The sequence below is a fragment of the Streptomyces sp. NPDC001231 genome, assembly GCF_042896885.1.
GTDB lineage: Bacteria > Actinomycetota > Actinomycetes > Streptomycetales > Streptomycetaceae > Streptomyces.
This window is the reverse complement of the sequence record NZ_JBIAXS010000006.1, coordinates 56,090-113,760: the sequence shown is the minus strand read 5'-3', so window position 1 is coordinate 113,760 and position 57,671 is coordinate 56,090. Positions and strand designations below refer to the sequence as shown.

The following is a 57,671-nucleotide window of genomic DNA, read 5'->3' as shown; positions in this document are numbered from 1 at the left end:
CCCCCCCCCCCCCCCCCCCCCCCCCCCCCCCCCCCCCCCGCGGGGGGGGGGGGGGGGGGGGGGGGGGGGGGGGGGGGCCCCCCCCCCCCGGGGGGCCCCCCCCCCACCAGCCGGTCACGCGGCCGAGTAGGCCTTCGTGAGCTGTTCCACCGCCGCCCCGTACCGTCCGGTCAGCAGCAGGTGATCCGCGTCGGCGAAGGGTTTCGCCACCGCCGCGCTCATCCGCCCGTCCGCCTTCTGCTGGACGATCAGCCGGGCCTTGGTGACCAGCTCGCGGCCCACGGCGTCGGCGCCCACCCGCTCGGCCGCCCGTGCCGCGAGGCCCAGCGCCTTGAGCGCCACCGTGCCGCCGGCCGGGACGCCGGTGAGCGTGGTCAGGCCCCAGCCGTAGGGGAACTGCGGGTCGTACGCCGTGTCGCCCACGTTGACCGGGAGCTGCTCCTGCGACTTCGGCCAGGTCACCGGGAGCTGCCCGGTGAAGGGCCGGGTGCCGTAGAGCACGTCGGCCACGCCGTCGCCCTCGGTTCCCGGCAGCCAGGAGGCGACGAGGGCATCGATCTTCCCGAGCCGGTCGCCGATGAGCTGCGGGCGCCCGGAGACGACCAGCACCACGCACTTCATGGCGCCGCACACCCTGTCCACGGCGGCCCGGTCGGCGGCCGACAGCTGGAGGTCGTGGCCGTTGCCGACGTCGCCGACGCCCTCGGCGTACGGGGTCTCGCCGACGACGACCACCCCCACGTCGTGACCGGCCGTGGGCGCCGCGGCGTCCTTGGACCAGGTGACGTTCCCGCCCGCCTTGCGCATGGCCTGAAGGATCGTGGTGCCCTGGGTGTGGGTGCCGGAGGCGCCCTGCCAGGTGATGGTCCAGCCGCCGGTCTGGTTGCCGAGGTCGTCGGCGTTGGACCCGGCCACGTAGACCTTCGCCTTCTTCTTCAGCGGCAGCAGGCCGCCCTTGTTCTTCAGCAGCACCTGGGACTCGGCGGCGGCCTGCCGGGCGACGGCGCGGTGCTCGGCGGAGCCGATCCGGGAGGCGCCGGCGGTATCGGCGTAGGGGTGCTCGAAGAGGCCCAGTTCGAACTTCTTGGTGAGGATCCGGGAGACCGCGTCGTCGATCCGCCGGGGGCTGATCCGACCCGCCTTCACCTCGGCGATCAGGGTCGCCCGGAAGTCCTGGTACGCGTACGGCACCATGATCATGTCCACGCCGGCGTTGACCGACGCTCGGACCTGAGCGGCGGCGTCGCCCGGGAGCTGGTCGATGGCGGCCCAGTCGCTGATGACGAAGCCGTCGAAGCCCATGCGGCCCTTGAGCACGCCGTTGATCATGTCGCCGCGGGCGTGCATCTTCACCGGGCCCTGCCCGTCGCCGACGACGTCCAGCGAGGAGTACGACGGCATGGCCGAGCCGATGCCGCGGTCCACGGCCGGCCCGTACGGCGCCAGGTGGATGTCCTCCAACTGCTGCCGGGTGACCCTGGTGACGCCCTGGTCGGTGGTGTAGGTGCCGGTGGTGGAGGAGCCGTACAGGGCGCCGCCGTCGCCGACGAAGTGCTTGGCGGTGGCCAGCACCTTGTCGCCACGGCTCAGGTCGCGCCCGTCCGCGCGCCCCTGGAGGCCCTGGATGACGGTCTCCATGGATTCGACGAGCGCCGGGTCCTCGCCGAAGGACTCGTAGGAGCGGCCCCAGCGTTCGTCGCGGCTGACGCACAGGCAGGGCGCGAAGTCCCAGTGGATCCCGGTGGCGCGGACCTCGCTCGCCGTCACCGCGCCGGTCTTCTCGGCCAGCCGGGGGTCGCGGGTGGCGCCGATGCCGATGTTGTGCGGCATGATCGTGGCGCCGGCCAGGTTGTTGTGCCCGTGCACCGCGTCGACCCCGTAGATCAGCGGGATCTGGAAGCGGGTGGCCCGGGTGCGCAGCTGGAAGTCGTCGATCATCTTCGCCCAGGCCTGGGGGGTGTTGGGCGTGGGGGTCGAACCGCCGCCGGACAGCAGGGAGCCGAGGGCGTAGGCGGCGATGTCGCCCGGCGCGGTCATCGCTTCGCGCTCGGCCTGGGTCATCTGCCCGGCCTTCTCCTCGAGGGACATCCGGGAGAGCAGGTCCGCGACCCGCTTGCGCACCGGCAGCCTACTGTCGAGGTACGGCAGCCCGTACGCGTCGACGACGATCTGCGGGCTCTCGGCGGGGGCCTTGGCGCCGGTGACGGTGAGCTGGAGCGGGATCGTCCCGGCGGGCTTCGCCGCCTTGGGCTTGAGGGTGGTGACCTTGAGGGTGCGGGAGGTGCCGGAGGCGGTGCCCGCGGGGAAGGTGAGGGTGCCGGAGACCGGGGTGTAGTCCTTGCCGGGCTCGGCGGTGCCGCCGGCGGTGCGGTAGGCGACCGTCACCGGCTCGTCGAGCGGAGCGGAGCCGGTCGTGGCGACGGTGACCTTCACCGCCGCCGTGCCGCCCCCGCCGACCGGGTAGACCGCCGCGTCGGTGGTGACGGAGGCGCGCAGCGACTGGTCGGCCCGGCCGTACAACTGCACGTCGTCCATGGCGAACCTGCCCTTGACGCCGGTCGGCAGGGTGACGGCGTAGCCCCACATCCCGGTGAGGCCGAGCACGTGGTCGATGCCGCCGACCGGCTGGTAGTCCGTGCGGTAGGTGAAGTCGGTGAAGGGCAGCTCGATCTGTCTCCAGCCCGTGAAGTCGTCGGTGAAGGAGGTCGTCCACAGCTCGGACGCCTCGCCGTGTGCACCGCCGTCCTTGATCTCGAAGGAGATCTTCCTGCCGCTGTCCTGGCCCTCCCACCAGAACCGGATGCCCTTGTGGGCGGACCAGTCGTGGGCGGGCAGGTCGGCCGCGAAGTCGTGGGTGAAGCCGCCGTAGCCGCTGATGTCGTACGTGCCGGAGAGGACCTTGGCGCCCTCGGGTGCGTCGGAGCGGTCGGCGAGCCGCAGGGTGGGCGGATCGTCGCTGTCGCCGCCCCAGGTGAAGATGCCCTCGGCGGGCTGTCCGGCGAAGGGCACCTCGCCCTCGAAGCGGTCGATGGACACGGGGGCGGGGGCCGGGTCGTCGGCGTGGTCGGCGGCCCGCGCCGGCGCGAACGGGATCAGGGCGGCGAGCAGACCGGCGGAGACGAGCAGGGCGGTTCTTCGCATGGACGGACCTTCCCTCGGCTCTGGGACTTCCCTGGGCTCATGATTCACTCACGACTTAGATCACGCCTTGAGTGAACTAGCGTCAGCCCGCTGCCGTCAAGACTTCACACTGGACTGGGGACGTGCCCAACTCCCGGCTGAATGCGGGCAGTTACCCCTTCGGCACTTGAACGCGCACCCTCTTGACTCGGCCCCGAAGCCGTCATTTACTCACCGCTCGCACGCCCCTGTCCCCCACCTCACGAAGGGCGGCACCCGATGCACCCCTTTCCCGACAGACGCGGTTTTCCCGGCAGACACGGTCGCGCACTGCGGCTGCTGCTCGCCGGACTGCTGTCCACGGCGGGCCTGACGGCCCTGGGCGCCCCGGCCGCGCAGGCGGCGGGCGAGCCCGTCACCGCCTGGCTGACCACGACCGACGACTCCGGCGGGCGCCACGTGGTGCGCGGCCTCGAACAGCAGACGCCGTTCGCCTTCCAGTCCGGCACCGGAGGCGGCGGTGAGAACATCACCGTCGACGAGAACACCCGCTACCAGACCTTCACCGGCGGCGGCGCCTCCTTCACCGACACCGCGGCCTGGCTGATGAACAGCAGCGGCGCGCTGTCGCAGGCGACCCGGGACGCGACCATGCGGAAGCTGTTCTCGCCCACGGACGGGATCGGGCTCTCCTTCCTGCGCAACCCGATGGGCGCCTCCGACCTGGCGCGCAACGGCTACACCTACGACGACGTGCCGGCCGGGCAGAGCGACCCGTCGCTCTCGAAGTTCTCCATCGCGCACGATCTGGCCGACGTGGTGCCGCTGACCCGGCAGGCGCTCCAGCTGAACCCGGCGCTCACGGTGATGGCCTCACCCTGGACCGCGCCCGCCTGGATGAAGGACAGCGGACAGCTCAACGGCGGCTGGCTGAAGGCGGAGGACTACGGGGCGTACGCCACGTACTTCGTGAAGTACCTCCAGGCCTACCGGGACCAAGGCGTCCCGGTCGCCTACGTGACCGCGCAGAACGAGCCCACCTGCTGTTCCGGCTACCCCTCGATGAGCTGGAACGCCGGCGGCCTGGCCTACTTCACCAAGAGCGAGCTGCTGCCCAAGCTCCAGGCCGCGGGCCTGTCCACCAAGGTGCTGGCGCACGACTGGAACTGGGACACCTACGACTCCTACGCCGCCCAGACGGTGGACGACGCGGCCGTCCGCGCGCACCCGAACTTCGGCGGCATCGCCTGGCACGGCTACGGCGGCAACGTCGCCCAGCAGACCACCGTGCACAACCGGTATCCGCAGCTGGACGCCTTCGGCACCGAGCACTCGGGCGGCACCTGGATCGGCCACCAGCAGCGCGAGGACATGCTCAACATCGTCGACTACACCCGGAACTGGGCGAAGTCGGTGACCAAGTGGTCGCTGGCGGTGGACCAGAACATGGGGCCGCACAACGGCGGTTGCGGCACCTGCACCGGGCTGATCACGGTGCACAACGGCGACGGCCGGTCGGGGCAGGTCGACTACACGGTCGAGTACTACGACATGGGCCACCTGACGAAGTTCGTACGGCCGGGCGCACAGCGGATCGCGTCCACCGCCTCCTCGGCGGTGCCCAACGTGGCCTGGCGCAACCCGGACGGCGGCAAGGCCCTGATCGCCTACAACGACGCCACCACCGCGAAGACCGTCACGATCAACTGGGGTTCGCAGCACGCCACCTACTCGCTGCCGGGCCGGACTTCGGCGACCTTCACCTGGTCCGGGACCCAGACGGGCGGCGGCGCCAAGTCGGGCGCGTTCGTCGGGCTCGCGAGCAAGTGCCTGGACGTGGCGGGCGGTTCGTCGGCGAACGGCACGGCGGTGCAGCTCTACGACTGCAACTCCAGCGCGGCCCAGCAGTGGACGGTCCAGCCGGACGGGTCGGTGCGGGCGCTGGGCAAGTGCCTGGACGTGGCGTCGGCGTCGACCGCCAACGGGGCGAAGGTGCAGCTCTACGACTGCAACGGCACCGGGGCCCAGCAGTGGTCGTACAACGCCTCGACCGGTGACGTGGTGAACCTCGCCGCCGACAAGTGCCTGGACGTGACCGACAACTCCTCGGCCAACGGGGCTCGGGCGCAGATCTGGTCGTGCACCGGCGCGGCCAACCAGAAGTGGCGGTTGCAGTAGGACCGCCCGGCCGGCCGGGAGCCCCCGGCCGGCCGGACACCGGTCGCGGCACCGGGCCCGCGGCTCCCCACGGACGTATCGTCGGGGGTGTCCCCGACATGACCACCCCGACCAGGAGCGCCGGCATGACCACACCTCGGGACCTGTTGATCGTCAGCATGGACGTCCCGTCCGAGCGCCCCGTCGAGCAGGGCGATCTGTCTCTCGCGCTGGCGGGCGCCGAACTGGCCGACCTCCTCACCGCCGGGGCCGCCGGCCTGGACGGCGACCGCATCGTGCCGCTCCCCCGGCAGGACACCGGGGACCGCCTCCTGGACCAGGCGGCGGCGTCGCTCGATGAGCGGCCGCCGTACGAGTCCGTCGAGGACTGGCTGTGGCGCCGCGGCGAGGGTCTGGCCGTGACCTACATCGACACCCTGGACGCGGAGGGGCAGCTCACCGGCCGGCGGCACCGCTGGATGCCCGCGCGCGGCGGCCGGAAGGCGCCCGCCGACACACCGGCGCGGCGCCGGGCGGCCGAGCGCTGGTCCTCCCACGACCCCGTCATCGCCGGGCTCGCGGCCGCCGTGGGCATCGAGGCCGAGCCGGGTGCCCCGCTCACCGCGCCGGACGACGACGCCCTGGTCACCGTGCTGGCCACCGTCAACGACGCGGTGACGGAGCTGGAGGCCGTACGGCAGCGGCGGCGCATCGAGAACGCGGCCTTCGACAACATCTGGCGCGCTCCGTGATACCCGGGGCGGGCCGGTCACCGCGACGGCCGGCCGATGCCCAGCAGGTTCGAGGACGACACCGCGCAGCCGCGGCCGCGACACGACCGCGGCCGCCGTCGACCTCCCCCGCCGTCCGGGTGAACGTGCCGGGCGGGGCCCCGGTGGAGAGGAAGGGCACGACGTACGTCTCCCCGCACCGGTAGGGCAGCCCGTCCGGCCGTTCCTCGACGGCCCGCAGCCCCAGCTTGTCGGCGTGGAAGCGCCGGGCCCGGTCGAGGTCCCGGGCCGGCAGCCGGGTCGGTCCGTTCGGCTACTTCGCCGGTTCCACGCCCGCGCGCAGCAGGCCGTAGGTGTACGCGTCCTCCAGGGCCTGCCAGGAGGCCGCGATCACGTTGTCGGCCACGCCCACCGTGGACCACTCGCCCTGGCCGTCCGAGGTGGAGATCAGCACGCGGGTGGTGGAGGAGGTGCCGTGCTTGCCCTCCAGGATGCGGACCTTGTAGTCGACCAGGCCGAGGGAGGCGAGCTCGGGGTAGATCTTCTCCAGGGCCACGCGCAGGGCGCGGTCGAGGGCGTTGACCGGGCCGTTGCCCTCGGCGGTGGCGACGATGCGCTCGCTCTTGGCCCACAGCTTCACCGTGGCCTCGTTGGCGTGGGTGCCGTCGGGGCGGTCCTCGACGATGGCCCGCCAGGACTCGACGTCGAAGTACCTCAGCGGCCTGCCCTCGACCTCGGCGCGCAGCAGCAGTTCGAAGCTCGCGTCGGCCGCCTCGTAGGTGTAGCCCTTGAGCTCGCGCTCCTTGACCCGCTCGACCACGCGGCCGACCAGTTCGCGGTCGTCACCGAGGTCGATGCCGAGTTCCTTGCCCTTGAGCTCGATGGAGGCGCGGCCGGCCATGTCGGAGACCAGCATGCGCATGGTGTTGCCGACCTGCTCGGGGTCGATGTGCTGGTAGAGGTCCGGGTCGACCTTGATGGCGGAGGCGTGCAGGCCGGCCTTGTGCGCGAAGGCGGAAACACCCACATAGGGCTGGTGGGTGGAGGGCGTGAGGTTGACGACCTCGGCGATGGCGTGCGAGATGCGGGTCATCTCGCGCAGCCGGCCTTCGGGCAGCACCCGCTTGCCGTACTTCAACTCCAGGGCCGCGACCACCGGGAAGAGGTTGGCGTTGCCGACCCGCTCGCCGTAGCCGTTGGCCGTGCACTGCACGTGGGTGGCGCCGGCGTCGACGGCCGCGAGGGTGTTGGCGACCGCGCAGCCGGTGTCGTCCTGGGCGTGGATGCCGAGGCGGGCGCCGGTGTCCGCGAGGACGGTGGAGACGACCGCCTGGACCTGGGCGGGCAGCATGCCGCCGTTGGTGTCGCAGAGGATCACCACGTCCGCGCCGGCCTCCGCGGCGGTGCGGACGACGGCCTTGGCGTACTGGGGGTTGGCGCGGTAGCCGTCGAAGAAGTGCTCGCAGTCGACGAAGACCCGGCGGCCCTCGGCGCGCAGGTGGGAGACGGTGTCGCGGACCATCTCCAGGTTCTCCTCCAAGGTGGTGCGCAGCGCCAGCTCCACATGCCGGTCGTGCGACTTGGCGACCAGGGTGATCACCTCGGCGCCGGACTCCAGCAGCGCCCTGACCTGGGGGTCGTCCGCCGCCTTGGCGCCGGCTCGGCGGGTCGCCCCGAAGGCGACGAGCTTGGCGTGCCGGAAGTCGATCTCCTGCTTGGCGCGGGCGAAGAACTCGGTGTCCCGCGGGTTCGCGCCGGGCCAGCCACCCTCGATGAAGCCCACGCCGAAGTCGTCCAGGTGCCGAGCGATGGCCAGCTTGTCGGCGACCGTGAGGTTGATCCCCTCACGCTGGGCGCCGTCGCGCAGGGTGGTGTCGAAGACGTGGAACGAATCGTCGAGCTGGCTGGATGCGGTCATGGTCTCAAGGCTCCTGTTTGCAATCTCGGTCTTGCCGTCAATGACCGGCTCCACCGTCCCCCCAATAGTCCCTCGCGCGGCGGTCCCGGCTGTGGGTGGGCCAGGAAAACGAAAGACCCCTCGCGGGTGCGAGAGGTCTGCGCGCGGGTCGAGGACGACGATGGCCGCCCGTACCTGGTCGTACGTGGCGGTCACTGCGGACCGGCGCGCCTGCTGCCAATAATCATGGCGGACGAGAGCACGGGGGCAGTTTGCCACAGTCCCACTCCCTCCGGACATCGCGTCTCAGGATGCGGGCGTCAGCCTGGACGCCTCCTCGGCCCACCCGCGTCAGATCCAGATCCCTGGTCTCCCGCATGGTGATGTAGACCACGAGCGAGACGGCCGCGCAGGCCGCCACGTACCAGAAGAATCCGGACTCCGCGCCGGCGTTCTTGAACCACAGGGCGACGTATTCGGCGGTGCCGCCGAAGAGGGCGTTGGCGAGGGCGTAGGGCAGGGCCACGCCGAGCGCGCGCACGCCCGTGGGGAACAGCTCCGCCTTCACGCACGCGTTGATCGAGGTGTAGCCGGTGACCACGACCAGGGCGAGCAGGGACAGTCCGAACGCCGGCCAGAAGCCGTCCGCGCGCCGCAGCAAGGTCATGATCGGCACGGTCAGGACCGTCGAGCCGACGGCGAAGGTGATCAGCAGCGGCCGGCGGCCGATCCGGTCGGACAGTCGCCCGGCGAGCGGCTGGAGGCAGGCGAAGACGATCAGCGCGGTGAAGGAGACCAGGGTCGCGGTCTGCTTGGGCAGGCCCGCGGAGTTGGCCAGGTACTTCGTCAGGTACGTGGTGTACGTGTAGTACGCCACGGTGCCGCCCATGGTCAGGGCGATCACCAGGAACGCCTCCCGCCTGTGCCGCCACAGCGCGCGCAGGGTGCCGCGCTCCTCGCCGCCGGTGGCGTCGGCCTCGTACACCTCGGTCTCCAGCATGCTGCGGCGCAGGTAGAAGACCACGGCCGCGCCGAGCGCGCCGACCACGAACGGGATGCGCCAGCCGTAGCTGTGCAGGGCCTCGTCGGACATGGTGCGCTGGAGCAGGATCTGGAGGCCGAGGCCGAGGATCTGGCCGGCGGTCATGGACACGTACTGGAAGCTGGAGGCGAAGCCGCGGTGGCGCGGGGCGGAGGCCTCGGTGAGATAGGTGGCGCTGGCCGCGTACTCGCCGCCCACGGACAGTCCCTGGAGCAGGCGTGCGGCGAGCAGGACCAGGGCGCCGCCGTAGCCGGCGACGGCGTAGGTCGGCGCCACCGCGATGAGGACGGCGGACGCCGACATGAGGGTGACGGTCAAGGTCAGGGCCGCCTTGCGGCCCCTGCGGTCGCCGACCCTGCCGAGCAGCCAGCCGCCGACCGGGCGCATGAAGAAGCCGACGGCGAAGATGCCCGCGGTGTTCATGAGCTGGGCGGTCGGGTTCCCGTCCGGGAAGAAGGCTCCGGCGAAGTAGGTGGCGAAGCTGGCGTAGACGAACCAGTCGTACCACTCCACCATGTTTCCGGCCGAGCCGATCCAGATCTTCTTCCAGTGCTGTCGTCCCATGAGCCGTCACTGCCCCGGCCGGGCGGTGGGAACGCGCCGGAATCGGCCAAACGGAGCGGTCAGTTCAGGCGTCGTACGAAGACGTCCGGGACGCCGTTGGTGTCGTACGGCACCAGGTCGGCGGCCGGGGAGGAGAAGACGACGGCGTGGCCCGCGCGGTCGACCGCGCGAGGGAGGGCGGTGGCGCCCGCCGGGGCGACCGGGTGCCGCCTGCCGGACGGCAGGGCGAGCAGGTCGAGTCCGCCGTCGCCGGACAGCAGCACGTGCCGCAGCGAGCCGTCGGCGGCGACCGCCGCGGTGCCGGCCGCCTGCCGGACGCGTCCGGTGCGCAGGTCCTGGAAGTACGCGGTGGTCGTCAGGTCGGCCGCCATGGCGTTGAACAGGGCGCTTCGGCCGTCGTCGGAGAGCCGGACGAGCGTGGCCGAGAAGCCGCTGCCGATGTCGGACTCGTGTCCGTCGCGGACGACGTGGATCCGCCCCTCGGTGCCCTGGCCCGTCCGGGCCGCCACGCTGTAGGCGACCGTGCGGCCGTCGGCGCTGAGCCAGGCGTTGAGGATCATGCCCTCGGCCGGCAGCGGCGAGATCTGCCGGTCGGTGCCGGTGTCCAGGTCGCGGACGTGGAGCACGCGTGCGTAATCGTCGCCGTGGCGGTTGCCGAGGGTGTACGCCACGTGCCGGCCGTCGGAGCTGATCGCGGCAGCGGTGCCCAGCTCGTAGGAGGTGTCCTCCCGCTTCTCGGGCCACAGCAGCTCCGTGCGTCCCGTGACGCGGTCGTACACGTACGGCTTGGGGTAGCGGTTGCCGTTGGAGTAGGCGACGTAACGGCCGTCGCCGCTGAGCATCGGTCCCGTGGTGTAGACCAGGTCCTCCGGGACCTGGGTGAGCCTGCCGGTGCGCAGGTCCTTGAGGTACAGGCGGGTGTCGATGCCGCCCTCGGGGTCCGCCGAGGAGAAGACGGCGTAGCGGCCGTCGCCGCTGATGACGCCGCCGCCCGACGCCGCGGTCAGCTCGCTCCCGTCGGTGGCGGTGCTGATCCGCTCGACGCGCGGCGGAGGGGTCGCGGCCACGGCGGCCGGGCCGAGCGCGAGCAGCAGTCCGGCCGCCGACGCGGCGCCGAAGACTCTGCGGACATGTGCGGCCATGGCCATGGTTTCCCCCGAACCCGGTCCCCCGGTCCCCGGTCCCGCGCCGAGGACTCCCCGGATTCAAACGCACCGGCCGGTTCGCGGCAATGCGCCGGTTTACGTACAACCCGGACGGCTGATCAGGCGTCCGTGAGCCCCGGCCGGTTCAGTGCGTCATCGAGGAACTCCCGTACGTGGCACATGACTTGGGCCCGGTCGGTGCCGCGCAGCCCGATCGCGACGTGGATGGAGAAGCCGTCGAGGAGGGCGCGCAGCCGGGCCGCGAAGCGGTCCGCGTCGACCGGCTGGAACTCGCCGCGCGAGACGCCCTCGGCGACCAGCGCGGCCAGGTCCCGGTGCCAGGCGCCCTCGATGGCGGCCTGCCGGTCGCGGGCGTCCTCGCCGGCGTTCAGCGAGCGGTTCCAGACCTCCAGCCACAGCGTCCAGTGCGGGTCGCGGTGACCGTCCGGCACGTACAGGTCGACGTAGGCGTCGAGGCGTTCGCGGACCGGGGCGGCACGGGTGAGCAGCCGGCCGCGCTCGGCGCCGAGCCGGCTCTCGCTCCACTCCAGCGTCTGCAGCAGCAGTTCGTCCTTGGAGCGGAAGTAGTACAGCAGATGGCCGCTGCTCATCCCGACCTCGCGGCCGAGCGCCGCCATGGTGAGCTGCTCCAGACCGCGCTCGGCGATCATCTCCATGGCGGCGGCGAGCACCTCCTCACGCGGCGGCGCGGGGGTACGTCTGCGGGGCGCCGGGGCGGTGCTCATGCGGGGACCGTCCGTACGGCGTCGGGCAGGACGTGGGTCTCGTAGGGGCCGTAGCACTCGCCGAACAGCGTCGCCACCACCGCTCCGCCCCCGCCGCACACCTGGTTCGGGCCCTCCTGGCCGGTGGCCCCGCGGCACCCGTGGTCCTGGCAGGCGGGTTTGTACGACAGGAAACCGGCCGTGTCCTCGGGGCCGACCACCAGGGTGTCGCGCGGCCCGGCCGGCATCAGGAATCCCGGGCCGTCGGGGTCCGCCACGCACACGCCGGGGACGGCGGCCCCCGCCCACTCCGGGTCCGGGTGCGGCACGAACGGCGCCCCGCACTGCTCGGGGTCCACGGCGTACGTGCCCGGCGGCACGGTCGGCGGGGCGTGCCGCGAGCCGTCCGGGTTCCTCCGGCCGTCGTGCTCCGGGCGGGGCGGCAGTTCGGGCAGCGGACGCAGCGGTTCGGTGCGGTGGCGGGCGCAGGCTGCGCGGACCAGTACGTTCACTCGTACGTTCTACCTGACTGCCCGCTGCCTGACGACCGTCCTGGGCTGCTGCTGGGTGATGCAGTGGATGCCTCCGCCGCCGGCGAAGATGGCGCGGGCGTCGACCGGGGTCACCGTGCGGTCGGGGAAGAGCCGGCGGAAGATGCCGGCCGCCTGCTCGTCGCGCGGGTCGTCGAAGGCGCACAGGACGACGCCGCCGTTGCAGAGGTAGTGGTTGATGTAGGAGTAGTCGGCCCAGTGCCCGTCGGCCTCCAGGACGGTGGGGGCGGGGACTTCGACGACCTCCAGGGGGCGGCCGTCGGCGTCGGTGGCCGACTTCAGGATGCCGATGACCTCCTTGGTGACCTCGTGGTCGGGGTGGGCCGGGTCCGGCTGGTGGTGGGCGACGACGACACCGGGGCGGGCGAAGGCGGCCACGATGTCGACATGGCCGAGGGTGCCGTAGCCGTAGGGAGGGTAGTCGCCGGTCAGGCCGCGCGGCAGCCAGATCGCCTTGCGGGTGCCGAGGTGGGCGTGGATCTCCGCCTCGACCTGCTCCTTCGTCCAGTGCGGGTTGCGCTCGGGGCCGAGCTGCACGGTCTCGGTCAGCAGGACCGTGCCCTCGCCGTCGACGTGGATCCCGCCGCCCTCGTTGACGAGCGGGGAGGCGTACGTCTTCGCGCCCGCGAGGTCCGAGACATACGCGGCGATCTTCGCGTCGTGCTCCCAGCGGGCCCAGTCCTGGGCCCCCCAGCCGTTGAACGTCCAGTCGACGGAGGCGAGTTCACCCGTGTCGTTGGTCAGGAAGGTGGGGCCGATGTCGCGCATCCAGGCGTCGTCCAGATCGCGTTCGACGGTGTCGACGCCGTCGCCCAGGAGGGTGCGGGCCTCGGCCGACTGGCCGGGGCCGCAGACCACCGTCACCGGTTCGAAGCGGCTCACGGCACGGGCCACCGAGGCCCAGGCGGCACGGGAGGCGGCGACGTCGTCGGGGGTGTCGAAGGTCGGGTTGGGACCCGGCCACGCCATCCAGGTGCGCTCGTGCGGCGCCCACTCGGCGGGCATGCGGAAGCCGTCGGCGGCGGGGGTGTTCATGTCGGGGGTCCTCGCAGAGGTCACGGAGGTCACAGGAAGTACAGGCGGTTGAGGGAGACCGAGTCGGCGGGCTCGGAGCGGATCGGGTCGCCGTCCAGGGTGACCAGGCCGGTGCGCTGGTCGACGTCGACGGATCCGGTACGGGAGTTCAGGCGCAGGTCGGCGGGGCCGATACCGCGGGTGCCGCGCACGGCGACCCGGCGCCGCCGGGTGGGCATCGTGTCGTGGCCCTGGTCCACGGCGGCCTGGGAGACGAACGCGACCGAGATCTCGGCCGGGGTGGCGCCGTGCGCGCCGAACTGCGGGCCCAGCACCAAGGGTTCGCAGGTGTCGGTGGCCGCGTTGGGGTCGCCCACCACGCCGTACGCGGGGAAGCCCGACTTGAGGACGAGTTGCGGCTTGGCGCCGAAGAACTCGGGGCGCCACAGCACGATGTCGGCCAGCTTGCCGGTCTCGATCGAGCCGACCTCGTGGGAGAGGCCGTGCGCGATGGCTGGGTTGATCGTCAGCTTGGCGATGTAGCGCAGGACGCGCGCGTTGTCGTCGTCCGGACCGTCCCCGTCGACCGGGCCCAGCTCGGCCTTCATCTTCCCGGCCATGGCGAAGGTGCGGCGCACGGTCTCGCCGGCCCGGCCCATGCCCTGGGCGTCGGAGGAGGTGATGCCGATCGCGCCCAGGTCGTGCAGCACGTCCTCCGCGCCCATGGTCCCGGCGCGGATGCGGTCGCGGGCCATGGCGGCGTCGCCGGGCAGGTCGGTCTTGAGGTCGTGGACGGAGACGATCATGCCGTAGTGCTCGGCGACCGCGTCCCGGCCGAAGGGCAGGGTGGGGTTGGTGGAGGAGCCGATGACGTTCGGGACCCCGGCCATCTTCAGCACGTTGGGGACGTGTCCGCCGCCGCAGCCCTCGATGTGGAAGGCGTGGATCGTGCGGCCCTCCAGGACACGCAGGGTGTCCTCGACCGACAGGCACTCGTTCAGTCCGTCGCTGTGCAGGGCGACTTGCACGTCGTGCTCCTCGGCGACCCGCAGGGCGGTGTCGAGGGCGCGAGTGTGGGCGCCCATGTCCTCGTGCACCTTGAAGCCCAGGGCCCCGCCCTCGGCCAGCGCCTCGACCAGCGGGGCCGGGTGCGAGGACGAACCGCGGCCCAGGAAGCCGATGTTGACCGGCCAGGCGTCGAAGGCGCCGAACGCGTGCCGCAGCGCCCACGGCGAGTTGACGCCCACGCCCCACACCGGCCCGAACTCCTGGCCGATGATGGTGGTCACGCCGGAGGCGAGCGAGGCCTCCATGATGCGCGGCGACAGCAGGTGCACATGGGTGTCGACGGCGCCGGCGGTGGCGATCAGCCCCTCGCCGGACACGATCGTGGTGCCGGTGCCGACGACCACGTCGACGCCGTCGAGGGTGTCGGGGTTCCCGGCCCGCCCGATGGAGTGGATCCGGCCCTCGCGGATTCCTATGGAGACCTTGCGGATGCCCTGCACGGCGTCGATGACGACGACGTTGCTGATCACCACGTCGCAGGTCTCGCGGACCGCCGCCGCCTTGAGGTGCAGTCCGTCCCGGGCCGTCTTGCCGAAGCCGGCGAGGAACTCGTCGCCGTACTCCTGCGCGTCGGACTCGATCCGGACCACCAGCCCGGAGTCGCCGAGGCGGACGCGGTCGCCGGCCCGCGGGCCGTGGGTGGCCGCGTACGCGTACGGGTCGATGCTCATCGGTCGGCTCCCAGGTATCCGCAGGCGGCGGCCCGGCGCAGGGCCTCTTCCTTTGCTCCCGGCGCGTCCAGGGGCCCGTCGACGAGGCCGGCGAAGCCGATCGCGATCCGCTCGCCGCCGATCGGCACGAGGCCGACCTCGACACTCTCCCCCGGCCCGAACCGCACCGACGATCCGGCGGGCACCGCGAGCCGCATGCCGTAGCCCCGCTCGCGCGGGAAGTCGAGACGCGGGTTGGCCTCGAAGAAGTGGAAGTGCGAGGTCACGGAGACCGGCACGGACGCGGTGTTGGTGACCGTGAGCCGTACGGCCGCCTCCGGCTCGGCGTGCTCCGGTCCCGGCAGCAGCGCGCCCGGACCCATCCCCCCCAGCCCGCTCCCCGCGATCGGGTCGGAGACCACCGCGAGCCGTGAGCCGTCGTCGAAGACGGCCTCGACGTGGACCTCGGTGACCACGTCCGCCACTCCGGGCAGGACGTCGTCCGGGCCGAGCACCGTGCGGGCACGCTCGATCGCCTCGGCGAGCCGGGCGCCGTCGCGGGCTGCCTCGCACACCGTGTCGGCGATCAGGGCGGTGGCCTCCGGCACGTTGAGCCTCAGGCCGCGGGCCCTGCGGGCGCGGGCCAGTTCGGCGGCGGTGAACAGCAGCAGCCGGTCGCGCTCGGTGGGTGTCAGTCTCACGCCGTGGCACCTCCTTGATCGCCAAATTAGAACAACACTCTAAACGTGAAATTCGAAGAAAGGAACCGTTGACGTGAGCGATTCGACCGTCACATTGAACATCGCTCTAACTCTCAGGCGGCCGTCGAAGGGGACCTGCCATGCCGATGGAACAGCGCGGAGTCGACACCATCCCCGAGGAGGAACGGACCAGTGGTCCGCGCGATCTGGTGTCGATCCTGCTGGGGTCCAATCTGTGTCTCGGCGTGATCATCTTCGGCTGGCTGCCGCCGTCGTTCGGGCTCGGCTGGTGGGCCTCGGTCAGCTCGATCGTGGTGGGCACGGCTGTCGGCGCGCTGTTCACGGCCCCGCTGGCGCTGGCGCTGGTCTCCCTGCGCACCGGCACCAACCTGTCGACCTCGTCCGGCGCCCAGTTCGGCGTGCGCGGCCGGCTGGTCGGCTCGGTGGTCGGGCTGCTGCTCGCCCTCGGCTACACCGCCCTGACCGTGTGGATCGGCGGCGACGTGATGGTCTCCGTCCTGCACCGGCTGTTCGGTCTGACGCCGAGCGCGGCCTCGTACGGCGTCGTCCACACCCTGCTCGCCGCGGCGACCGTCACGGGCGCGGTGTACGGCTACCGGGTGCTGCACGCCATGTCCCGTGTGCTCGCGATCGGATGACCGCCCTGCTGATCCTCGGCGTGATCGCCTACGCCCCGCACTTCACCACGGCCGCGCTGCCGGAGGCCGGCGGCTGTCTTCTGGGCGGCTTCTGGCCGACGTGGTTCCTCTCGACGGTGGCCGCGGGACTGTCCGGTCCGATCTCCTTCATCACCCTCCTCGGCGACTGCACCCGTTACATCTCCCCCACCCGGTACTCCTCCCGCCGGGTGCTGCACGCCACCTGGCTGGGCCTGATCCTCGGCCTGCTGGTCCCTCAGTTGTTCGGCACCTTCACGGCCTTCGGCGCCCGCGCCGCCCTCGACCACGCCGGGCCGCTGGTGGACGCCTCCCCCACCTGGCACCTGATCCCGCTGCTTTCCGGTCGCAGCACTGGGCCCTGTCGGAAGAGACCGGGAAGCACACCACCAACGGCCGTTCCCCGCCCGCCGGTTCGCGAAGCTAGCGAACGGCGGACGGGGAACGGGAGAAGGGGAGCGGGAGACGGCCGGTGAGGCGAAGGGCCGGGCAGGCGCCTACGCCAGCGCGTGCATCCAGCCGTGCTTGTCCTCGGTGACGCCGCGCTGGACGTCCAGCAGGGCCCGGCGCAGCTTCATCGTGACCTCGCCGGGCTCGCCGCCCGACTGCTTCCACTCGGCGCCCGCGCGCTTGACGGTGCCGACGGGGGTGATGACGGCGGCCGTGCCGCAGGCGAAGACCTCCGTCAGCGTGCCGTTCTCGGAGTCGCGCTGCCACTGGTCGATGGAGACGCGGGCCTCCTCGGACTCGTAGCCGAGGTCGCGGGCGACCTGCAGCAGCGAGTCACGGGTGACGCCCTCCAGGATCGAACCGCTCAAGGACGGGGTGACGATCTTGTCGCCGTACACGAAGTACAGGTTCATGCCGCCGAGTTCCTCGACCCACTTGTGCTCCACGGCGTCGAGGTAGCAGACCTGGTCGCAGCCCTCGGCGGCGGCCTCGGCCTGGGCGAGCAGGGAGGCCGCGTAGTTGCCGCCCGTCTTGGCGTCGCCCATGCCACCGGGGACGGCGCGGACGCGGTCCTCGGAGGCCCAGATGGAGACCGGCTTCACGCCGCCCGGGAAGTACGCGCCGGCCGGGGAGGCGATCACGAGGAACAGGTACTCGTTGGCGGGCTTGACGCCCAGCCCGACCTCGGTGGCGATCATGAACGGGCGCAGGTACAGGGACTCCTCGCCGCCGTGCGCCGGGACCCATGCCTTGTCCTGCCGGACCAGGACGTCGCAGGCTTCGATGAACGTCTCGACGGGCAGCTCGGGCATGGCCAGGCGGCGGGAGGACGCCTGGAAGCGCTTGGCGTTCTTCTCCGGGCGGAACGTGGCGACCGAGCCGTCGGGCTGGCGGTAGGCCTTCAGGCCTTCGAAGATCTCCTGCGCGTAGTGCAGGACGTGCGTGGCGGGGTCGAGGGAGATCGGCGCGTACGGAACGAGCTGGCCGTCGTGCCAGCCCCGGCCCTCCGTCCACCTGATCGTCACCATGTGGTCGGTGAAGTGGCGGCCGAATCCGGGGTTGGTCAGGATCGCCTCCCGCTCCGCGTCGGAGAGCGGGTTGGCCGAAGGCTTGAGCTCGATCGTGGGCGTCGTCATGAGTGAGTGTCCTTCACCGAGTTGTTGTGACAGGCCGCGCTCACGCCCGTACGGCCGGATGGCCTGTGCTGGGACGTCCGAGCATTCCCTCATACCGCGGCTCCGCGTTCGATTATCGCGCGGAGCCGACGGCGGAAGAAAACGGGGTGAATGCGGCCCAGGGACTGATGGTGGCACCCGGCGGCGGACAGGGGGAAGCCGCCGGGCGCGGATGCGACCCGACGGCTTCGAAGTTTTCGAGCGGCGGCCGGGTCAGCCCGCTACTCGTACGCGGAGCGCGTCGCCGATCTCGGCGGTGGAGCGCGCGGGCAGCGCGCCGCGCTCCGCGAGGTCGGCGGAGACGGCGTCCTCGATCCGGGTCGCCTCGGACTCGTAGCCGAGGTGGCGCAGCAGCAGGGCGACGGACAGGACCGTGGCGGTGGGGTCGGCCTTGCCCTGACCTGCGATGTCCGGGGCCGAGCCGTGGACCGGCTCGAACATGGACGGGAACTCGCCGCCCGGGTTGATGTTGCCGGAGGCGGCGACGCCGATGCCGCCGGAGACGGCCGCGGCGAGGTCGGTGATGATGTCGCCGAAGAGGTTGTCGGTGACGATGACGTCGAACCGCTCGGGCTGGGTCACCAGGTAGATGGTGGCCGCGTCGACGTGGATGTACTCCGTGGTGACCTCGGGGTACTCCTCGGCCACCTTGTTGAAGATGTTCGTCCACAGGTGGCCCGCGAAGGTCAGCACGTTGTTCTTGTGGACCAGCGTGAGCTTCTTGCGCGGACGGGCCTGGGCGCGGGCGAAGGCGTCGCGGACCACGCGCTCGACACCGAAGGCCGTGTTGACGGAGACCTCGGTGGCGACCTCGTGCTCGGTGCCCTTGCGGATGGTGCCGCCGTTGCCCGTGTACGGGCCCTCGGTGCCCTCACGGACGACGACGAAGTCGATCTGCGGGTCGCCCGCGAGCGGGGTGGCGACTCCGGGCAGGAGCTTGCTCGGGCGCAGGTTGACATGGTGGTCGAAGGCGAAGCGGAGCTTGAGCAGGAAGCCGCGCTCCAGGACGCCGGAGGGCACCGACGGGTCGCCGATGGCGCCGAGCAGGATGGCGTCGTGCCGCCCCAGCTGCTCCAGGTCGGCGTCGGTGAGGGTCTCCCCGGTGGCGTGGTAGCGCCGGGCGCCGAAGTCGTACTCCTTGGTCTCCAGCTTCACATCCTGCGGTAGGGCGGCGGACAGGACCTTCAGGCCCTCGGCCACGACTTCCTGGCCGATTCCGTCACCGGGGATCACTGCGAGATCGATGCTGCGAGACATGCGGGCACCCTACTCCTCGTCCCATGAGCTGACATGGAGCGTCCGCGATCCGGACACCCCGGGGGGACTCCCGGACCTCAGTGACCCGTCTGGCCGCCGTTGTCGCGGCGGTCGAGGGCGCGCTGGAGGGCGGCGGCGGCGTTCTTGCGGTCGGACTCGCTGGTGCGCGGGATGTGGCGGACGCGGCGGCGGACGGTCGTCTCGGGCATGGGAATCGACTCCTTCGAGCAGCACGGAGTACGGAAAAGAAGACTGACGAGACTCCCCCACTGCCTAATGGGCGTGGGCGGCGCCCCCGGAAGGGGCGGAAAGCCTGCCGCAGGGGGTGACCTGCACGGGCCCGGCTCACGACCGCCATTCGCTGGATCAAGCGAGACGCTCGGCTCCTACCAAGCTAAGTGAGGACCGGGCGTCTGTCTCCACAATTACTCGGACTTCCTACTATCTGAGACGGAGGATTGGGTCACACCCCCCTGACCTGGGTTTTTCCTCTGTCCCAAATGGCTCCGCCCCCGGTCCGGAGGGGTGCTTCCGGAGCGGGGGCGGGGTTCAGGGGGTGCCGCGCGGGCGTCAGCCCATGTGCGGGTAGGTGTAGTCGGTCGGCGCGACCAGGGTCTCCTTGATGGCGCGGGTCAGGGTCCAGCGCATCAGGTTCTGCGGGGCGCCGGCCTTGTCGTTGGTGCCGGAGGCGCGGCCGCCGCCGAAGGGCTGCTGGCCGACCACGGCGCCGGTCGACTTGTCGTTGATGTAGAAGTTGCCGGCCGCGTAGCGCAGCTTCTCCATCGTGTGCGCCGCGGCGGCGCGGTCGCCGGCGATGACCGAGCCGGTCAGGGCGTAGTCCGACACCGACTCCATCTGGGTCAGCATCTCGTCGTAGGCGTCGGCCGAGCTGTCGTCGTACACGTGGACCGCGAGGATCGGGCCGAAGTACTCGGTCGTGAAGACCTCGTTCTCCGGGTCGGTGCACTCGATGACGGTCGGGCGGACGAAGTAGCCGACCGAGTCGTCGTAGGTGCCGCCCGCGACGATCGTGCAGGACGGGTCCTCCTGGGCCCGGTCGATCGCCGCCTTGTTCTTCGCGAAGGAGCGGTCGTCGATGACCGCGCCGATGAAGTGCGACAGGTCGGTGACGTCACCCATGGTCAGGGAGTCGACCTCGGAGGCGAACTCCTCCTTGAAGCCGGAGTTCCAGATCGACGCCGGGATGTAGGCGCGGGAGGTGGCGCTGCACTTCTGGCCCTGGTACTCGAAGGCACCGCGGGTCAGCGCGGTCTTCAGCACCGCGCGGTCGGCCGACGGGTGGGCCACCACGAAGTCCTTGCCGCCGGTCTCGCCGACCAGGCGCGGGTAGGCGCGGTACTTCTCGATGTTGTTGCCGACCGTCTTCCACAGGTACTGGAAGGTCTTGGTCGAACCGGTGAAGTGGATGCCGGCCAGGTCGCGGTGGTTCAGTGCGACCTCGGAGACCTCGATGCCGTCACCGGTGAGGAGGTTGATGACGCCCTTGGGCAGGCCCGCCTCCTCCAGCAGCTTCATGAGCAGCACGGCGGCGTGCGTCTGGGTCGGGGACGGCTTCCAGATCACCACGTTGCCCATGAGGGCCGGCGCGGTGGGCAGGTTGGCCGCGATCGCCGAGAAGTTGAACGGCGTGATCGCGTAGACGAAGCCCTCCAGCGGACGGTGGTCCATGCGGTTCCACACGCCCGGGGAGTTGGCCGGGGGCTGCTCGGCGAGGATCTGGCGGGCGTAGTGGACGTTGAAGCGCCAGAAGTCCACCAGCTCGCAGGGGCTGTCGATCTCGGCCTGCTGCGCGGTCTTGGACTGACCGAGCATCGTGGAGGCGGCGATCGTCTCGCGCCACGGGCCGGACAGCAGCTCGGCGGCGCGCAGGATGATCGCGGCACGGTCGTCGAAGGACATCGCGCGCCAGGCCGGGGCCGCGGCGAGAGCGGCGTCGATGGCGTCCTGCGCGTCGACCTTCGTGGCGTTGCGGTAGGTGCCGATGACGGCCTTGTGGTTGTGCGGCTGGACGACCTCGAAGGACTCGCCCCCGCCCATGCGCTTGGCACCGTCGATGGTGCAGGGCAGGTCGATCGGGTTCTCGGCCAGCTCCTTGAGCTTGGCCTCCAGGCGGGCGCGCTCGGGCGAGCCGGGGGCGTAGCCGTGCACCGGCTCGTTGACGGGCGTGGGGACCTGGGTCACAGCGTCCATGGGATCCGAACTCCTTGACTTGAGCGGTGTTGCGAGCGGGGTGCGGAGGCTCAGCCCTTGCTGACCATCGAGCGGAGGAAGAAGCGCAGGTTGGCCGGCTTCTCCGCGAGGCGGCGCATGAAGTAGCCGTACCAGTCGGTGCCGAAGGCGGTGTAGACGCGCATGCGGTGACCCTCGGCGGCCAGGCGCAGGTGCTCGTCGCCGCGGATGCCGTACAGCATCTGGAACTCGTACTCGCCGAGCTTGCGGCCGGCGGTGCGGGCCAGTTCCTGCCCGATCGAGATCAGGCGCGGGTCGTGGGAGCCGATCATCGGGTATCCGTCGCCCTGCATCAGCACGCGCAGGATGCGGACGTACGCCTTGTCGATCTCGTGCTTGTTCTGGTAGGCGACCTCGGCGGGCTCCTTGTAGGCGCCCTTCACCAGGCGGACCCGGCTGCCGTTCGCGGCGAGGCGGCGGGCGTCGGCCTCGGTGCGGAAGAGGTAGGCCTGGATGACGCAGCCGGTCTGCGGGAAGTCCTTCCGCAGTTCCTCGTGGATGGCGAACATCGAGTCGAGGGTGGTGTGGTCCTCGGCGTCCAGGGTGACCGTCGTGCCGATGGCGGCGGCGGCCTCGACGACCGGGCGGACGTTCTTCAGCGCCAGCTCGTGGCCGTGCTCCAGGGCCTGGCCGAACATGGACAGCTTCACGGACATCTCGACCTTCGGGCCGAGCTCCAGGTCCTTGATCCGGTCGATCAGCCCCAGGTACGCGTCCCGCGCGGCGGCCGCCTGCTCGGGAGTGGTGATGTCCTCACCGACCACGTCCATGGTCAGTTCCAGGCCCCTGCCGGTGAGGTCCTCGATGATCGGGACGATGTCGCCCACGGTCTCGCCCGGGATGAAGCGGTCGACGACCTGCTTCGTCCCCGGGGCCGCCGAGATCAGGCGTCGCATCCGGTCGCTGCGCGACGCGGCGAGAATCACGGGACCCAGCACGGGGCACCTCCACACGAACAAGCAACACAAGGCCGCAGCCCGACGGTTCGGGGGCGGCACGGAGAACCACCGTGAAAGTAAAGGTTTCCTCAGATCGTCGGCCATCGACAGCTGTCACGCATCCGCGCACGTGATCTCAGACAGACGTATGAAGGCCATGCGGAAATGCGGGAGAATGCCCGAGTGACATCCAGTTACAAGGGTGACTACCAGGAGCTGGTCGACGAGATCTCGGAGCTGCTCGGCGCGCCGGCCACCCTGGAGAACCGGAACTTCGAGCTGATCGCCTTCGGCGCCTACGACAGCGAGGGCGACCTGGATCCGTCCGCCCTGGACCCGGTGCGCACCCGCTCGATCCTGACCCGCCGCTCCACGGCGGCCGTCCGCCACTGGTTCGAGGGCTTCGGCATCACCCGGGCGACCGGTCCGGTGCGGATCCCGCGGACCCCGGAGGCGGGCGTGTACCGGGGACGGATCTGCCTTCCGGCCCGCCATCGGGGTGTCGTCCTCGGCTACGTCTGGCTCCTGGACTACGACCCCGGGCCCACCGATCGGCAGCTGGCCGCGGCCATGCTGGTGACCGGGCGGATCGGTGCGCTGCTGGCGGACGAGGCCCAGCACGGCGCGGACCTCACCCGGGAGCTGCGGGCGGTGCTGACCGCCGAGCCGGGCTGGCCGCGGGACATGGCGGTGGCGGAGCTGAGGACGGCCCTCGGGGCCCGCGCGGACGGACCGCACACGGTGGTGTGCGTGGCCCCCTGGCCGTCGGCGGACCCGGACGACGCCCCTTCGGTGCGCACCCTGCCGGGTGCCAGGGCCCTGTGCGTGATCCCCTGGGGTGGGGGTACCTCCCACGCCCTCAAGGCAGTGCGGGAGACCGGTCAGAGCCTGGTACTCCTGGTCGGCCTGCGCTCCACGGACACCCTGACACCGGCGGTGTCGGCGGCTACCCGCCTGCTGGAGCGGGCGGGTGCGTCGGGGGCCGGCGGCTCGGGCCGCACCGCCGCGGGGAGCGCACACGGCGGAGCCGGAGGCGGCGGCGCCGCAACCGGCCGGGCGGCAGGCCCCGAAGGCGGCGTGGGCCGCACCGGAGCCGGGACCGGAGGAGCCTCCGCCCAGGACGGGACGACCGGACGGGACGGCGGCCCGGGCCGGTCCACCGCGGGTGGCGGCGGGGTGGCCGCGGGGATCGCCGCGGCGCGGACGGGGCTCGACGAGCTGGGGACCGCGTGGGCGGAGGCCTCGGCGGCGGCGCGGGCCGCGCTGGCGGAGCCGCGGCTGGGGCCGGTCGCGCGGTGGGCGGCCATCGGACCGTACCGGCTGCTCACCGGGCTGCCGCCGGAGGCCGCGCACGACCCCGCCCTGCACGGACTGCTCTCCCCCGCCCACCGGGAGCTGGCCCGCACCGCCGAGGTCTACCTCGACTGCGCGGGCCAGGCCGGGCGCACCGCCGCCGAGCTGGGCATCCACCGCCAGACCCTGTACTACCGCCTGTCCCGCGTGGAGCAGCTGACGGGCCTCGACCTGGACGACGGCGAGGACCGGCTGCTGCTGCACATGGCGCTGAAGGCGGCGCGGCTCTAGTGCTGTGACCGGAAAGGTTTGCCGGGAAGCTCGCGGCGTCCGGTGCGGTGCATCGCAAGGCGGAGCATGACCCGCGTACTGGATGTACTCGGGTGATGCGACAACGCGGCGAGGTGACGTGCCGGGCGTCGCGAGCCGGTGAACCTTTCCGGTCACAGCACTAGGCGTCCCGCTCGGTCCCCGCGATCACCCGGCGCAGCCCCTCGGTGAGCTGGTCGGCGTCGGTCGCGGAGTCGGGGTCGAAGAGCCACTGGACCATCAGGCCCTGGAGGAGGGTCTGGTAGAGGCGGCCCTCGGTGTCGACGACCTCCTCGCTCTGCTCGGCTTCGGGGAGGCCGTTGAACAGGGGCAGCAGTCCCGAGCGGCCCTGCGACTGCGCCTCCACCAGCATCTTGCGCACCTCGGGAAGCCGGTCGCCCTGGAGGATGAGTTCGAAGCTGATCAGCCAGACCGCCCGCGACTCGGGCATCGACCGGATGATGTTCGCCCACACCTCCCGGAAGCGCTCGAGTGAGCCGGGCGGCGCCTGCGTCGTGCCGCCCGCTCCCCAGCCGGGTTCGAAGCGGTCCCCCATTTCCTCGATGAGGGAGACGTACGCCTGGACCAGCAACGCGTCCTTCGAGCCGTAGTGGTACCCGATCGAGGCGAGGTTGGTCCCCGACTCCTTGACGATGTCGCGCGCGGTCGTGCGCACGAACCCCTTCTGCAGCAGGCAGCGCTTGGCGCCCTCGAGCAGATCCTCACGGTGTCCCATGCCCGCCACCCTACCCGCGATTCATACAACCGTCCTAGACAAGTGACTTATACAAACGTTCTAGACAAGCGTTTAATACGCTCGTACAGTACGGGGCATGACGAACTCGACGAGCACCACCACGAGCCCGCCCGCGAACCCACCGCGTGCCGGGCGGCGCGAATGGACCGCTCTCGGCGTGCTGATGCTGCCGCTGCTGCTGGTCTCGATGGACGTCTCGGTCCTGTACTTCGCGATCCCGGCGATCAGCGCGGACCTGGAGCCGAGCGGCACCCAGCAGCTGTGGGTCTTCGACATCTACGCCTTCGTCCTGGCCGGCCTGCTGATGACGATGGGCTCGCTCGGCGACCGCATCGGCCGCCGCAAGCTGCTGCTGATCGGCGCCGCCGCCTTCGGAGCCGCCTCGCTGGTGGCGGCGTACGCGGACAGCGCCGAGACCCTGATCGCCGCCCGCGCGGTCCTCGGCATCGGCGGGGCGACCCTGATGCCGTCCACGATGGCACTGGTCCGCACGATGTTCACCGACCCCGCCCAGCGCGCAAAGGCCATCGGTGTCTGGTCCGGCGTGATGACCGCCGGGATCGCGCTCGGATCCGTGCTGAGCGGCGTGCTGGTCCAGTTCTTCTGGTGGGGCTCGGTGTTCCTGGTCAACCTGCCCGCGATGGTGCTGCTCCTGGCGCTCGGCCCGTTCATGCTCCCCGAGTCGAAGAGCTCCGAGCCGGGCCGCTTCGACCTGCTGAGCGTGCCGCTGTCCATGGCGGCGGTGCTCCCCGTGATCTACGGCCTGAAGAAGATCCCGTCCGAGGGCGCGCACCCGCTGTACGTCGTCTCCGTCGCCGTCGGCCTGCTCTTCGCCGTGCTCTTCGTCCGCCGCCAGCGCACGGCGGCCTCGCCGATGATCTCGCCGGTCCTGTTCCGCGGCCGGGGCTTCGCACCCGCGGTGGTCCTCAACCTCGTCTCGTCCTTCGCGATGTTGGGCTCGGCGTTCTTCACCACGCAGTACCTCCAGTCGGTGCTCGGCAAGAGCGCGATGGAGGCGGCCCTGTGGGCGCTGCTGCCGTCCGTGCCGATCGGGATGGCCGCTCCGACGGCCGCCGCGCTGGTCCAGAAGGGCGTCAACCGGGCCTACGTCGTGACGGCGGGCTTCGTGATCGCCGCGGCTGGCTACGGCATGCTGGCCCTGGCCGGCACGGACTCGCTCTGGCTGCTGCTGGCCGCGAGCGGCGTCCTCGCCTCCGGCATCGTGACGGTGCTGTCCCAGATGACCGACCTGGCCCTGAGCGCGGCCCCGGTGGAGAAGGCGGGCGCGGCCTCCTCGCTGCTGGAGACCGGCGCGGAGTTCGGCGGCGCCCTGGGCATGGCGGTCCTCGGCTCGATCGGCACGGCGGTCTACCGCCATGGCATCCCGTCCTCCGCCCCGGCAGCGGCGCACGAGACCCTGGGTGGCGCGCTGGCCGTCGCCCGGCAGGTGCCGGGGCGCGCGGGAGACGCCCTGGCCACCGCCGCCCGGGAAGCCTTCACCAGCGGAATGCACGGCGCGGCGCTCACCGCGACGGCGGTCCTGCTCCTCGCGGCGGCCGGTGCGGCGACGACACTGCGCCGGATCGACGTCAGGGAGACAGCAGCGCCGATCACGGAGACGGAGCCGTCGCAGGCCGCGGCCTGAGAACACAGAAAACGCCGGACGGGCTCCAGGAGCGCGTCCGGCGTCTTTGTGGACGAGGCCGTTCAGGCCGAAGCGGCGTCCTGGGGGCGCAGCCCCCAGGACGGTGACCTCAGACCAGGTTCACCGAACGGGCCGACGTAGCCCCGATCTCCTCGGCAACCTCCGCGAGCACCCCGGAGGGCACCGTGTCGTCGACCGTCAGCACCGCCAGCGCCTCGCCGCCCGCGACCGCGCGGGCGACCTGCATACCGGCGATGTTGATGCCGGCCTCGCCGATGACGCGGCCGACGGTGCCGACGACGCCGGGGCGGTCCTCGTAGCGCAGGACGACCATGTGGTCGGCGAGCGCGAGGTCGACGTCGTACTCACCGACCGCGACGATCTTCTGGAGGTGCTTGGGGCCGGCCAGCGTGCCGGAGACGGAGACCTCCTCGCCGTCCGCGAGCGTGCCGCGCACGGTGACGACGTTGCGGTGGTCGGCCGACTCCGAGCTGGTGGTCAGGCGCACCTCGACGCCCCGCTCCTGGGCGAACAGCGGCGCGTTGACGTAGGACACCGTCTCGTCGACGACGTCCTCGAAGACGCCCTTGAGCGCGGAGAGTTCCAGCACCTTCACGTCGTGCTGGGTGATCTCGCCGTACACCTCGACGTCGAGGCGGACCGCGACCTCGCCCGCGAGCGCGGTGAAGATACGGCCGAGGCGCTCGGCGAGCGGCAGGCCCGGCTTGACGTCCTGGGCGATGACGCCGCCCTGGACGTTCACCGCGTCCGGGACGAGCTCACCGGCGAGGGCGAGGCGGACGGACCTGGCGACGGCGATGCCGGCCTTCTCCTGGGCCTCGTCGGTGGAGGCGCCCAGGTGCGGGGTGCACACGACCTGGTCGAACTCGAACAGCGGCGAGTCCGTGCACGGCTCCTTGGCGTACACGTCCAGACCGGCGCCCGCCACGCGGCCTTCCTTGAGGGCCGAGTACAGCGCCTCCTCGTCGACGATCCCGCCGCGCGCGGCGTTGACGATGCGCACGCTCGGCTTGACCTTGTGCAGCGCCTCCTCGCCGATCAGGCCGAGGGTCTCGGGCGTCTTGGGCAGGTGCACGGTGATGAAGTCGGAGACCTCCAGCAGCTCGTCCAGCGTCAGTACCTTGACGCCCATCTGCGCGGCCCGCGCGGGCTGCACGTACGGGTCGTAGGCGACGACCTTCATGCCGAAGGCCGACATGCGCTGGGCGACCAGGGCGCCGATGCGGCCGAGGCCGACGACACCGAGGGTCTTCTCGGCGAGTTCCACGCCGGTGTACTTGCTGCGCTTCCACTCGCTGTTCTTCAACGCGGCGTTGGCCTGCGGGATGTTGCGGGCGGTGGCGAGGAGCAGACCGCAGGCCAGCTCGGCGGCGGTCACGATGTTGGAGGTCGGGGCGTTGACGACCATCACGCCGGCCTTGGTGGCGGCGGAGACGTCGACGTTGTCGAGGCCGACGCCGGCTCGTGCGACGACCTTGAGCTTGTTCGCCGCGGCGACGGCCTCGGCGTCGACCTTGGTCGCCGAGCGGATCAGGATCGCGTCCACGTCGGCGATGGCGGGGAGCAGTTCGGCCCGGTCGGCGCCGTTGCAGTGCCGGATCTCGAAGTCCGGGCCGAGCGCGTCGACGGTCGCGGGCGACAGCTCTTCAGCAATGAGTACGACGGGTTTCGAGCTCACGTGAGTCCTCACAGATCTGGGGGCACCTCCCATGCCTTGAAAAGCTAGGGGGGAGCATGCGGACGGCCGTGTCCCGACGGCCGCAGGCGGAGGAGGGGGCTAGCCGCGTGGAAGACGCACGACGCTGTGGGCCTGACGCGTTGTAGTTCAGAAGTGTAATGGCGCCGCGTGCATCGTATTGCGCCACCGCGGAAGGATCACCCGTCCGTGGCTGGACGGGCAGGACAACACCGGGAACCGGCCGCGGGCCGCGGCGTCGCCGAGGGTGCCGAAGGGGCCGGAGCGGTACCGCTCCGGCCCCTTCGGCACGAGGCTCACGCCTCCTCGTTCACCCAGCTCATCAGCTTGCGCAGCTCCTTGCCGGTGGTCTCCAGCAGGTGCTCGGAGTCCTGCTTCTTGTACTCGTTGTACTTCTTCAGACCGCCGTGGTACTCGTCCATCCAGGTGCGCGCGAAGGAGCCGTCCTGGATCTCGGCGAGGACCTTCTTCATCTCGGCCTTGGTGGCGTCGGTGATGATGCGCGGGCCGGTGACGTAGTCGCCCCACTCGGCGGTCTCGGAGATCGACCAGCGCATCTTCTCCAGGCCGCCCTCGTACATCAGGTCGACGATCAGCTTCAGCTCGTGCAGGCACTCGAAGTAGGCGATCTCCGGCTGGTAGCCCGCCTCGACCAGGGTCTCGAAGCCGGCCTTCACCAGCGCCGCGGTGCCACCGCACAGGACGGCCTGCTCACCGAACAGGTCGGTCTCGGTCTCCTCGGTGAAGGTCGTCTTGATGACGCCGGCGCGGGTGCCGCCGATGCCCTTGGCGTAGGACAGGGCCAGCGCGAAGGCGTTGCCCGAGGCGTCCTGCTCGACGGCGACGATGCAGGGAACGCCGCGGCCCTCCTCGTACTGGCGGCGCACCAGGTGGCCCGGGCCCTTCGGGGCGACCATGCAGACGTCCACACCGGCCGGGGGCTTGATGAAGCCGAAGCGGATGTTGAGGCCGTGGCCGAAGAACAGCGCGTCGCCGTCCTTCAGGTTCGGGGCGATGGACTCCTCGTAGACCTGGGCCTGGATCGGGTCCGGCACCAGGATCATGATGACGTCGGCCTCCGCGGCGGCCTCCGCCGGGGTGACCACGCGCAGGCCCTGCTCCTCGGCCTTGGCCTTGGAGTTGGAGCCCTCGTGCAGACCGACCCGGACGTCGACACCGGAGTCGCGCAGCGACAGGGCGTGGGCGTGGCCCTGGCTGCCGTAGCCGATGACCGCGACCTTGCGGCCCTGGATGATGGACAGGTCGGCGTCAGCGTCGTAGAACAGCTCGGCCACTTTGGGTTCTCTCCTTGGTGTGCAGTTTGTGCTTCCCACCGTATGCCGGTGGGGGGACGGTAGGTCTCGGAGTCTCGGTATCCGGGCGGCCGGTGTCACCCGACCGCCCGGACCCGGATCATGCGGAGCGGTCCAGGGCGCGCAGCGACCGGTCGGTGATCGAGCGGGCGCCGCGCCCGATCGCGATCGTTCCGGACTGGACCAGCTCCTTGATGCCGAACGGCTCCAGCATCCTGAGCATGGCCGAGAGCTTGTCGCTGGAACCGGTGGCCTCGATGGTCACCGCCTCCGGGGAGACGTCGACGGTCTTGGCGCGGAACAGCTGGACGATCTCGACGATCTGGGAGCGCGTCTCGTTGTCGGCGCGCACCTTCACGAGGACGAGTTCGCGCTGCACGGCCTGCGACGGCTCCAGCTCGACGATCTTCAGCACGTTGACCAGCTTGTTGAGCTGCTTGGTCACCTGCTCCAGCGGGAAGTCCTCCACGCTGACCACGATGGTGATGCGGGAGATGTCGGGGTGCTCGGTGACGCCGACCGCGAGGGAGTCGATGTTGAAGCCGCGGCGCGAGAACAGGGCGGCGATCCGGGCGAGGATGCCGGGCGTGTTCTCGACGAGGACCGAGAGGGTGTGCTTGGACATGGTTCTCACTCAGCTCTCTGTCAGTCGTCTTCGCTGTCGCCGAAGTCGGGGCGGACGTCGCGGGCGGCCATGATCTCGTCGTTGGAGGTGCCGGCCGCGACCATGGGCCAGACCATCGCGTCCTCGTGGACGATGAAGTCGACGACGACCGGGCGGTCGTTGATGGAGTTCGCCTCCTCGATGACCTTGTCGAGGTCCTCCGGGGACTCGCAGCGGATGGCGTGGCAGCCCATGGCCTCCGACAGCTTCACGAAGTCGGGGACGCGGGTGCCCCTGGCCTCCGGGTTGACGTCGTCGGGGCCGGAGTGCAGCACCGTGTTGGAGTACCGCTGGTTGTAGAACAGGGTCTGCCACTGGCGGACCATCCCGAGGGCGCCGTTGTTGATGACGGCGACCTTGATCGGGATGTTGTTCAGCGCGCAGGTGGTGAGTTCCTGGTTGGTCATCTGGAAGCAGCCGTCGCCGTCGATCGCCCAGACGGTCTTCTGGGGCTGCCCGGCCTTGGCACCCATCGCGGCCGGGACGGCGTAACCCATGGTTCCGGCGCCGCCGGAGTTCAGCCAGGTGGCGGGCTTCTCGTACTGGACGAAGTGCGCGGCCCACATCTGGTGCTGGCCGACGCCCGCGGCGAAGATCGTGCCCTCGGGGGCGAGCTGCCCGATGCGCTCGATGACCTGCTGCGGGGAGAGCGAGCCGTCCGCGGGCTGCTCGTAGCCCAGCGGGTAGGTCTCGCGCCAGCGGGCGAGGTCGTTCCACCAGGCGGTGTAGTCCCCGCGGTGCCCCTCGCTGTGCTCCTTCTGGACGGCCTGGATCAGGTCGGCCAGGACCTCGCGGGCGTCGCCGACGATGGGCACGTCGGCGGCGCGGTTCTTGCCGATCTCGGCCGGGTCGATGTCGGCGTGGACGATCTTGGCGTACGGGGCGAAGCTGTCCAGCTTGCCGGTGACGCGGTCGTCGAAGCGGGCTCCGAGGGCGACGATCAGGTCGGCCTTCTGCAGCGCGGTGACGGCGGTGACCGCACCGTGCATGCCCGGCATTCCCACGTGCAGCGGGTGGCTGTCGGGGAATGCGCCGAGCGCCATCAGGGTGGTGGTGACGGGCGCTCCGGTGAGTTCCGCGAGGACCTTCAGCTCGGCGGTGGCGCCGGCCTTGATGACGCCGCCGCCGACGTAGAGCACGGGCCGCCGCGCGGAGGTGATGAGCTTGGCCGCCTCGCGGATCTGCTTGGCGTGCGGCTTGGTGACCGGGCGGTAGCCGGGCAGGTCCATGACCGGCGGCCAGGAGAAGGTCGTCTGCGTCTGCAGCACGTCCTTCGGAATGTCGACGAGGACTGGACCGGGGCGACCGGTCGAGGCGATGTGGAACGCCTCTGCGATCGTCTTCGGGATGTCCTCGGCTTTGGTGACCAGGAAGCTGTGCTTGGTGATCGGCATCGTGATGCCGACGATGTCCGCCTCCTGGAAGGCGTCCGTGCCGATCGCCTTGGAGACGACCTGGCCGGTGATCGCGACCAGCGGCACCGAGTCCATGTTCGCGTCGGCGATCGGCGTCACCAGGTTGGTGGCACCGGGGCCCGAAGTGGCCATGCAGACGCCGACCTTGCCGGTCGCCTGCGCGTAACCGGTGGCCGCGTGGCCCGCACCCTGTTCGTGACGGACGAGCACGTGGCGCACCCGGCTGGAGTCCATCATCGGGTCGTACGCGGGAAGGATCGTGCCGCCGGGAATGCCGAATACGGTGTCGACCCCGACCTCCTCAAGCGAGCGAATGAGGGACTTCGCACCCGTGACGTGCTCGGGCGCTGACGGGTGTCCTCCGGATCGGGGCCGCGGCTGCGGATGAGGGGCCCCGGTGGCCTGCTCGGTCATCGGCATTCTCTTCTCGATGCTGAGGGTTTTTGCGAGGTTTGGGCGGAGTTCGGACGCTGCACGCCTGGCACTCGTGCAACAAAAAACCCCTCGTGCCGTAAGGCAAGCGAGGGGAAGCGCGCCGGTGAGGTCGCTGGGTTCCGGATCGTCGTCCGGTGGGTCCCAGCTCAGCCGACGCGCTGTCCAAGTACGAGAATTCGGGTGCGCATGGAAATGACCCTCCCTCCGGCACGCACCCGGTGTCAAGTGGGTGGGACAGGAGTCTCATCATGTGAGCGGAGGGCCGTCCCGCCTCCGAAGACGACGGGCACCCCCGCGGTGTAGGCTCCGGCGCCTCCCCCGGCGAACACCGGTTCGGCCGGACCGTGCGGCACCGGGTAGCGGCCGGAGGTGAGCGCCCGGCGCAGCCGGTACTCGTCCAGCGGGCCGGAGAACGCCATGCCCTGCCCGTGGGTGCAGCCCATCGCGCGCAGGGCCACGACCTGCTCCGGCAGGTCCACGCCGTCGGCCACGGACCGGAGCCCGAGATCGGCGGCGATCCGGAGCAGACCACTGGTGATCTTGTGCAGCCGGGCGGACTCGACGACGCCCTCGACCAGGCTGCGGTCGAGTTTCAGCACGTCGACGGGGAGCCTTCGGAGGGCCGTGACGGCCCCGTGGCCGCCGCCGAAGCCGTCCAGCGCGATGCGCACACCGAGCCGCCGCAGCGCGGCCAGGCGCCGCTCCAGCTCGTCCAGCGGCACCCGCGGGTCGGTGTCGGACAGCTCGATCACCAGGGCGCCGGACGGCAGCCCGTGCCGGGTCAGCAGGGCCTCCACGGAGCCGGGCGGCAGCGAGCGGTCCACCAGACGGCGGGCGCCCATCCGGACCGCCACGGACACGTTCGGGCCGGCCGTGGCGCGCTCGGCGGCCTGCGCGACGGCCTCCTCCAGCAGCCAGCGGCCCAGTTCGGCCATCCTGTCACCGTCCTCGGCCACCCGCAGGAACTCGGCGGGCGTGAAGAGCACGCCCTGCGAGGACCGCCAGCGCGCCTGGGCGGCGACCGAGGTGATCCGGCCGTCGTCCAGGCGGACCACCGGCTGGTGCAGCAGGGTGAACTCGCCCTCGTGCAGGGCGTTTCTGAGCCGGGTGGCCAGTTCCGCCTTGCGGACGACGTCCTGCTGCATCTGCGGCTTGTACAGCTCCACCCGGCCCTTGCCGGCCGCCTTGGCGCGGTACATGGCGAGGTCGGCGTTGCGCAGCAACTCCCCGGCCCCGAGGCCCTGTTCGGCGAAGGCCACACCGATGGAGGCAGCCACGCGCACCTCGTTGCCGTCGATGAGGTACGGCTCGGACAGCGTCACCCTGAGGCGGTCGGCGAGCTCCAGGATGTGCCGTTCACGGGCGGTGCGGTCGCGGGTGCCGTCCCCGACGATCAGGGCCGCGAACTCGTCGCCGCCGAGTCTGGACGCGGTGTCGCCGTGCCGTACCGCCTCCTGGAGTCTGCGGGCGGCCTGGACGAGCAGCTCGTCCCCGGCCTGGTGCCCGATCGTGTCGTTGACGGCCTTGAAGCCGTCGAGGTCGATGAAGAGCACGGCCGTGCCGTGGTCGGTCGAGCGGCGGCCGGACAGGGCCTGCTGGACGCGTTTGGTGAACAGCGCCCGGTTGGGCAGGTCGGTGAGCGGGTCGTGCTCGGCGTTGTGCTGGAGCTGCGCCTGCAGGCGCACTCTCTCGGTCACGTCCCTGCTGTTGAAGATGAGGCCGCCGTGGTGGCGGTTGATGGTCGACTCCACGTTGAGCCAACCGCCGTCGCCGGAGCGGAAGCGGCACTCGATGCGCGTAGTGGGCTCCTGGCGCGGGCTGGCGACCAGGAAGCGGCGCACCTCGTGCACCACGCAGCCCAGGTCCTCCGGGTGGATGAGCCCGGCCAGTTCGGTGCCGACCAGTTCCTCCGCCGGCCGCCCGTACACCCCGGCGGCGGCCGGGGAGACGTACCGCAGGATCCCGTTGGGTGCGGCGATCATGATGACGTCGCTGGATCCCTGCACCAGGGAGCGGAAGTGGTTCTCCTTCTGAACCAGTTCCTGGGTGAGCGCGATGTTGTCGCGCAGCACGATGCCCTGGCGCACGACGAGCACCAGCACGACGGCGCCGGCGGTGATCAGCACCACGCGGTCGACGCTGTGGCCGTTGAGCGCGTTGTACAGGACCCCCAGCGTGCACACGGCGGCGGCGAGGTACGGAGTGAGGGCGGCGAGGGAGCCGGCGAGGGGCCGGCCGGATGGGTACCGGTCGTGGTCCGCTCCCTGCGCGGGTGGCCCGCCGCGCGCGGGGCGCACGGCGGGCTGCCGCCCGGGCACGTGGTCGTCCAGCGCGCGGCCGTGGTCTTCGGGGATGTGCCCGTAGGCGTCGGCCACGCGCGCGTGCCCGTCGGCGGAGCGCGGGTCCGGCTCACGCCCGTCCAACTGGTGTCCCTCCGCCTGATACGGCGCCGCCTGGTACGAGTGCGTGTCGTACTGCTCGGCGGCCGGCTGCCCCGGGCGGGGCGCCGCCCACGGGGCGTACGCCAGGAGCAGGGAGCCGGCGAACCAGCCGGCGTCGAGCAGTTGCCCCGAGCGGTAGTTGTTGTGCAGCAGCGGCGAGGTGAACAGGGCGTCGCACAGCACGGTCAGGGCGAGCGCGCCGATCGCCGTGTTCACCGCGGTGCGGTTGATCGAGGAACACCGGAAGTGCAGCGCGAGCACCATGGAGACCAGGGCGATGTCCAGCAGCGGGTACGCCAGCGAGAGCGCGGTGTGCGCGACGCTCGACCCGTCGAACCTGGCCGCCTGGGCGAGTGCGAGGCTCCAGGACAACGTGAGCAGCGAGCCCCCGATCAGCCACGAGTCCAGTGCCAGGCACACCCACCCGGCCCTGTTCACCGGCCGCTTGGCGAGCACGAGCAGACCGACGATCGCCGGTGGTGCGAAGCACAGGAAGAAAAGGTCGGCGTAGCTGGGACTGGGCACGGACACGCCGAGGACGACTTCGTACCACCCCCAGACCGAGTTGCCCAGGGCCGCCATCGCCGAGGAGAGGGCGAACAGCAGCCAGGCGGTTCGAAAGCGGACGTGGCGGCCGCGGGCGTACAGCGCGCACGAGACGGCGGCGGTGCCGGCCGCGGCGCTCAGCCCGAAGTCGCCCATGAACAACGCGACCTCGCTGGAACCCCAGCCGCACGCGGCACCGATGGCGTACCCCGCGCACAGCAGGGCCAGTAGGAGCTGCGGCGCCAGTCTCGAACGGCCGTCGGCGGCCGGCGGCCGGGGCAGCAGCGCCCCCGGCGCGGACGGCGTCCGCAGGGCGCCGTCGAACGCGGTCATGGCGGGCGGTGGCGGGCTCACCGGGGCCTCCCGGTCCGTGCGACCGGGTCCCCCGGCTTCCGGTGCGCCGGGTGGGCGCGCCTGCGGCGGCCGCCGGGCCTGTGGTGGTGATGGCTGTGATGACTGTGGTGGCCGCGTCTGCGCGCGGCCGTGCGCCAGGGCCGCCGGTGGCGGCCCCGCCGCGTCGGATCGTTCGTCCATAGGCCGTGCATCGCCCGTCGCCCCCCTCGCAGTTCGAAATGTCCATCCCCGGCGCCGAACGGTGCGCGGCGCAGCCCCTGTCGGGACGATACACCAGTCTCGTCACTCAGGGACATAGCTTCTCTACGCTCCGTGACGACCAGCGCGGATACGGGTACGGAACGCGTTCGGAGAGTCGCGGACCGTACCCGAAGCGGACTAGGCGCTTGCCGTTCCTGTCGTGAGGACCACGTTGGCGAGCGGCTCCTGGTTCACGAAACGGCACAACTGCTCCGTCAGAAGCCGTTTGGCGCGCGGCATGAAGGCGGATGTGGGGCCGCCGACATGGGGGCTGATCAGCACGCCCGGAGCGTGCCACAGGGGGTGGCCCGGGGGCAGCGGCTCGGGGTCGGTGACGTCGAGGGCGGCGGTGAGGCGGCCGCTGTCCAGCTCGGCGAGCAGCGCCTTGGTGTCGACCACGCCGCCGCGCGCGACGTTCACCAGCAGCGCGCCGTCCTTCATCCGTGCCAGGAAGTCCGCGTTCACCAGTTCGCGCGTGGCCTCCGTCAAGGGCGTGGACAGGACGACGACATCGGCTGGCGGAAGCAGGGAGTGAAGATCGGTGAGCGGATGCACCGGGCCGCGCTCCGTGGTGCGCGCGGAGCGCGCCACCCGCGCCACCCGCGCGACCTCGAAGGGCACGAGCCGGTCCTCGATGGCGGCCCCGATCGAGCCGTAACCGACGATGAGGACGTTCTTGTCGGCGAGGGCGGGACGGAAGCCTCCGCCCCACTCGCCCCGGTCCTGGGCCCGGACGAAGTCGGGGATGCCGCGCAGCGAGGCCAGGATGAGCGTCAGGGCGAGCTCGCTGGTACTCGCCTCGTGCACCCCGCGCGCGTTGCACAGCCGTACGCCCGGCGGCAGGTCCCGCAGGCCCGGCTCCACGTGGTCGGTGCCGGCGGACAGCGTCTGCACGACCCGTACGGAACTCATCCGGGGCATCGGGCGCAGGCCGACGCCGCCGGGCTTCATGTACGGCACGACGTAGAAGGCGCAGTCGGCGGGGTCCGCGGGGAACTCCTCGGCTCCGTCCCAGAAGCGGTAGGTGGGCCCCTGTGGAAGCCCCGCGATCTCGTCCGGCGGAATGGGCAGCCATACGTCAGCAGTCATGCTCAGGAGGCTATGCCAGGGGCACGGGCGGCCAGAGGTTAGGTTGGTGGGCCCTGAGAGAGGGAGGGTTACGGCCAAGTGGAGCGCAGGACGATCGGCGCGGCGGCACTCGCGGTGGGGGCCGTAGGACTGGGGTGCATGCCGATGAGCTGGGCGTACAGCGCGTCGCGGCAGCGGGGAACGGAGTCGCTCAGGGCCGTGCACCGGGCGCTGGACCTGGGCTCGACGCTTCTGGACACGGCTGACATGTACGGCCCGTTCACCAACGAGCTGCTGCTGGGGCGGGTGCTGAAGGAGCGGCGGTCCGACGCCTTCGTCTCGACGAAGGTCGGTCTGCTGGTGGGCGAGCAGCACATCGTGGCCAACGGGCGTCCCGGCTATGTGCGGCGGGCGTGCGACGCCTCGCTCAGGCGTCTCCAGACGGACGTGATCGACCTCTACCAGCTGCACCGCGCCGATCCGGAGGTCCCGGTCGAGGAGACCTGGGGGGCGATGGCGGAACTCGTGCGGGCCGGGAAGGTGCGGGCGCTCGGCCTGTGCGCGGTGGGCGCGCGCGGCCGGCGCCGGTCCGGTGCGCGGCTGCACGACGGAACGATCCGCCAGCTGGAGCGGGTGCAGCAGGTCTTCCCGGTCAGCGCGGTGCAGGCGGAGCTGTCGGTGTGGTCGCCGGAGGCACTGGAGTCGTTGCTGCCGTGGTGCGCGGAGCGCGGGATCGGATTCCTGGCGGCGATGCCGCTGGGCAACGGGTTCCTGACCGGCACCCTCACCCCCGGCCAGGGGTTCGAGCCGGACGACCTGCGGGCCCGGCACCCCCGTTTCACCGCCGAGATGATGGCCGCGAACCAGCCGATCGTGGCCGGCCTGCGGCGGACGGCCGCCCGGCACGGCGAGAACGTCACACCCGCCCAGGTGGCACTGGCCTGGGTACTGGCCCAGGGCCGCCACGTGATCCCGGTACCCGGCACCAAACAGGAGCACTGGGTGACGGAGAACGCGGGCGCGGCGGAGCTGCGCCTGACGGCCGAGGACCTGACGGAACTGAGCCGCCTGCCCGCGGCCCAGGGCTCCTGGGACTGAGCCAGACCAGGCCTTGAACGCGCCGGGCCTGGGCCGGGGACCTGGGCCGGGGACCTGGGCCGGGGACCTGGGCCGGATGCCCGGCCCAAAGCCCTATCCCGGACGCCCGGCCCGGAAGCTCACCCCGGAGGCCTGACCCGCGCTGGAGCGCCCCCGCGTGCGCGGCACCGCACACCTGCGGCACCGGCCTCCCCAGAGGCCGGAAACCTGTCCCAAGGGCCCGGCCCGGAGACTTGGGCCGGAGACCCGGCTCAGGGACCTGGGCCGGATGCCTGGCCCGGACGCCCGGTCCCGAGGCCTGGCCGACGCTCGCCACCACGCCGGCACCGACGCGCGCGCCTGCCTGTCCGGCACCGCACGCCCGACGGCACCGGCCCCGAAACCCAGGCCCGCACCCACCACCACGCCGAACACCAACACACGCCCACCTGCCTGTGGCAGCACCGCACACCCAGCAGCACCAGCCCCGAAACCCAGGCCCGCACCCACCACCACGCGCACCTACCTCTGCGGCACCGCACACCCAGCGGCGCCGGCCGCGTCCTGGTGCGGGAGTCGCTGTCAGGGCGGGACGCCAGGTGTCCGGGGCCGGTTCTCGCGCGGGGCGTGCGCGGTGGTCAGTGGAGGGACGGCGACCGGTGGGCCCCACCTCGCGGCTGGGCCCGGTGCCGTGGCGTGGTCGGGGGCCCGCGGCCCGCACGTCCCGGTCGCCGGCCGTGGTGAGCCGCTCGGCCCAGGTGAAGGGTGGGAACACCGCGCCCTTCCGCTCGCCGAACAGGGGTGGGGCGGCGGTTTCGCGTCGGCGGCGGATCCGGGGCCCGCGTGGGAATCGGGTGATCGGGAACCTGAGAGGTGCGGACGGTGTAAGACAGGTAGAACCCGCCGCGTCGAAGGGACGAAGATCGTGCAACGTCGAGCTGTGACGGGCCTGCTGGCCGCCGCCCTGCTGCTGACGGCCGGCTGCTCCTCCGGGGGCGCGTCGGCCGGTGGGAACGGCATGGCGCCCAACCGTACGACGGCGGTGGCCTCGCCCTCCGGGCAGGCACCCGCGGAGACCGCGCCGCCGGCCAAGGGTGCGGTGAAGGTGCTGCGCACGGTCGCGGAGGGCCTGAACAGCCCCTGGGGACTGGCCCCGATCCCCGGCGGTGGTCTCCTCGTCTCCTCCCGCGACCAGGCGACGATCACGCGCGTCGACGAGAAGACGGGGCAGAAGACCGAACTGGGCAGGGTGTCGGGGGTCTCCCCGGAGGGCGAGGGCGGCCTGCTGGGCATCGCGCTGTCCCCCGACTACGCCTCCAACCACATGATCTACGCCTACTTCACCTCGGCCTCGGACAACCGCATCGTCCGGATGCTGTACGACGACAAGAAGCCGGCCGGTATGCAACTGGGCGCACCCGACACGATCTTCAAGGGCATCCCCAAGGGGGTCATCCACAACGGCGGCCGGATCGCCTTCGGCCCCGACAGGATGCTGTACGCGGGCACGGGCGAGACCGGTGACCGAGGCCTGGCCCAGGACAGGAAGTCCCTGGCCGGCAAGATCCTGCGGCTGACCCCGGACGGCCTGCCCGCCCCGGGCAACCCGTACCCCGACTCCCCCGTGTACTCGTACGGCCACCGCAATGTGCAGGGCCTGGCCTGGGACGACAAGCAGCGTCTGTTCGCCTCCGAGTTCGGCCAGGACACCTGGGACGAGCTGAACGCGATCAAACCGGGCGACAACTACGGCTGGCCGGACGCGGAGGGCAGGACGAACGACCCGAGGTTCCACAACCCGATAACCCAGTGGCACACGGACGTTGCCTCCCCCAGCGGCATCGCCTACGCCGAGGGCTCCATCTGGATGGCGGGCCTGAGGGGGCAGCGCCTGTGGCGCATCCCCTTGAGCGGCACCAATCTCTCGGCGGCCCCCGAGGCGTTCCTCACCGGCACCTACGGCCGCCTGCGCACGGTGGTCTCGGCGGGCGGCGACAAGCTCTGGCTGGTCACCAGCAACACCGATGGCCGCGGCACTCCGAAGAAGGGCGACGACCGGATCCTGGAACTGGAGGTGAAGTAGCCCCCGGACCTCACTCCCGCCCTGTTCCGGCTTCCTCCGCGGAAGGCTCGGGAGGCCGTACGACGACCTTCCCGGAGGCGAGATCGATCGGCCCGCGCCCGGGATCGTTGTCCCCGACGTCCTCCCGGGTCAGCTCCAGCCGGTTCTGTTCGTCCCGGGTGTGCTTGCGGCCGGGCGCGAACAGTTCCTCGAAAACGTTGAACACGGCTTCCCTCCCGGTCGGCGTCCTCCGGTCATCCCGCGACCAGCCGGTCCTCGGCCTCCGGTGGGAACAGACCCAGCCGGTGGGCCAGAGCCGCCGCCTCTCCGCGACCCGAAACACCCATCTTGGCCAGGATGTTCGAGACATGGACGCTGGCCGTCTTCGGCGAGATGAAGAGTTCCTCGGCTATCTGGCGGTTGGTGCGGCCGGCCGAGACCAGCCGCAGGACATCGCGTTCCCGGCTGGTCAGGCCCAGGGACTCGACGGGGTCGGCGGAAGCGGAGGGCTGCTGCGGGGCGCCGGTCAGGGCGAGGCGGGCCCGGCGGGCCAGCAGGGCGACGGAGTCGGCGAGCGGGCGGGCGCGCAGGTGCTCGGCGACGGCGTGCGCCAGGCGCAGCAGCTCGGTGGCCCGGTCCCGCTGGCCCTCGTCGGTGCCGACCAGGGCCTCGGCGAGGCGGAAGCGGACGCGGGCGAGGTCGTAGGGGCGTTCCAGCGTCTCGAACGCGGCGACGATCTCGGCCCACTCCTCCGGGCAGCCGCGGCCCTCGGCGCGCAGCAGTTCGGCATGCACCCAGCGTTCGTACGCCTGCCAGACGGGCACGTTGGTGGCCAGCGTCTTGGCGGCACCGCGGATGCGTCGCAAGGTCTCGGCGCGTCCGGGGCCGGCGGCGGGCAGCCCTGCCGCGCGGGTCTCCTCCGTGGCGGCGGTGAGCAGCAGCGGCCAGCCGTAGCGCTGGGTGCCTGGTGGGAAGCCGTCGTCCAGGACGCGTTCGAGTTCGGCGCGCGCGTCCAGCAGGCGGCCCTCGCCCGCGGCGACCCCGAGCGCGATGCGGGCGAGCGGCAGCGAGTACTGGGGTGCGTAGTCATGGGGGCCGAAGTGCTCGCGGGCATTGGCCAGTTGCTCGGACGCTTCGGCGAGGTCGCCGCGTTCGAGGGCGAGTTCGGCGCGGATCCGGGCGTGGAAACCGCGCGGCTTGGCGCTCTGCTCGGCGCGCCGGAACTGGGACGCCGCCTCGGCGGCCTCCTCCCAGCGCCCCAGGGTGAACAGCGACTCGGCGAGGTTGCCCCACACCCACGCCTCGCTGTTCAGCAGGCCGAAGCGCCGGGTGAAGGCGATCCCTTCCTCCATGAGCGGCACGGCCTCGCGGGAGCGGCCGACGGACTCCAGTTCGGAGGGCAGGTTGACGTAGGAGCGACCGGCGACGGCGGCGATGCCGTCGTCGACGGTGCGTTTGTTGACCTCGTACATCTCGGCGAGGCCCGCCTCGACGTCGCCGGCCTGGACCATGAGGCTGCCGAGGGTGAGCCGCGCGGTCATCTCGATCTCGCAGGCGCCGACCATGCGCGCGTACTCCACTGCCCGTTCGGCGGCGGAGAAGGCGTCGGGACCCGGCACGTGCACCATGGACCAGTTGGCGACGTTGGCCAGCACCTCGGCGTGCACCTCGGACGGCGGCAGCCCGCGCACCAGCTCCTGCGCGGTGCCCAGTTCCCGCCAGCCGTCGCCGTGGGCCTTCGCCTGGACCAGCCAGGAGCGCTGGACCCAGAACCAGGCGGCCCGCAGAGGGTCGTTCTCGTCCTCCAGGAGACGCAGCGCCCGCTTGATGATTTTCATGGAGCGGTCCCGCTCCCCGCAGAAGCGGCCGGCCACGGCGGCCTCGGCCAGCAGGTCGAGGTAGGTCAGCGGGGTGGTCGCCGGGTCGCAGCCGCACGGGGAGTACGTCTCGGTGTAGTCGACGAGACGCAGCTGGGAGCGTACGTCCTGGGGCGCCGCGTCCCACAGTTCCATCGCCCGTTCCAGCAGCCTCAGTTGCTCGCTGTAGGCGTGCCGGGCGCGGGCCGCGACGGAGCCGTCGAGGACGGCGGGCAGGGCCTTGGCCGGGTCGTGGGCGTGGTACCAGTAGCTGGCCAGCCGCATGACGCGCTGGTCGGCGGGGACAAGGGTCGGGTCGGCCTCCAGAGCCTCGGCGTAGCGGCGGTTGAGGCGGGAGCGCTCGCCGGGCAGCAGGTCGTCGCTGACGGCCTCACGCACCAGGGAGTGCCGGAAGCGGTAGCCGTCGCCGGTGCGGGCGGCGATGAGGATGTTGGCGTTCACGGCACCCCGCAACGCCTCGATGAGGTCGTCCTCGGTGAGCCGGGCCACGGCCGCGAGCAGCCGGTGCTCGACGGTGGACCCGCCCTCGGCGGCGATCCTGGCGATCCGCTGGGCGGGCTCGGGCAACTTCTCGACCCTCACGAGCAGCAGGTCGCGCAGGGAGTCGCTGAGGCTGGTGCGGCAGCCCTCGTGAGCGGCGACGGCGAGTTCCTCGACGAAGAAGGCGTTGCCGTCGGAGCGTTCGAAGATCTCGTCGACCTGGACCGGGTCCGGTTCGGTGGCGAGGATGCCGGCGATCTGCCGGCCCGCCTCCTGCCGGGTGAAGCGGGCGAGTTCGAGGCGGTGGACCGTGCGCAGCCGGTCGAGTTCGGCGAGCAGCGGCCGTAGCGGGTGGCGGCGGTGGATGTCGTCGGACCGGTAGGTGGCCAGAACGACGAGGCGGCCGGTGCGCAGGGTGCGCAGGAGGTAGGCGAGCAGGTGCCGGGTGGAGGCGTCGGCCCAGTGCAGGTCTTCCAGGGCGACGACGACGGTGTGGTCGGCGGCGACGCGCTCCAGCAGGCCGGCGGTGAGTTCGAAGAGGCGGGCCATGCCCTCCTCGTCGTGCCGGCCGGTACCCCGCGAGGGGGCCGGCTCGCCGAGTTCGGGCAGCAGCCGGGCGAGTTCCTCCTCCTGCCCGGCGGCCGCCGCGGCGAGTTCGCCGGGCAGTTCGCGGCGCAGGGCGCGCAGGGCGGCGGAGAAGGGGGCGAACGGCAGTCCGTCGGCGCCGATCTCCACGCAGCCGCCGAGCGCCACGACGGCACCGGCGCGAACCGCGGCGCCGGTGAACTCCTCGATCAGGCGGGTCTTGCCGACGCCCGCCTCACCGCCGAGCAGCAGGGCCTGCGGCTCTCCCCGGGCCGCGCGGGCGAGCGCGTCGTGCAGAGTGCTCAACTCGTCGGCGCGGCCGACGAACACCGGACTGACGGACCTGGTCTCCACATGCCCGAGCATCGCACGAGGGTCCGGCAGGGCGGCACCCGTTTTCCCCACGGCAGACGAACGGAAGTGCGGGAGGCCCCGGCCCACCCCCGTGGGGCCGGGGCCGTCCCGGCCGCCGGGGTCGCGCCGGCCCGTGTTCACGCCGCGCGGGTGAACCGCCACCGGTGGGGGCCATGCGTATGGGGCTCCGCCTCGGCGGTTCGCCTGCCGGCCGAGCGACGGGCGGCACGGCGGGCGCGCAGGACCTCGCGGACCAGGCGGTCCTGCTCGGCGCGGCGGCCGAGTTCGGCGGAGCGCAGCTGGTGCAGTTCGTAGTGGAACATGTTCTCTCCCCGGTGAGCGGTGGTTTCGGCGTCGCTTTCCGCGATGCCTCCACTGTCGTCTCCCAGGGGGTACGGCCACATCGGGAGAGTTCCGCATCTTCCCCGTGCGGGGTGCCTTAGGCGCGTGTGCGGGAGCCGCGGGGCGGCCGTAAGGCACCGGTGGACGCGGGTAAGGCGGGTCCAGGGCCCGCCCGGAACCTCGCCCGACACGGGGACGGTGGCAGGGGGACGGTGGCGAGCCCGCCAGGCCGTCTCAACGACCGTCGCGCGCGCGTGCCTCACGCCACTCGGGGGCGAGCACCGCCCACACCTCCATGTCCTGGCGCACGCCCCGGTAGGGGAAGCTCTCGCGCAGGACGCCCTCGCGGGTCAGTCCCAGCCGTCGCGCCACGTTGATGCTCGCCTCGTTGGCGGAGGAGGCGTGCCACTCCACACGGTGCATGCCCCGCTCGTCGAACGCCCAGTCGATGAGCACCCGCGCCCCGCGTGTGACGAGTCCGCGCCCGGTGCCGGCCGGCTCCAGCCAGCAGCCGATCTCGCAGGTGCCGGTGGCCGTGTCGAAGACGCGGAACAGCAGTCCGCCGACCAGCTTGCCCTCCAGCCACAGCCCGTGCAGGAAGCCGCTGTCGGCGGCGTGCTTGTCGGCGTACGACTGGAGGACGGCTCGCGCGGAGTCCACGTCCGTGGCGTTCGCGCCGAACGGGATGTGCCGCGTGACGAACTCCCGTCCGCGCTCCAGGTGCGCGAGGAACTCCTCGGCGTGCCACGGCTCCAGGGGCCGCAGTTCGGCTCCCTCGTCACCCAGAGGTATCGCGTACATCCCGCTGCGTCTCCTTCGTCAGAGCGTCCACGACATCCGTGAGCCTCTCATGCGCCGCGCGGCACTCGGGCGGCTCGATGCTGATCCGGGGCAGCACGCGGTCGAGCCGGCGCGGCAGCCACCAGTTGGCGCGGCCGAGCATGTGCATCAGGGCGGGCACGAGCAGCGTGCGCAGCACGAAGGCGTCGAGGGCGACGGCGGCGGCGAGCGCGATGCCGAACATGGCGATCACGCGGTCGCCGCTGAGGACGAAGGCGAGGAAGACCGAGATCATGATCACCGCGGCGGAGTTGATCACCCGGCTGGTCTCGGCGAGCCCGACGCGGACCGCCCGCCGGTTGTCACCGGTCTCCAGCCATTCCTCGTACATCCGGCTGACCAGGAAGACCTGGTAGTCCATGGAGAGCCCGAAGAGCACCGAGACCATGATCACGGGCAGGAAGGGCTCGATCGGACCCTCCCGGCCGAGGCCGAGGAACTCGCTGCCCCAGCCCCACTGGAAGATCGTGACGACGACACCGAACGCGGCGGCGACGGCGGCGATGTTCATCGCGGCGGCCTTCAGCGGTATGCCGATGGACCGGAAGGCGAGCAGCAGCAGTACGCAGCCGAGGCCGACCACCACGCCGACGAACAGCGGCAGTCTGCCGATGATCACGCCGGCGAAGTCGTCGTATCCGGCCGTGACCCCGCCGACGTGCAGGTCGAGCGTGGTGCCGGTCTGGGCGCGCGGCAGCACGTCGGTGCGCAGCCGGTGGACGAGGTCGCTGGTGCGCTGGGACTGCGGCGCGGAGTCGGGGACCACGTTGAGGTAGGCCATGGTGCCGCCGGAGTTGTAGGTCACCGGGGTCACCGCGACGACGCCCTCGGTGGCGCGCAGGGTGGTGTCGAGGTTGTCCAGGGCGAGCCTGCCCTCGGCCCCGTCCACCCGGGTCACCAGGGTGAGCGGCCCGTTGACGCCCGGCCCGAAGCCCTCGGCGACGAGGTCGTACGCCTTCCGGGTGGTCGCCGTCCTGGGGTCGTTGCCCTGGTCGGAGGTGCCGAGGTGGAGGGAGAGCGTGGGCAGGGCCAGCACGGTGACGACCGCGAGGGCGACGAGGCCGAGCGCCTTGGGGTGGCGTTCGACGAAGGCCGACCAGCGGGCGGCGAACCCGGTGGGCACCTCGGGCTCGGGCCCGTATTCGGCCAGGCGGCGCCGTTCGCGGCGGCTCAGGGCGCGCGGGCCGATGAAGGACAGCAGCGCGGGCAGCAGGGTCACCGAGGCGGCGACGGTGAGGACGACGGTCAGCGAGGCGGCGACCGCCACGCCGTTGAGGAAGCCCAGCCGCAGGATGAGCATGCCGAGCAGAGCGATGCACACCGTGGCACCCGCGAAGACGACGGCTCGTCCGGTGGTGGCGACGGCGTTCGTGACCGCCTCGGTGGGGCCGAGTCCGCGTTTCAGTCCGCGCCGGTGCCGGGTGACGATGAACAGCGCGTAGTCGATGCCGACGCCGAGTCCGATCAGCATGCCCAGCATGGGCGCGAAGTCGGCGACCGTCATGGCGTGGCCGAGGAGTCCGATGGCGGCGTACGCGGTGCCCACGCTCAGCAGCGCGGTGGCGATGGGCAGCACGGCGGCGGCGAGCGAGCCGAAGGCGATGAGCAGCACCCCGGCGGCGACGAGCACGCCGACGATCTCGGCGGTGTGGTCGCCGGAGGCCGCGGTGAGGCTGATCGCGCTGCCGCCGAGTTCCACCTGGAGCCCGTCGGTCTCGGCCGCCTTGGCCGCTTCGACCACGGCCTCGGCCTGGGGCTTGGTGATGTCCTGGGAGGGGCGGGTGAAGGTGACCGTGGCGTACGCGGTGTGCCCGTCGGGGCTGATCTGGTCGGAGCCCTGGGCGCCCTGGTCCTTGTAGGGGCTGGTCACGGAGGCCACCTGGGGCAGGGCGGCGATCTTGTCCAGGGTGCGGGTCATGGTCTGCTCGACGTCCGGGGCGCGCACCGTGCCGGACGTGGTGTGCCAGACGACGGTGTCGCTGTCTCCGCCGAGTGCCGGGAAGCCCTCCCTGAGCAGCTGGGTGGCGCGTCCCGAGTCGGTGCCGGGGACCTCGTAGTCGTTGGAGTAGGCGGAGCCGGTGACCGAGGCGGCCGCGGTGACCCCACCGAAGGCAAGGAGCCAGAGCAGTACGACGACGAGGCGGTGCCGGACACACCAGCGCGCTAGGGCTGCCACGAACGTACTCCCAGGGGGGATTTGTGGATCTTTGACCGGGAAAAGTCGTCCATGATCGGAACAGCCCGCAAAGAACGCATGAGTAATCTGAAGACACTCTTGCAGGCGAATCTGATCGTTTAGCCGGTTCGTGGGCTGATTCACATCAGTGCGACTCAATTCACAGGACAATCAGATGAAGTCTGTCGCCCCTCCGGGTGTCCGCCGCGCGGTCAGTCGAGCTGGTCGCCGAGCGCCATCACCATCACCCCGGCGATCATCAGCCACAGTGCCCGCCGGGTGCGTCCCCGGGAGCCGATGAAGGTCGCCACGGCACAGACGGCGGCGCCGGCGGCGTAGGCGACCGGGACGAGCGCGGAGGCCGAGCGGGACAGCCGCAGCAGTGAGGCGGCGAGTCCGGCGAGCGTCAGCAGGGCCCCGGCCCCGGCCGCCGTCCACCGGGCGCGGCGTGCGACCTCCGCGGGGTCCTCCACCTCGTCCTCGGCGCCGTCCTCGCCCTCGGTGCCGTCCTTGCTCTTGGTGCCGTCGTCGCCCTCGGTGCCGTCGTCCTTCACGGCACCGTCCTCACCCACGTCGACGTCGCCCTCGGCGTGGTCCTCCGTCCCGGCCGCCTCGACGTCGTCGGCCCCGGATATCCCGGGGTGCGTTTCGGAATCGGCGCGTCCACTCATGGCGCGCGAGCGTAGCGCCTCCGTCCGACGGCACCGACGGGGGGTCGGACCGTCCCCCCGTACCGGCATGCCTCGGGGGGTGCACCGGATCCGGTGCACCCCCCGAGACGGTTCGCGGGCTCAGCCCTCGACGCCGAGCTTCTCCAGGATCAGCTCCTTGACGCGGGCCGCGTCGGCCTGGCCGCGGGTGGCCTTCATGACCGCGCCGACCAGAGCACCGGCCGCGGCCACCTTGCCACCACGGATCTTGTCCGCGACGGCCGGGTTCCCGGCGATGGCCTCGTCGACGGCGGCGGTCAGCGCGCCCTCGTCGGAGACGACCTTCAGGCCGCGCTTGTCGACGACCTCGTCCGGGGTGCCCTCGCCGGCGAGGACGCCCTCGATGACCTGGCGGGCCAGCTTGTCGTTCAGATCGCCCTTGGCGACCAGCTCGGTGACCCGGGCGACCTGCGCCGGCGTGATCGACAGCTCGTCCAGCGCCTTGCCGGACTCGTTGGCGGCACGCGCCAGCTCGCCCATCCACCACTTGCGGGCGGAGGCGGCGTCGGCACCGGCGTCGATGGTGGCGACGATGAGGTCCAGGGCACCGGCATTGAGGATGGCCTGCATCTCGGTGGCCGAGACGCCCCACTCCTCGCGGAGCCGGTTGCGGCGCACCAGCGGCAGCTCGGGCAGCGCGGCCCGGATCTCCTCGACCCACTCGCGCGAGGGCGCCACCGGAACCAGGTCCGGCTCGGGGAAGTACCGGTAGTCCTCGGCCTCCTCCTTGACGCGGCCGGAGGTCGTGGACCCCGTGTCCTCGTGGAAGTGACGGGTCTCCTGGATCACCGTGCCGCCGCCGTTCAGCACGGCGGCGTGGCGCTGGATCTCGAAACGGGCCGCGCGCTCCACGGACCGCAGCGAGTTGACGTTCTTCGTCTCGGAGCGGGTGCCGAACTTGTCGGCGTCCTTGGGCATCAGCGACAGGTTGACGTCGCAGCGCATCTGGCCCATCTCCATACGGGCCTCGGACACGCCGAGCGCCCGGATGAGCTCGCGCAGCTCACGGACGTAGGCCTTGGCCACCTCCGGAGCCCGCTCGCCGGCGCCGGTGATCGGCTTGGTGACGATCTCGATCAGCGGGATGCCGGCGCGGTTGTAGTCCAGCAGGGAGTGGGACGCGCCGTGGATGCGGCCGGTGGCGCCGCCGACGTGCGTCGACTTGCCGGTGTCCTCCTCCATGTGGGCGCGCTCGATCTCCACGCGGAAGGTCTCGCCGTCCTCCAGCTGCACGTCGAGGTAGCCGTTGAAGGCGATCGGCTCGTCGTACTGGGAGGTCTGGAAGTTCTTCGGCATGTCCGGATAGAAGTAGTTCTTCCGGGCGAAGCGGCACCACTCGGCGATCTCGCAGTGCAGCGCGAGGCCGATCCTGATGGCGGACTCCACGCCGGTCGCGTTGACGACCGGGAGCGCGCCGGGCAGGCCGAGGCAGGTCGGGCAGGTCTGTGTGTTCGGCTCGGCGCCGAGCGCGGTCGAACAGCCGCAGAACATCTTGGTGGCGGTGCCGAGTTCGACATGGACCTCGAGGCCCATGACGGGGTCGTACGACGCCAGCGCGTCCTCGTACGACACCAGGTCGGTCGTGGTGGTCACGGTGAAAACTTCCCTCTCAGCCCAGCAGGACGTCGTCGTCGCCCAGCCGCTTGAGCTCGCGGCAGAGGATGGCGAGGCCGGTGACGATCGCTACGGCGGACACGGTGGCGTCGATCAGGCGCAGCGTGTCGTGCTCGGCGCGGGCCTTCTTGATCTGCTTGGCGACACCCACCGCGCCGAACGCGGTGGTGGCCATGGACAGGTACGTACCGGACTTGGACTTCTTGAAGCCCTTGGCCTTGGCGAGTGCCTTACTCACAGCGACGGAGCCTCCTCGAGCAGCGGGTGCCCCCACTTTTCCACGAAGGCGGCCTCGACGGCGGCACCCACCTTGTACAGGCGGTCGTCCTTCATCACCGGGGCGATGATCTGCAGGCCCACCGGGAGGTTGTCCTCCGGGGCGAGACCGCAGGGCAGCGACATGGCCGCGTTGCCCGCCAGGTTGGTCGGGATGGTGCACAGGTCGGCGAGGTACATCGCCATCGGGTCGTCGGCGCGCTCGCCGATCGCGAAGGCGGTGGTCGGGGTCGTCGGGGAGACGATCACGTCGACCTGCTCGAACGCCTTGTCGAAGTCCCGCTTGATCAGGGTGCGGACCTTCTGGGCGCTGCCGTAGTACGCGTCGTAGTAGCCGGAGCTGAGCGCGTACGTGCCGAGCATGATCCGGCGCTTGACCTCGGCGCCGAAGCCCTCCTCACGGGTGAGGGAGGTGACGTCCTCGGCGGAGCGCGTGCCGTCGTCGCCGGTGCGCAGGCCGTAGCGCAGGCCGTCGAAGCGGGCCAGGTTGGACGAGCACTCGGACGGCGCGATCAGGTAGTACGCCGACAGGGCCAGGTCGAAGGACGGGCAGTCCAGCTCGACGATCTCGGCGCCCAGCTCCTTGAGCAGCTCGACGGACTCGTCGAACCGCTGGATGACGCCGGCCTGGTAGCCCTCGCCGCGGAACTGCTTGACGACGCCGACGCGCATACCCGCGACGCTGCCGGTGCGGGCGGCCTCGACGACCGGCGGGACCGGCTCGTCGATGGAGGTGGAGTCGAGCGGGTCGTGTCCGGCGATCACCTCGTGCAGCAGGGCCGCGTCCAGGACCGTACGGGCGCAGGGGCCGCCCTGGTCGAGGGAGGAGGAGAAGGCGACCATGCCGTAGCGGGAGACCGCGCCGTACGTCGGCTTGACGCCGACCGTGCCGGTGACGGCGGCCGGCTGGCGGATGGAGCCGCCGGTGTCGGTTCCGATGGCGAGCGGGGCCTGGTAGGAGGCGAGCGCGGCGCTCGACCCGCCGCCGGAGCCGCCGGGGATCCTGGTGAGGTCCCAGGGGTTGCCGGTGGGCCCGTAGGCGCTGTTCTCGGTGGAGGACCCCATGGCGAACTCGTCCATGTTGGTCTTGCCGAGGATCACCACGTCGGCGTCCTTCAGACGCTTGGTGAGCGTCGCGTCGTACGGCGGGATCCAGCCTTCGAGGATCTTCGAACCGACGGTCGTGGGGATGCCCTCGGTGGTGAAGATGTCCTTGAGCGCGAGCGGCACGCCGGCCAGCGGGCCGAGCTTCTCGCCGCGTGCCCGCTTCTCGTCGACGGCGCGGGCCTGGGCGAGCGCGCCCTCACGGTCGACGTGCAGGAAGGCGTGCACCTTCTCGTCGACGGCCTCGATCCGGGCCAGGTGGGCCTCGGCGACCTCGACGGCCGTCAGCTCGCCGGAGGCGATCTTCTCGGCGGTCTCGGCGGCGGTGAGCCTGATGATGCTGTTCATGTCCGTCATGGCTGTCACTCCTCACCCAGGATCTGCGGCACCTTGAAACGCTGCTGCTCCTGGGCCGGGGCGCCGGAGAGCGCCTGCTCGGAGGTGAGCGACGGACGGACCTCGTCCGCGCGCATGACGTTGGTCAGCGGCAGCGGGTGGGAGGTCGGCGGTACGTCTTGGTCGGCGACCTCGCTGACGCGGGCCACCGCGCCGATGATGTCGTCGAGCTGTCCCGCGAGGTGGTCGAGTTCCTCGGGCTTCAGCTCCAGACGCGCCAGCCGGGCGAGGTGGGCGACCTCCTCGCGCGTGATGCCAGGCATGCAGCGATCCTCTGGGGTGAGTGTGTGTGCTTTGGCCCAATCCTATGGGGCGGGGCGGGGTGGCCGTGAAACGGTTTGCCGGACCCCGCCCCACGGGGGCCGGCGTTCAGCGGCGCGCGTCCCAGGCCCGACTGCTCAGGAAGTGGTTGTCGTACAGGTCCTGCACCTCCAGCAGGCTCTCCGGGGTGACCTCGCCCAGGCGGATGCGCTGGAGGTGGCGGAAGTACGCGAAGCGCTCGACGCCCGGGGTGATGACGATGAGGAGGTCGGCCCCGCGGCCGGGGGCGGCGGCAAACGCATGCGGCCGGCCCGGCGGGACGATGACCAGGTCACCGCGCTCGGCGGTGACCACGTCGTCGCCGGAGAGCAGCTCCGCGGTCCCGTCCAGGACGAAGAACATCTCGGCGGAGTTGTCGTGCCGGTGCGGCCGGGCGCCGTCGGCGCCCTCGGCCAGGGTGACGCGCACGGTGGACAGCGCGCCGCCGGTCGCGCTGCTGTCGGCCAGCAGCTTCACACCGACGGGGACCCCGCCGACCACCTCGGCCCGAGCGTCACGGACCAGCACGGTTTCGTCGAACTTCGGCACGAACAGCGACATGATGCGACTCCCCCGGTCGGATGCCGGATGTGCTCAGAGTGCGAAGAGCAGTGCGGCACTGAGCAGCACAACGAGCGCGGTGGCGAAATGGATCCCGAAGGCCACGGCCTTCGTGCCGCCGTTGCGCAGCACTATCAGGGTGTCGCCGAGCGGCACGAGCGCCACGGCGACCATGAACCACGCCTCGGCACGGGCTCCGGCGAAGGCCAGCAGGGCGAGGCCCAGCAGCCCGAAGGTGCCGTCCCGGACGCCCTTGACCGACAGATAGGCGCGGGCGTCGCCGCGCGGGTCGGCCGGGACGCCGTAGCCGGCCGCGGACGGGCCGGGCCGGAACAGGAAGCGGTAACCGAGGAACACACAGAACAGATCGAGCAGGACGGCCAGGGTGTACGCGGTGACGGTCATGCCTCTCTCCCCTCTTTGCTAGCAACGCTAGGACTGAGAGTGAGGCTAGAAGAACGTCGGCAGAAGTTCTAGCGCTGCTAGAATCGGGATCATGTCGATCCAGACGCGCCGGGAGCGCGAACGAGCGGAGCGCCGGCGGCTGATCGTGACGGCCGCACGGGAGCTGGCGGAGGCCGAGGGCTGGGACGCGGTGACCACCCGCCGGCTGGCCGCCGAGATCGAGTACAGCCAGCCGGTCCTCTACAGCCACTTCAAGGGCAAGGGCGCGATCATGGCGGCGGTCGCCGTCCAGGGTTTCGCGGAGCTGGGCGCCGAGATGCGCACGGCCCGCGAGGCGGCCGGGGGCACGCGCGAGGCGCTGGCTGCGGTGGGCGAGGCGTACACCGCCTTCGCACAGCGGCGCCCCGCGCTCTACGACGCGATGTTCACGCACACGGTCGACCTGCCGTTCGCCACGCCCGAGGCCCCGGCGGCCCTGTGGGAGGCGTTCGGCGAACTGCTGCGGGCGGTGGAGCCCATCGCGGCACAGGGCGACGACCCTGGCCTGCTGACGGAGACGTACTGGGCCGGGCTGCACGGCCTGGTGACCCTGATGCGCAGCGGCCGGCTGCCGAAGCATGCCCACGAGCGCCGACTCGCGTTGCTGATCGGTCACTTCGTGCCGCACGGCACGGGCTGAACAGGGCGGGCCCGGCCCGCTCTCAGGACTGGCGGACGGGCGGAATGGTCACTCGTCGGCCGCCGCCGCGGGCAGTGCGGCGGCAGGGCGCTGCCAGCCGCGTGATCCGCGCGCCCGCAGCCACGCCGTCGTCTCCTCCGGCGGCATCGCGGCCGCGACGAGCCAGCCCTGTACGGCGTCGCAGCCGAGGTCCCGCAGCCGTTCCCAGGTCTCGTCGTCCTCGACGCCCTCCGCGACGACCAGCAGTCCGAGGGAGTGCGCGAGGTCGACGGTGCAGCGCACGATCTCGGCGTCCTCCGTGTCGACCGCCAGCCGGGCCACGAACGAGCGGTCGATCTTCAGCTCGCTCACCGGCAGCCGGCGCAGGTGCACCAGCGAGGAGTAGCCGGTGCCGAAGTCGTCCAGGGACATCTTCACGCCGTGCCCGGTCAGCGCGTGCAGGGTGTCGGCGGCCCGCTGCGGGTCCTCCAGCAGGACGTGCTCGGTGATCTCCAATTGGAGCGCTCCCGCCGGCACGCCGTGCCGGGCCAGCCGGGCGGCCACCGAACCGGCGAACCCGGGGATGTGCACATCGCGCGGGGAGACGTTGACCGCGACCGGGACGTACAGGCCCTGGGCCCGCCACCGGGCGACCTGCGCGAGCGCGGTCTCCAGCACGTACTCCGTCAGATGGGGCATCAGCCCCGAGGACTCGGCGATCGCTATGAACTCGTCCGGCGGCACCTTGCCGCGCTCGGGGTGCACCCAGCGGACCAGCGCCTCCAGGCCCGCGACCTGTCCGTCGAAACGGACCTTCGGCTGGTAGTGCAGCTGGACCTCGTGGGCGTCGAGGGCCCGGCGCAGGTCGCCCAGCAGCCCCAGCCGGTCGGGGGTGTTGGAGTCCCGCTTGGACTCGTAGACCTCCACGCCCGTGCGGTCCCGCTTGGCCTGGTACATCGCCACGTCCGCCCGGCGCAGCATGCCTTCGGCGTCCAGGGCGTGGTCGGGGAAGACGGCGACTCCGGCGCTGGCCTCCAGGACCAGGGTGAGCCCGTCGAGGTCGAGCGGGGAGCTGAGGACGGTGACCAGGGCGCGCGCGATACGGGTCGCGGACGTCGTGGAGTCGGCGACCGGCAGCAGCACGGCGAACTCGTCACCGCCGAGCCGCGCCGCCTCCGCCCCGCGCGGCAGCGCCTGCCGCAGCCGGTCGGCGATCTGCAACAGCAGCCGGTCCCCGGCGAGGTGACCGAGTGTGTCGTTGACCGAACGGAACCGGTCCAGGTCGATCAGCATCAGCGCGGACCGGGCGCCGATGCGTTCGGCGTCGTCCAGGGCGGTCCAGATGCGCTCCAGGAGCCACTGCCGGTTGGGCAGTCCGGTCAGCGGGTCGCGCAGCTGCTCCTCGGCCCGGGCACGCGCTATCCACAGGCTGGAGTCGAGGGCGATCAGCGGAACGGCGAACAGCGGCAGCAGCACGGGCTTGGCCACGGCGACGACGCAGACCAGCGGGGAGATGCCCAGCAGGGCGACGGCGACCAGTCCCTGTCTGATCACGGCGGTGCGGGCGACGGTGGGCACTCCGCCGTTGCGGGAGTTGTGCACGAACCACAGCAGGGCGCGGGTGACCAGGAGGTAGGCGCCGGCGACCAGCACCACCTGGGGCAGAGTGGAGGCGGTCCAACCGCTCGGGCTCCAGGGGCTCTCCACGGTCGGTACGCGACCGAAGGCGCCCAGCATCAGGCCGCCGGCGCCGATGCCGAGGATGTCCACCGACCCGTGCAGCACGCCCTGCCGCCAGTGGTGGCGCCGGGCTATGCCGACCAGGACGACGACGGTGAGGCTGACCATCCCGGCGGGCACCCAGCCGTAGAGCAGCAGCACGGCGACGGTGAGGGTGGCGCCCGAGCCCGTGCCGCCCCACCACCGGGCCCGGCCGAGCATGACCAGGTGACCGACGATGACGCCGGTGAGCAGGGCAAGGGCCCAGCCGACCGTGCCGGACGGGAAGAGCGCGTGGTGGTCGGTGAACGCCTGGTACACGCCGGCGCTCAGCGCGGACCCGGCCGCCGCGACGATCGCCACGGGCAACGCGGAGCGGACCCGGTGCCGTTCGGGTTCGTCGCCGGGCAGCCCGGAGAAACGTTCGACGGCCGTATGTGCGGAGGCGCGGGCGCGGGCGACGGTGTACTGTCCGGCGGCAATGCGTCCGGCGCGCTCCATGGCGCCCGGACGCTCCGGCGTCCGCCCCCGTCTCCCCCGCCATGCGCCGGCCATCCGGCACAGCCGTGAGTGCGGGGCGGCGCTCTCGGTCGGTTCCATTCCCGTCCCTCTCACAGCCGGCGGTGCCCACGCCACGCGGCCCGATGCCCCACTACCCCTGGACGGCACCGCGCTGGAAAACCCTTCCACGTACTCCTGACGAGCACGGGGATGCCCCGACCGCGGTTGGGCACGGCGGGCGCACAGCTCAACAGTAGGCCGCAGAAGGCTTCCACGGGCAGCGGTCGTCGACGGTTGCCCGAATGCGCCCCGGCCACCCGTATGCATCTGGTATGCGCCGAACGGGTGGAGTTCAACCGCTACTCGCCGGTCGGAAGCGCGACTTCGGCCGCCGCGTCCGGCCCGCGCCCCAGAAGGACGACGAAACCGTCCTCGTTCAGCACGGGCACCTTCAGTTGCATCGCCTTGTCGTACTTCGAACCGGGGTTGTCACCCACGACCACGAAGGAGGTCTTCTTCGACACCGAGCCGGTCACCTTCGCCCCCCGGCTCTGCAGCGCCTCCTTGGCGCCGTCGCGGGTGAACTGTTCGAGGGTTCCGGTCACCACGACCGTCAATCCCTCGAGCGGGCGCGGGCCTTCGTCCTCGCCGGAGCTCTCCTCCTCCATACGGACGCCGGCCTCCCGCCACTTGCGCAGGATCTCCTGGTGCCACTCCTCGGCGAACCACTCCTTGAGCGAGGCGGCGATGATCGGGCCCACGCCCTCCGTGTTCGCCAACTCCTCCTCACCGGCCTGCTCGATACGGTCGATGGAGCGGAACTCCCGGGCCAGCGCCTGGGCCGCGACCGGTCCGACGTGACGGATCGACAGGCCGGTGAGCACGCGCGCGAGCGGGCGCTCCTTGGCGGCCCGGATGTTCTCCAGCATCGCGAGCGCGTTCTTCTTCGGCTCACCCTGCTGGTTGGCGAAGACCGTGACGACCTTCTCCTCGCCGGTCTTCGGATCGCGCTTGGGCAGACCGCTGTCCTGGTCGAGGACGTAGGCCTTGATGGGGAGCAGCTGCTCCACCGTCAGATCGAACAGGTCACCCTCGTCCTTCAGTGGCGGCTCCGCGGGCTCCAGCGGCTTGGTGAGGGCGGCCGCGGCGACGTAGCCGAAGTGCTCGATGTCCAGCGCCTTGCGGCCCGCGAGGTAGAACAGGCGCTCGCGCAACTGGGCCGGGCACGCCCGCGCGTTGGGGCAGCGCAGATCGACATCGCCCTCTTTCATCGGCCTGAGCGGCGTACCGCACTCGGGGCACTCGGAGGGCATCACGAACTCGCGCTCGGTGCCGTCGCGCAGATCGACGACCGGCCCGAGGATCTCCGGGATGACGTCACCGGCCTTGCGCAGCACGACCGTGTCGCCGATGAGCACGCCCTTGGCCTTGACCACGTCCTGGTTGTGCAGGGTGGCGAACTCGACCTCGGAACCGGCCACCGTGACCGGCTCGACCTGCGCGTACGGCGTGACCCGGCCGGTCCGGCCCACGCCCACCCGGATGTTGACGAGCTTGGTGTTGACCTCCTCCGGCGCGTACTTGTACGCGATCGCCCAGCGCGGGGCACGGGAGGTCGAGCCCAGGCGGCCCTGGAGCGGGATCTCGTCGAGCTTGACGACGACGCCGTCGATCTCGTGCTCCACGGAGTGGCGGTTCTCGCCGTAGTGGGCGATGAACGCGCGGACGCCTTCGAGGTCGTCGACGACCCTGTTGTGCCGGGAGGTGGGCAGGCCCCAGGACCTCAGCAGTTCGTAGGCCTCGGAGAGGCGGGTGAGGCCCTCGTACCCCTCCAGGGCGCCGATGCCGTGGACCACCATGTGCAGCGGCAGCGTCGCGGTGACCTTGGGATCCTTCTGGCGCAGCGAACCGGAGGCGGAGTTGCGAGGGTTGGCGTACGGCTTCTCGCCGGCCGCGACCCGGCGGGCGTTGAGGTCCTGGAAGGCCTCCATGGGGAAGTAGACCTCCCCGCGGATCTCCACCAGGCTCGGGACGCGGTCGCCGTCCAGCCGGTGCGGGATCTCGGCGATCGTCATGACGTTGGGCGTGATGTCCTCGCCGACGCGTCCGTCGCCTCGGGTGGCCGCGCGGGTGAGCCTGCCGTCCTCGTAGGTCAGGTTGACCGCGAGGCCGTCGACCTTGAGCTCGCACAGGAAGTGGTGACCGGTGGTGCCGACGTCCTTCGCGACGCGGTCCGCCCAGGCGGCGAGCCCCTCGTCGTCGAAGACGTTGTCGAGGGAGAGCATCCGCTGGCGGTGCTCGACCTCGGCGAGACCGGTCTCGTACGCCACGGCGACCTTCTGGGTCGGCGAGTCGGGCGTGCGCAGCTCCGGGTACTCCTCCTCCAGCGCCTCCAGCGAGCGCAGGAGCTCGTCGAACTCGGCGTCGCTGATGACGGGAGCGTCCTTGACGTAGTACCGGAAGCGGTGCTCCTCGACCTGCTCCGCGAGCCGCGCGTGCTTCTCCCGTGCCTCGACGGGCACCGCTGTTTCCGCTTGCTGCTTGTCGCCGGCCACCGTGTTGTCCTCCCGTTACTCTGGGTTGTCCGCGAGCGATCTCGCCGCCCGGACGCAGTGGGCGAGCGCCTGGCGGGCGTACGCGGGGGAAGCGCCCGCGAGTCCGCACGCCGGGGTGACCGTGACCGCCTCGGCGAGAAGCTCCGGCCGCAGCCCCAGCCTGCGCCACATCGTCCTGACACCCATGACGCTACCGGCAGGGTCTGACAACGGGCCGTCCGTGCCGGGGACGACACCGGCGAAGAGGCGGGTGCCCGCCTCGACCGCCACTCCGATCGCCTCGTCGTCACGCTCGGTGAGAAGCGAGACGTCGAGGGAGACCGCCGCGGCGCCCGCGCGGCGCAGCAGGGCGAGCGGGACGTCCGGAGCGCACGAGTGGACCACGACAGGCCCCTGGTCGTGCGCCCCGAGGACGTCCCGGAGCGTGGCCTCCACGATCTGCCGGTCGACGGCGCGGTGGGTCCGGTAGCCGCTGGCGGTCCGCACCTGCCCGCGCAGGACGGCGGTCAGGGACGGCTCGTCGAGCTGGAGGACGAGCCCGGCGCCGGGAACGCGCCGGTGCACCTCCGCGAGATGGAGCCGCAGCCCCTCGGCGAGCGAGGCGGCCAGGTCCCGGCACGCGCCGGGATCGGACAGGACCGCCTCGCCGTTCTTGAGCTCCAGGGCGGCGGCGAGGGTCCACGGCCCCACCGCCTGTACCTTCAGCGCGCCCTCGTACCCCTGGGTGAACTCCTCCAGGGCGTCGAGGTCCTCCCCGAGCCAGGACCGGG

General features: G+C 71.6%; 43 protein-coding genes and 1 pseudogene (1 of these 44 cut by a window edge). 8 read left to right on the top strand and 36 right to left on the bottom strand.

Translation table 11 applies throughout. The features are described 5' to 3' along the window. Window positions 1-114 precede the first annotated feature (114 nt). Complete coding sequence (locus ACFY3J_RS09590) at window positions 115-3,141, bottom strand: glycoside hydrolase family 3 N-terminal domain-containing protein (protein ID WP_390840665.1); 3,027 nt, start codon at window positions 3,139-3,141, stop codon at window positions 115-117. Window positions 3,142-3,399: 258 nt separating this feature from the next. Between ACFY3J_RS09590 and ACFY3J_RS09585 the strand changes: the two genes are divergently transcribed. Continuing rightward, window positions 3,400-5,298, top strand: coding sequence for a ricin-type beta-trefoil lectin domain protein (locus ACFY3J_RS09585; protein ID WP_384182453.1), 1,899 nt, complete (start codon window positions 3,400-3,402; stop codon window positions 5,296-5,298). Between the two features lie 125 nt (window positions 5,299-5,423). Continuing rightward, entirely contained in the window at window positions 5,424-6,029 is a 606-nt protein-coding gene (locus tag ACFY3J_RS09580; protein ID WP_384182450.1) for a GPP34 family phosphoprotein, read from the top strand. Between the two features lie 292 nt (window positions 6,030-6,321). Here ACFY3J_RS09580 and cimA read toward each other — a convergent pair whose 3' ends face one another. The 8 genes from cimA to ureA form a co-directional block, all read right to left on the bottom strand. Then, window positions 6,322-7,926 carry a citramalate synthase gene (gene cimA / locus ACFY3J_RS09575; RefSeq protein WP_384182447.1) on the bottom strand — a complete coding sequence of 535 codons (1,605 nt, stop codon included), beginning with the start codon at window positions 7,924-7,926 and terminating at the stop codon, window positions 6,322-6,324. A gap of 223 nt (window positions 7,927-8,149) precedes the next feature. Continuing rightward, entirely contained in the window at window positions 8,150-9,511 is a 1,362-nt protein-coding gene (locus tag ACFY3J_RS09570; RefSeq protein WP_390840664.1) for an MFS transporter, read from the bottom strand. A 59-nt stretch (window positions 9,512-9,570) separates the two neighbouring features. Then, complete coding sequence (locus tag ACFY3J_RS09565; protein ID WP_390840663.1) at window positions 9,571-10,653, bottom strand: TolB family protein; 1,083 nt, start codon at window positions 10,651-10,653, stop codon at window positions 9,571-9,573. Between the two features lie 122 nt (window positions 10,654-10,775). Beyond that, entirely contained in the window at window positions 10,776-11,402 is a 627-nt protein-coding gene (locus tag ACFY3J_RS09560) for a TetR/AcrR family transcriptional regulator (protein ID WP_384182439.1), read from the bottom strand. Beyond that, window positions 11,399-11,893: a hypothetical protein gene (locus ACFY3J_RS09555; protein WP_384182436.1), complete on the bottom strand. Its 495-nt coding sequence runs from the start codon at window positions 11,891-11,893 to the stop codon at window positions 11,399-11,401. The genes ACFY3J_RS09560 and ACFY3J_RS09555 overlap by 4 nt, the downstream gene beginning before the upstream one ends. A gap of 9 nt (window positions 11,894-11,902) precedes the next feature. Then, on the bottom strand, window positions 11,903-12,967 hold the full coding sequence (locus tag ACFY3J_RS09550; RefSeq protein ID WP_390840662.1) for an agmatine/peptidylarginine deiminase: 1,065 nt from the start codon (window positions 12,965-12,967) through the stop codon (window positions 11,903-11,905). A gap of 29 nt (window positions 12,968-12,996) precedes the next feature. Further along, on the bottom strand, window positions 12,997-14,685 hold the full coding sequence (locus ACFY3J_RS09545) for an urease subunit alpha (protein ID WP_384182430.1): 1,689 nt from the start codon (window positions 14,683-14,685) through the stop codon (window positions 12,997-12,999). Beyond that, window positions 14,682-15,365 carry an urease subunit gamma gene (gene ureA, locus ACFY3J_RS09540; protein ID WP_390840660.1) on the bottom strand — a complete coding sequence of 228 codons (684 nt, stop codon included), beginning with the start codon at window positions 15,363-15,365 and terminating at the stop codon, window positions 14,682-14,684. The genes ACFY3J_RS09545 and ureA overlap by 4 nt, the downstream gene beginning before the upstream one ends. 140 nt (window positions 15,366-15,505) lie before the next feature. On the opposite strand from ureA, the pseudogene ACFY3J_RS09535 reads away from it, so the two are divergent. Then, window positions 15,506-16,401 (top strand): annotated as a pseudogene (locus tag ACFY3J_RS09535) (cytosine permease); the annotation flags it as partial. Between the two features lie 138 nt (window positions 16,402-16,539). Here the strand turns inward: ACFY3J_RS09535 and ACFY3J_RS09530 are convergent. The 5 genes from ACFY3J_RS09530 to ACFY3J_RS09510 all read right to left on the bottom strand — a co-directional run bounded on the left by ACFY3J_RS09530 (window position 16,540) and on the right by ACFY3J_RS09510 (window position 22,112). Next, window positions 16,540-17,628 (bottom strand): branched-chain amino acid aminotransferase, encoded by a 1,089-nt coding sequence (locus tag ACFY3J_RS09530; protein WP_390840659.1) that lies wholly within the window; start codon window positions 17,626-17,628, stop codon window positions 16,540-16,542. Window positions 17,629-17,880: 252 nt separating this feature from the next. Beyond that, complete coding sequence (locus tag ACFY3J_RS09525) at window positions 17,881-18,924, bottom strand: 3-isopropylmalate dehydrogenase (protein ID WP_225079600.1); 1,044 nt, start codon at window positions 18,922-18,924, stop codon at window positions 17,881-17,883. Window positions 18,925-19,001: 77 nt separating this feature from the next. Further along, window positions 19,002-19,133 carry a hypothetical protein gene (locus tag ACFY3J_RS09520; protein WP_141358068.1) on the bottom strand — a complete coding sequence of 44 codons (132 nt, stop codon included), beginning with the start codon at window positions 19,131-19,133 and terminating at the stop codon, window positions 19,002-19,004. 361 nt (window positions 19,134-19,494) lie between these two features. Further along, window positions 19,495-21,135 (bottom strand): L-glutamate gamma-semialdehyde dehydrogenase, encoded by a 1,641-nt coding sequence (gene pruA, locus ACFY3J_RS09515; RefSeq protein WP_390840658.1) that lies wholly within the window; start codon window positions 21,133-21,135, stop codon window positions 19,495-19,497. A gap of 50 nt (window positions 21,136-21,185) precedes the next feature. Next, window positions 21,186-22,112 carry a proline dehydrogenase family protein gene (locus ACFY3J_RS09510; protein WP_390840657.1) on the bottom strand — a complete coding sequence of 309 codons (927 nt, stop codon included), beginning with the start codon at window positions 22,110-22,112 and terminating at the stop codon, window positions 21,186-21,188. 183 nt (window positions 22,113-22,295) lie between these two features. Between ACFY3J_RS09510 and ACFY3J_RS09505 the strand changes: the two genes are divergently transcribed. After that, entirely contained in the window at window positions 22,296-23,696 is a 1,401-nt protein-coding gene (locus tag ACFY3J_RS09505) for a PucR family transcriptional regulator (protein ID WP_390840656.1), read from the top strand. A gap of 160 nt (window positions 23,697-23,856) precedes the next feature. Here the strand turns inward: ACFY3J_RS09505 and ACFY3J_RS09500 are convergent, their stop codons facing one another. After that, window positions 23,857-24,450 (bottom strand): TetR/AcrR family transcriptional regulator, encoded by a 594-nt coding sequence (locus tag ACFY3J_RS09500; RefSeq protein WP_384182410.1) that lies wholly within the window; start codon window positions 24,448-24,450, stop codon window positions 23,857-23,859. 97 nt (window positions 24,451-24,547) lie between these two features. Here ACFY3J_RS09500 and ACFY3J_RS09495 point away from each other — a divergent pair, with 97 nt between their 5' ends. Then, window positions 24,548-26,116 carry an MFS transporter gene (locus ACFY3J_RS09495; protein ID WP_384182408.1) on the top strand — a complete coding sequence of 523 codons (1,569 nt, stop codon included), beginning with the start codon at window positions 24,548-24,550 and terminating at the stop codon, window positions 26,114-26,116. Between the two features lie 109 nt (window positions 26,117-26,225). Here the strand turns inward: ACFY3J_RS09495 and serA are convergent, their stop codons facing one another. The 6 genes from serA to ACFY3J_RS09465 form a co-directional block, all read right to left on the bottom strand. Then, window positions 26,226-27,815: a phosphoglycerate dehydrogenase gene (serA, locus tag ACFY3J_RS09490; protein WP_384182406.1), complete on the bottom strand. Its 1,590-nt coding sequence runs from the start codon at window positions 27,813-27,815 to the stop codon at window positions 26,226-26,228. A gap of 314 nt (window positions 27,816-28,129) precedes the next feature. Continuing rightward, window positions 28,130-29,128 carry a ketol-acid reductoisomerase gene (ilvC, locus tag ACFY3J_RS09485; RefSeq protein WP_384182404.1) on the bottom strand — a complete coding sequence of 333 codons (999 nt, stop codon included), beginning with the start codon at window positions 29,126-29,128 and terminating at the stop codon, window positions 28,130-28,132. A 118-nt stretch (window positions 29,129-29,246) separates the two neighbouring features. After that, entirely contained in the window at window positions 29,247-29,771 is a 525-nt protein-coding gene (gene ilvN / locus ACFY3J_RS09480) for an acetolactate synthase small subunit (RefSeq protein WP_384182401.1), read from the bottom strand. Window positions 29,772-29,791: 20 nt separating this feature from the next. Further along, window positions 29,792-31,639 (bottom strand): acetolactate synthase large subunit, encoded by a 1,848-nt coding sequence (locus ACFY3J_RS09475; protein ID WP_384182396.1) that lies wholly within the window; start codon window positions 31,637-31,639, stop codon window positions 29,792-29,794. 242 nt (window positions 31,640-31,881) lie between these two features. Continuing rightward, window positions 31,882-34,980: a putative bifunctional diguanylate cyclase/phosphodiesterase gene (locus tag ACFY3J_RS09470; protein ID WP_390840706.1), complete on the bottom strand. Its 3,099-nt coding sequence runs from the start codon at window positions 34,978-34,980 to the stop codon at window positions 31,882-31,884. A gap of 399 nt (window positions 34,981-35,379) precedes the next feature. Next, window positions 35,380-36,330, bottom strand: a complete 951-nt coding sequence (locus tag ACFY3J_RS09465; RefSeq protein ID WP_384182393.1) for a 2-hydroxyacid dehydrogenase — start codon at window positions 36,328-36,330, stop codon at window positions 35,380-35,382. A 78-nt stretch (window positions 36,331-36,408) separates the two neighbouring features. Between ACFY3J_RS09465 and ACFY3J_RS09460 the strand changes: the two genes are divergently transcribed. Together ACFY3J_RS09460 and ACFY3J_RS09455 are read left to right on the top strand one after the other, a co-directional pair. After that, a complete protein-coding gene (locus ACFY3J_RS09460; RefSeq protein ID WP_384182390.1) occupies window positions 36,409-37,407 on the top strand; it encodes an aldo/keto reductase in 999 nt (332 codons plus the stop codon). A gap of 901 nt (window positions 37,408-38,308) precedes the next feature. Continuing rightward, window positions 38,309-39,469: a PQQ-dependent sugar dehydrogenase gene (locus ACFY3J_RS09455; protein ID WP_390840705.1), complete on the top strand. Its 1,161-nt coding sequence runs from the start codon at window positions 38,309-38,311 to the stop codon at window positions 39,467-39,469. Between the two features lie 10 nt (window positions 39,470-39,479). Here ACFY3J_RS09455 and ACFY3J_RS09450 read toward each other — a convergent pair whose 3' ends face one another. The 12 genes from ACFY3J_RS09450 to ACFY3J_RS09395 form a co-directional block, all read right to left on the bottom strand. After that, entirely contained in the window at window positions 39,480-39,674 is a 195-nt protein-coding gene (locus ACFY3J_RS09450; RefSeq protein ID WP_384182387.1) for a DUF6191 domain-containing protein, read from the bottom strand. Window positions 39,675-39,702: 28 nt separating this feature from the next. Then, a complete protein-coding gene (locus ACFY3J_RS09445) occupies window positions 39,703-42,756 on the bottom strand; it encodes an AAA family ATPase (RefSeq protein WP_390840655.1) in 3,054 nt (1,017 codons plus the stop codon). Between the two features lie 125 nt (window positions 42,757-42,881). Continuing rightward, the gene (locus tag ACFY3J_RS09440; protein ID WP_384182381.1) at window positions 42,882-43,067 is read right to left on the bottom strand and encodes a hypothetical protein; all 186 of its coding nucleotides are present in this window, start codon (window positions 43,065-43,067) and stop codon (window positions 42,882-42,884) included. 253 nt (window positions 43,068-43,320) lie between these two features. After that, window positions 43,321-43,887: a GNAT family N-acetyltransferase gene (locus ACFY3J_RS09435; RefSeq protein WP_384182377.1), complete on the bottom strand. Its 567-nt coding sequence runs from the start codon at window positions 43,885-43,887 to the stop codon at window positions 43,321-43,323. Beyond that, window positions 43,865-46,102, bottom strand: a complete 2,238-nt coding sequence (locus tag ACFY3J_RS09430) for an MMPL family transporter (protein ID WP_384182374.1) — start codon at window positions 46,100-46,102, stop codon at window positions 43,865-43,867. Before ACFY3J_RS09430 ends, ACFY3J_RS09435 begins: the two co-directional genes overlap by 23 nt. Window positions 46,103-46,314: 212 nt before the next feature. Then, window positions 46,315-46,773, bottom strand: coding sequence for a hypothetical protein (locus tag ACFY3J_RS09425; protein WP_384182371.1), 459 nt, complete (start codon window positions 46,771-46,773; stop codon window positions 46,315-46,317). A gap of 120 nt (window positions 46,774-46,893) precedes the next feature. Beyond that, the gene (gene gatB, locus ACFY3J_RS09420; protein WP_384182368.1) at window positions 46,894-48,405 is read right to left on the bottom strand and encodes an Asp-tRNA(Asn)/Glu-tRNA(Gln) amidotransferase subunit GatB; all 1,512 of its coding nucleotides are present in this window, start codon (window positions 48,403-48,405) and stop codon (window positions 46,894-46,896) included. A gap of 16 nt (window positions 48,406-48,421) precedes the next feature. Continuing rightward, on the bottom strand, window positions 48,422-48,664 hold the full coding sequence (locus ACFY3J_RS09415) for a hypothetical protein (protein WP_225079584.1): 243 nt from the start codon (window positions 48,662-48,664) through the stop codon (window positions 48,422-48,424). After that, window positions 48,661-50,163 carry an Asp-tRNA(Asn)/Glu-tRNA(Gln) amidotransferase subunit GatA gene (gene gatA, locus ACFY3J_RS09410; protein WP_390840654.1) on the bottom strand — a complete coding sequence of 501 codons (1,503 nt, stop codon included), beginning with the start codon at window positions 50,161-50,163 and terminating at the stop codon, window positions 48,661-48,663. Before gatA ends, ACFY3J_RS09415 begins: the two co-directional genes overlap by 4 nt. Window positions 50,164-50,168: 5 nt before the next feature. After that, window positions 50,169-50,465 carry an Asp-tRNA(Asn)/Glu-tRNA(Gln) amidotransferase subunit GatC gene (gene gatC / locus ACFY3J_RS09405; RefSeq protein ID WP_100572135.1) on the bottom strand — a complete coding sequence of 99 codons (297 nt, stop codon included), beginning with the start codon at window positions 50,463-50,465 and terminating at the stop codon, window positions 50,169-50,171. Window positions 50,466-50,571: 106 nt separating this feature from the next. Further along, window positions 50,572-51,063, bottom strand: coding sequence for a cupin domain-containing protein (locus ACFY3J_RS09400; protein WP_390840653.1), 492 nt, complete (start codon window positions 51,061-51,063; stop codon window positions 50,572-50,574). A gap of 33 nt (window positions 51,064-51,096) precedes the next feature. Then, the gene (locus ACFY3J_RS09395) at window positions 51,097-51,468 is read right to left on the bottom strand and encodes a DUF4267 domain-containing protein (RefSeq protein ID WP_384182360.1); all 372 of its coding nucleotides are present in this window, start codon (window positions 51,466-51,468) and stop codon (window positions 51,097-51,099) included. 91 nt (window positions 51,469-51,559) lie between these two features. Between ACFY3J_RS09395 and ACFY3J_RS09390 the strand changes: the two genes are divergently transcribed. Continuing rightward, window positions 51,560-52,147, top strand: a complete 588-nt coding sequence (locus ACFY3J_RS09390) for a TetR/AcrR family transcriptional regulator (protein ID WP_384182357.1) — start codon at window positions 51,560-51,562, stop codon at window positions 52,145-52,147. Between the two features lie 48 nt (window positions 52,148-52,195). Here ACFY3J_RS09390 and ACFY3J_RS09385 read toward each other — a convergent pair whose 3' ends face one another. The 3 genes from ACFY3J_RS09385 to ACFY3J_RS09375 all read right to left on the bottom strand — a co-directional run. Continuing rightward, window positions 52,196-54,445 (bottom strand): putative bifunctional diguanylate cyclase/phosphodiesterase, encoded by a 2,250-nt coding sequence (locus tag ACFY3J_RS09385; RefSeq protein ID WP_390840652.1) that lies wholly within the window; start codon window positions 54,443-54,445, stop codon window positions 52,196-52,198. A 260-nt stretch (window positions 54,446-54,705) separates the two neighbouring features. Then, a complete protein-coding gene (gene ligA, locus ACFY3J_RS09380; RefSeq protein WP_390840651.1) occupies window positions 54,706-56,901 on the bottom strand; it encodes an NAD-dependent DNA ligase LigA in 2,196 nt (731 codons plus the stop codon). 15 nt (window positions 56,902-56,916) lie between these two features. After that, a protein-coding gene (locus ACFY3J_RS09375) for a methionine synthase (protein WP_384182348.1) crosses the window boundary here: on the bottom strand, window positions 56,917-57,671 show its 3' portion. Its footprint extends 253 nt past the window's final position; only the last 755 of its 1,008 coding nucleotides appear in the window; its start codon lies off the right edge, out of view — the gene reads right to left on this strand; it ends in the stop codon at window positions 56,917-56,919.

Coding starts and splice junctions, on each gene's coding strand:
- ACFY3J_RS09590 (WP_390840665.1), bottom strand. CDS start 3,141: ATGCGAAGAACCGCCCTGCTCGTCTCCGCCGGTCTGCTCGCCGCCCTG.
- ACFY3J_RS09585 (WP_384182453.1), top strand. CDS start 3,400: ATGCACCCCTTTCCCGACAGACGCGGTTTTCCCGGCAGACACGGTCGC.
- ACFY3J_RS09580 (WP_384182450.1), top strand. CDS start 5,424: ATGACCACACCTCGGGACCTGTTGATCGTCAGCATGGACGTCCCGTCC.
- cimA (WP_384182447.1), bottom strand. CDS start 7,926: ATGACCGCATCCAGCCAGCTCGACGATTCGTTCCACGTCTTCGACACC.
- ACFY3J_RS09570 (WP_390840664.1), bottom strand. CDS start 9,511: ATGGGACGACAGCACTGGAAGAAGATCTGGATCGGCTCGGCCGGAAAC.
- ACFY3J_RS09565 (WP_390840663.1), bottom strand. CDS start 10,653: ATGGCCGCACATGTCCGCAGAGTCTTCGGCGCCGCGTCGGCGGCCGGA.
- ACFY3J_RS09560 (WP_384182439.1), bottom strand. CDS start 11,402: ATGAGCACCGCCCCGGCGCCCCGCAGACGTACCCCCGCGCCGCCGCGT.
- ACFY3J_RS09550 (WP_390840662.1), bottom strand. CDS start 12,967: ATGAACACCCCCGCCGCCGACGGCTTCCGCATGCCCGCCGAGTGGGCG.
- ACFY3J_RS09545 (WP_384182430.1), bottom strand. CDS start 14,685: ATGAGCATCGACCCGTACGCGTACGCGGCCACCCACGGCCCGCGGGCC.
- ACFY3J_RS09530 (WP_390840659.1), bottom strand. CDS start 17,628: ATGACGACGCCCACGATCGAGCTCAAGCCTTCGGCCAACCCGCTCTCC.
- ACFY3J_RS09525 (WP_225079600.1), bottom strand. CDS start 18,924: ATGTCTCGCAGCATCGATCTCGCAGTGATCCCCGGTGACGGAATCGGC.
- ACFY3J_RS09520 (WP_141358068.1), bottom strand. CDS start 19,133: ATGCCCGAGACGACCGTCCGCCGCCGCGTCCGCCACATCCCGCGCACC.
- pruA (WP_390840658.1), bottom strand. CDS start 21,135: ATGGACGCTGTGACCCAGGTCCCCACGCCCGTCAACGAGCCGGTGCAC.
- ACFY3J_RS09500 (WP_384182410.1), bottom strand. CDS start 24,450: ATGGGACACCGTGAGGATCTGCTCGAGGGCGCCAAGCGCTGCCTGCTG.
- ACFY3J_RS09495 (WP_384182408.1), top strand. CDS start 24,548: ATGACGAACTCGACGAGCACCACCACGAGCCCGCCCGCGAACCCACCG.
- ilvN (WP_384182401.1), bottom strand. CDS start 29,771: ATGTCCAAGCACACCCTCTCGGTCCTCGTCGAGAACACGCCCGGCATC.
- ACFY3J_RS09475 (WP_384182396.1), bottom strand. CDS start 31,639: ATGACCGAGCAGGCCACCGGGGCCCCTCATCCGCAGCCGCGGCCCCGA.
- ACFY3J_RS09470 (WP_390840706.1), bottom strand. CDS start 34,980: ATGACCGCGTTCGACGGCGCCCTGCGGACGCCGTCCGCGCCGGGGGCG.
- ACFY3J_RS09465 (WP_384182393.1), bottom strand. CDS start 36,330: ATGACTGCTGACGTATGGCTGCCCATTCCGCCGGACGAGATCGCGGGG.
- ACFY3J_RS09445 (WP_390840655.1), bottom strand. CDS start 42,756: ATGCTCGGGCATGTGGAGACCAGGTCCGTCAGTCCGGTGTTCGTCGGC.
- ACFY3J_RS09440 (WP_384182381.1), bottom strand. CDS start 43,067: ATGTTCCACTACGAACTGCACCAGCTGCGCTCCGCCGAACTCGGCCGC.
- ACFY3J_RS09435 (WP_384182377.1), bottom strand. CDS start 43,887: ATGTACGCGATACCTCTGGGTGACGAGGGAGCCGAACTGCGGCCCCTG.
- ACFY3J_RS09425 (WP_384182371.1), bottom strand. CDS start 46,773: ATGAGTGGACGCGCCGATTCCGAAACGCACCCCGGGATATCCGGGGCC.
- gatA (WP_390840654.1), bottom strand. CDS start 50,163: ATGACGGACATGAACAGCATCATCAGGCTCACCGCCGCCGAGACCGCC.
- gatC (WP_100572135.1), bottom strand. CDS start 50,465: ATGCCTGGCATCACGCGCGAGGAGGTCGCCCACCTCGCCCGGCTGGCG.
- ACFY3J_RS09400 (WP_390840653.1), bottom strand. CDS start 51,063: ATGTCGCTGTTCGTGCCGAAGTTCGACGAAACCGTGCTGGTCCGTGAC.
- ACFY3J_RS09395 (WP_384182360.1), bottom strand. CDS start 51,468: ATGACCGTCACCGCGTACACCCTGGCCGTCCTGCTCGATCTGTTCTGT.
- ACFY3J_RS09390 (WP_384182357.1), top strand. CDS start 51,560: ATGTCGATCCAGACGCGCCGGGAGCGCGAACGAGCGGAGCGCCGGCGG.
- ACFY3J_RS09385 (WP_390840652.1), bottom strand. CDS start 54,445: ATGGAACCGACCGAGAGCGCCGCCCCGCACTCACGGCTGTGCCGGATG.